This is a genomic window from Achromobacter maghribensis (genome assembly GCF_057334215.1).
The window spans coordinates 158960-210619 of record NZ_JBHFII010000044.1 but is presented as its reverse complement, the minus strand read 5'-3'; the positions used below and the strand labels follow the sequence as shown (position 1 = coordinate 210619).

Annotated in this window: 47 protein-coding genes; 24 read left to right on the top strand and 23 right to left on the bottom strand. The window is 65.2% G+C overall.

Features of this window, described 5'->3' with window-relative positions; genetic code table 11:
- Positions 1 to 824, top strand: an 824-nt coding sequence (locus ACE039_RS18940; protein ID WP_485823045.1) for an ArgE/DapE family deacylase, incomplete at its 5' end; no start/stop codon positions are given.
- Here the strand turns inward: ACE039_RS18940 and ACE039_RS18935 are convergent.
- The 3 genes from ACE039_RS18935 to ACE039_RS18925 are packed head-to-tail and all read right to left on the bottom strand — an operon-like array spanning position 821 to position 3945.
- Positions 821 to 2281 (bottom strand): TolC family protein, encoded by a 1461-nt coding sequence (locus tag ACE039_RS18935; protein WP_485823044.1) that lies wholly within the window; start codon positions 2279 to 2281, stop codon positions 821 to 823. The genes ACE039_RS18940 and ACE039_RS18935 overlap by 4 nt on opposite strands.
- Positions 2282 to 2291: 10 nt before the next feature.
- Positions 2292 to 3434 (bottom strand): HlyD family secretion protein, encoded by a 1143-nt coding sequence (locus ACE039_RS18930; protein ID WP_448709292.1) that lies wholly within the window; start codon positions 3432 to 3434, stop codon positions 2292 to 2294.
- A gap of 1 nt (position 3435) precedes the next feature.
- On the bottom strand, positions 3436 to 3945 hold the full coding sequence (locus ACE039_RS18925; protein ID WP_448709291.1) for a DUF3302 domain-containing protein: 510 nt from the start codon (positions 3943 to 3945) through the stop codon (positions 3436 to 3438).
- A gap of 82 nt (positions 3946 to 4027) precedes the next feature.
- Here ACE039_RS18925 and ACE039_RS18920 point away from each other — a divergent pair, with 82 nt between their 5' ends.
- From ACE039_RS18920 to ACE039_RS18910, 3 genes are all read left to right on the top strand, one after another.
- A complete protein-coding gene (locus tag ACE039_RS18920; RefSeq protein ID WP_448709290.1) occupies positions 4028 to 4957 on the top strand; it encodes a helix-turn-helix domain-containing protein in 930 nt (309 codons plus the stop codon).
- A gap of 126 nt (positions 4958 to 5083) precedes the next feature.
- Entirely contained in the window at positions 5084 to 5914 is an 831-nt protein-coding gene (ppk2, locus tag ACE039_RS18915) for a polyphosphate kinase 2 (protein WP_485823171.1), read from the top strand.
- Between the two features lie 104 nt (positions 5915 to 6018).
- Positions 6019 to 6639 carry a glutathione S-transferase family protein gene (locus ACE039_RS18910; protein ID WP_485823043.1) on the top strand — a complete coding sequence of 207 codons (621 nt, stop codon included), beginning with the start codon at positions 6019 to 6021 and terminating at the stop codon, positions 6637 to 6639.
- A gap of 28 nt (positions 6640 to 6667) precedes the next feature.
- Here ACE039_RS18910 and ACE039_RS18905 read toward each other — a convergent pair whose 3' ends face one another.
- Positions 6668 to 9001, bottom strand: coding sequence for a cytochrome P450 (locus ACE039_RS18905; protein ID WP_485823042.1), 2334 nt, complete (start codon positions 8999 to 9001; stop codon positions 6668 to 6670).
- A gap of 104 nt (positions 9002 to 9105) precedes the next feature.
- Here ACE039_RS18905 and ACE039_RS18900 point away from each other — a divergent pair, with 104 nt between their 5' ends.
- Positions 9106 to 9927 (top strand): IclR family transcriptional regulator, encoded by an 822-nt coding sequence (locus tag ACE039_RS18900; protein ID WP_485823041.1) that lies wholly within the window; start codon positions 9106 to 9108, stop codon positions 9925 to 9927.
- On the opposite strand, the gene ACE039_RS18895 is transcribed toward ACE039_RS18900, so the two are convergent.
- The 7 genes from ACE039_RS18895 to ACE039_RS18865 form a co-directional block, all read right to left on the bottom strand.
- Positions 9917 to 10900 (bottom strand): hypothetical protein, encoded by a 984-nt coding sequence (locus tag ACE039_RS18895; RefSeq protein WP_448709286.1) that lies wholly within the window; start codon positions 10898 to 10900, stop codon positions 9917 to 9919. The two genes, ACE039_RS18900 and ACE039_RS18895, sit on opposite strands and share 11 nt — an antisense overlap.
- A gap of 17 nt (positions 10901 to 10917) precedes the next feature.
- Entirely contained in the window at positions 10918 to 11709 is a 792-nt protein-coding gene (locus ACE039_RS18890) for a bestrophin-like domain (RefSeq protein WP_485811590.1), read from the bottom strand.
- 80 nt (positions 11710 to 11789) lie between these two features.
- Positions 11790 to 13364 carry a sensor domain-containing diguanylate cyclase gene (locus ACE039_RS18885; RefSeq protein WP_485823040.1) on the bottom strand — a complete coding sequence of 525 codons (1575 nt, stop codon included), beginning with the start codon at positions 13362 to 13364 and terminating at the stop codon, positions 11790 to 11792.
- A gap of 80 nt (positions 13365 to 13444) precedes the next feature.
- Positions 13445 to 15964: a DNA ligase D gene (ligD, locus tag ACE039_RS18880; protein ID WP_485823039.1), complete on the bottom strand. Its 2520-nt coding sequence runs from the start codon at positions 15962 to 15964 to the stop codon at positions 13445 to 13447.
- Between the two features lies 1 nt (position 15965).
- Positions 15966 to 16898: a non-homologous end joining protein Ku gene (gene ku / locus ACE039_RS18875; RefSeq protein ID WP_448712499.1), complete on the bottom strand. Its 933-nt coding sequence runs from the start codon at positions 16896 to 16898 to the stop codon at positions 15966 to 15968.
- 93 nt (positions 16899 to 16991) lie between these two features.
- Positions 16992 to 18128, bottom strand: coding sequence for a PepSY-associated TM helix domain-containing protein (locus ACE039_RS18870; RefSeq protein ID WP_485823038.1), 1137 nt, complete (start codon positions 18126 to 18128; stop codon positions 16992 to 16994).
- 107 nt (positions 18129 to 18235) lie between these two features.
- The gene (locus ACE039_RS18865) at positions 18236 to 19123 is read right to left on the bottom strand and encodes a LysR family transcriptional regulator (protein WP_485823037.1); all 888 of its coding nucleotides are present in this window, start codon (positions 19121 to 19123) and stop codon (positions 18236 to 18238) included.
- Positions 19124 to 19249: 126 nt separating this feature from the next.
- Here ACE039_RS18865 and ACE039_RS18860 point away from each other — a divergent pair, with 126 nt between their 5' ends.
- The 6 genes from ACE039_RS18860 (at position 19250) to ACE039_RS18835 (ending at position 24939) form a co-directional block, all read left to right on the top strand.
- Complete coding sequence (locus tag ACE039_RS18860; RefSeq protein ID WP_485823036.1) at positions 19250 to 20158, top strand: NAD(P)-dependent oxidoreductase; 909 nt, start codon at positions 19250 to 19252, stop codon at positions 20156 to 20158.
- Positions 20159 to 20219: 61 nt separating this feature from the next.
- Positions 20220 to 21185, top strand: a complete 966-nt coding sequence (locus ACE039_RS18855; protein WP_485823035.1) for a Bug family tripartite tricarboxylate transporter substrate binding protein — start codon at positions 20220 to 20222, stop codon at positions 21183 to 21185.
- Positions 21186 to 21274: 89 nt separating this feature from the next.
- Positions 21275 to 21853 (top strand): amino acid synthesis family protein, encoded by a 579-nt coding sequence (locus tag ACE039_RS18850; RefSeq protein WP_485823034.1) that lies wholly within the window; start codon positions 21275 to 21277, stop codon positions 21851 to 21853.
- 345 nt (positions 21854 to 22198) lie between these two features.
- Positions 22199 to 23494 (top strand): APC family permease, encoded by a 1296-nt coding sequence (locus tag ACE039_RS18845; protein ID WP_485823170.1) that lies wholly within the window; start codon positions 22199 to 22201, stop codon positions 23492 to 23494.
- 74 nt (positions 23495 to 23568) lie between these two features.
- Complete coding sequence (locus ACE039_RS18840) at positions 23569 to 24441, top strand: SAM-dependent methyltransferase (protein WP_485823033.1); 873 nt, start codon at positions 23569 to 23571, stop codon at positions 24439 to 24441.
- 33 nt (positions 24442 to 24474) lie between these two features.
- Positions 24475 to 24939, top strand: coding sequence for an Rrf2 family transcriptional regulator (locus ACE039_RS18835; RefSeq protein ID WP_448712520.1), 465 nt, complete (start codon positions 24475 to 24477; stop codon positions 24937 to 24939).
- A gap of 2 nt (positions 24940 to 24941) precedes the next feature.
- Here the strand turns inward: ACE039_RS18835 and ACE039_RS18830 are convergent, their stop codons facing one another.
- From ACE039_RS18830 to ACE039_RS18820, 3 genes are read right to left on the bottom strand one after another with little or no spacing between them, the layout of a single operon-like run.
- The gene (locus ACE039_RS18830; protein ID WP_448712522.1) at positions 24942 to 26093 is read right to left on the bottom strand and encodes an acyl-CoA dehydrogenase family protein; all 1152 of its coding nucleotides are present in this window, start codon (positions 26091 to 26093) and stop codon (positions 24942 to 24944) included.
- A gap of 53 nt (positions 26094 to 26146) precedes the next feature.
- Positions 26147 to 28243 (bottom strand): acetate--CoA ligase family protein, encoded by a 2097-nt coding sequence (locus tag ACE039_RS18825; protein ID WP_485823032.1) that lies wholly within the window; start codon positions 28241 to 28243, stop codon positions 26147 to 26149.
- Between the two features lie 44 nt (positions 28244 to 28287).
- Positions 28288 to 29643, bottom strand: a complete 1356-nt coding sequence (locus tag ACE039_RS18820) for an MmgE/PrpD family protein (protein ID WP_485823031.1) — start codon at positions 29641 to 29643, stop codon at positions 28288 to 28290.
- Between the two features lie 234 nt (positions 29644 to 29877).
- Between ACE039_RS18820 and ACE039_RS18815 the strand changes: the two genes are divergently transcribed.
- Genes ACE039_RS18815 through ACE039_RS18785 form a run of 7 tightly spaced genes read left to right on the top strand, consistent with a single transcriptional unit; the run spans position 29878 to position 36577 of the window.
- Positions 29878 to 30771: an NAD(P)-dependent oxidoreductase gene (locus ACE039_RS18815; protein ID WP_485823030.1), complete on the top strand. Its 894-nt coding sequence runs from the start codon at positions 29878 to 29880 to the stop codon at positions 30769 to 30771.
- A gap of 57 nt (positions 30772 to 30828) precedes the next feature.
- On the top strand, positions 30829 to 31806 hold the full coding sequence (locus ACE039_RS18810; protein WP_485823029.1) for a Bug family tripartite tricarboxylate transporter substrate binding protein: 978 nt from the start codon (positions 30829 to 30831) through the stop codon (positions 31804 to 31806).
- Positions 31807 to 33237 (top strand): NAD-dependent succinate-semialdehyde dehydrogenase, encoded by a 1431-nt coding sequence (locus tag ACE039_RS18805; protein ID WP_485823028.1) that lies wholly within the window; start codon positions 31807 to 31809, stop codon positions 33235 to 33237.
- A 23-nt stretch (positions 33238 to 33260) separates the two neighbouring features.
- Complete coding sequence (locus ACE039_RS18800; RefSeq protein ID WP_105558617.1) at positions 33261 to 34484, top strand: ABC transporter substrate-binding protein; 1224 nt, start codon at positions 33261 to 33263, stop codon at positions 34482 to 34484.
- Positions 34481 to 35296, top strand: a complete 816-nt coding sequence (locus tag ACE039_RS18795; RefSeq protein WP_448712534.1) for an N-acyl homoserine lactonase family protein — start codon at positions 34481 to 34483, stop codon at positions 35294 to 35296. Before ACE039_RS18800 ends, ACE039_RS18795 begins: the two co-directional genes overlap by 4 nt.
- Before the next feature lie 13 nt (positions 35297 to 35309).
- Positions 35310 to 35696 carry a hypothetical protein gene (locus tag ACE039_RS18790; RefSeq protein ID WP_448712536.1) on the top strand — a complete coding sequence of 129 codons (387 nt, stop codon included), beginning with the start codon at positions 35310 to 35312 and terminating at the stop codon, positions 35694 to 35696.
- Entirely contained in the window at positions 35693 to 36577 is an 885-nt protein-coding gene (locus tag ACE039_RS18785) for an alpha/beta fold hydrolase (RefSeq protein WP_199196879.1), read from the top strand. Before ACE039_RS18790 ends, ACE039_RS18785 begins: the two co-directional genes overlap by 4 nt.
- A 27-nt stretch (positions 36578 to 36604) precedes the next feature.
- Here the strand turns inward: ACE039_RS18785 and ACE039_RS18780 are convergent, their stop codons facing one another.
- The 7 genes from ACE039_RS18780 to ACE039_RS18750 form a co-directional block, all read right to left on the bottom strand.
- Positions 36605 to 37507 (bottom strand): LysR family transcriptional regulator, encoded by a 903-nt coding sequence (locus tag ACE039_RS18780; protein ID WP_485823027.1) that lies wholly within the window; start codon positions 37505 to 37507, stop codon positions 36605 to 36607.
- On the bottom strand, positions 37504 to 38820 hold the full coding sequence (locus tag ACE039_RS18775; protein WP_485823026.1) for a type II toxin-antitoxin system HipA family toxin: 1317 nt from the start codon (positions 38818 to 38820) through the stop codon (positions 37504 to 37506). Before ACE039_RS18775 ends, ACE039_RS18780 begins: the two co-directional genes overlap by 4 nt.
- A gap of 12 nt (positions 38821 to 38832) precedes the next feature.
- The gene (locus ACE039_RS18770) at positions 38833 to 39174 is read right to left on the bottom strand and encodes a helix-turn-helix transcriptional regulator (RefSeq protein WP_310028608.1); all 342 of its coding nucleotides are present in this window, start codon (positions 39172 to 39174) and stop codon (positions 38833 to 38835) included.
- A 161-nt stretch (positions 39175 to 39335) separates the two neighbouring features.
- A complete protein-coding gene (locus ACE039_RS18765) occupies positions 39336 to 40274 on the bottom strand; it encodes a S66 peptidase family protein (protein ID WP_485811566.1) in 939 nt (312 codons plus the stop codon).
- Positions 40275 to 40505: 231 nt separating this feature from the next.
- Entirely contained in the window at positions 40506 to 41231 is a 726-nt protein-coding gene (locus ACE039_RS18760) for an RNA pseudouridine synthase (RefSeq protein ID WP_485811564.1), read from the bottom strand.
- 144 nt (positions 41232 to 41375) lie between these two features.
- On the bottom strand, positions 41376 to 42500 hold the full coding sequence (gene ydiK, locus ACE039_RS18755; protein ID WP_448710608.1) for an AI-2E family transporter YdiK: 1125 nt from the start codon (positions 42498 to 42500) through the stop codon (positions 41376 to 41378).
- Positions 42501 to 42932: 432 nt separating this feature from the next.
- Complete coding sequence (locus tag ACE039_RS18750; RefSeq protein ID WP_485823025.1) at positions 42933 to 44006, bottom strand: DNA-binding protein; 1074 nt, start codon at positions 44004 to 44006, stop codon at positions 42933 to 42935.
- Between the two features lie 261 nt (positions 44007 to 44267).
- Here ACE039_RS18750 and ACE039_RS18745 point away from each other — a divergent pair, with 261 nt between their 5' ends.
- From ACE039_RS18745 to ACE039_RS18730, 4 genes are all read left to right on the top strand, one after another.
- Positions 44268 to 44690, top strand: coding sequence for a MerR family transcriptional regulator (locus tag ACE039_RS18745; protein ID WP_485823024.1), 423 nt, complete (start codon positions 44268 to 44270; stop codon positions 44688 to 44690).
- Positions 44691 to 44729: 39 nt separating this feature from the next.
- Positions 44730 to 45809, top strand: coding sequence for a site-specific integrase (locus tag ACE039_RS18740; RefSeq protein WP_485823023.1), 1080 nt, complete (start codon positions 44730 to 44732; stop codon positions 45807 to 45809).
- A 167-nt stretch (positions 45810 to 45976) separates the two neighbouring features.
- On the top strand, positions 45977 to 47527 hold the full coding sequence (locus tag ACE039_RS18735; RefSeq protein ID WP_448710613.1) for a sensor domain-containing diguanylate cyclase: 1551 nt from the start codon (positions 45977 to 45979) through the stop codon (positions 47525 to 47527).
- 210 nt (positions 47528 to 47737) lie between these two features.
- A complete protein-coding gene (locus tag ACE039_RS18730; RefSeq protein WP_485823022.1) occupies positions 47738 to 48784 on the top strand; it encodes a porin in 1047 nt (348 codons plus the stop codon).
- 22 nt (positions 48785 to 48806) lie between these two features.
- Here the strand turns inward: ACE039_RS18730 and ACE039_RS18725 are convergent, their stop codons facing one another.
- A complete protein-coding gene (locus ACE039_RS18725; RefSeq protein ID WP_485823021.1) occupies positions 48807 to 49469 on the bottom strand; it encodes a spermine/spermidine synthase domain-containing protein in 663 nt (220 codons plus the stop codon).
- 394 nt (positions 49470 to 49863) lie between these two features.
- Positions 49864 to 50016: a hypothetical protein gene (locus ACE039_RS18720; protein WP_199196880.1), complete on the bottom strand. Its 153-nt coding sequence runs from the start codon at positions 50014 to 50016 to the stop codon at positions 49864 to 49866.
- 396 nt (positions 50017 to 50412) lie between these two features.
- On the opposite strand from ACE039_RS18720, the gene ACE039_RS18715 reads away from it, so the two are divergent.
- Together ACE039_RS18715 and ACE039_RS18710 are read left to right on the top strand one after the other, a co-directional pair.
- Complete coding sequence (locus ACE039_RS18715; RefSeq protein WP_448710618.1) at positions 50413 to 51003, top strand: TetR/AcrR family transcriptional regulator; 591 nt, start codon at positions 50413 to 50415, stop codon at positions 51001 to 51003.
- A gap of 32 nt (positions 51004 to 51035) precedes the next feature.
- Positions 51036 to 51515 (top strand): nuclear transport factor 2 family protein, encoded by a 480-nt coding sequence (locus ACE039_RS18710; protein WP_485823020.1) that lies wholly within the window; start codon positions 51036 to 51038, stop codon positions 51513 to 51515.
- The last annotated feature ends 145 nt before the right edge of the window (positions 51516 to 51660 follow it).

The window sequence follows — 51660 nt, the reverse complement described above, 5'->3', positions numbered from 1 at the left end:
GCTACGAGCCCCCCGCCCCGATCTATTTCCAGTCGGTCGTCGAAGAGGAATGCACGGGCAATGGCGCGCTGGCCGCGCTATTGCGCGGCTACCAGGCTGACGCCGTGATCATTCCCGAGCCCGAAGAAAACATGCTGGTGCGCGCCAACGTCGGCGTGCTGTGGTTCAAGGTCCGCGTGCAGGGCCACCCGACGCATACGCGCGAGATGGCCAATGGCTTCAACGCCATCGACGCGGCCTATGCCGCGATCGAGGCGTTGCGCGGCATCGAGGCCAAGTGGAACAGCGAACACCACTGCCACCGTCATTTCGAGCACCTTGACCATCCCATCAACTTCAACATCGGCAAAATCGCCGGCGGCGACTGGCCGTCGACGGTTCCCCCCTGGTGCGAGTTCGACGTGCGTGCGGCCATCTACCCCGGAACGACCGCCGACGAGGCGCGCGAGCAGATCGACGCCTGCCTGCGCGACGCGGCGTCCGACCGCAGGTTCGGCGGCACGCCGCCCCAGGTGACCTACACGGGCTTCTATGCCGAAGGCTATGTGCTGGAGGAAGGCAGCGACGCGGAAAACACGCTGCGCGAATGTCACAAGCAGGCGTTTCAGAGCGATCTGGAGAGCTTCACCACCCCCGGCTACCTTGATGCGCGCGTGTTCGTGATCTACGGCAACATGCCAACGCTGGTCTATGGGCCAAAATCGCTGGACATCCATGGATTCGACGAGCGCGTCCACATCGAATCCCTACGCCTCATCACCAAAGCCATCGCCCTCTTTATCGCGCAATGGTGCGGTGTCAACGAGGCCGCGCCTGAAGGCTAAGGGGCCGGGGCATCGCCAGCGGGCGACTGGCTGGCCGCGGCCGGGGCCGCCTGCGGTTCCGGCGCAAAGTGGCCGCCCAGCGCAAGATGCAGGTTTACGCGCTGGACCAGCCGCTGGGCGCGAACGCGCATCAGGTCGCTCTGCACGCGCAACAGATCGCGCTTGCGCTGCAGGACATCGAAATCGTCGAACTGGCCGATCTGCCGTTGCACCAATGCCAGTTCCAGGGCGCGGCTGCTCTCGGAAAACTGGCGCTGGATCGCCCGTTCGCGCAGGGCCAGTTGCTGTTCGCCCGTCAGGCCGTTCTCGACTTCGCTCATCGCGATGAGAATCGCGCGTGCATACAGCGCCAGCGCCTCACGCTGCTGCTCGGTACGCAATTCGAGCGTGATCTGCCGGCGCCCGGCATCGAACAGTGGCCAGGTCAACGCCGCGCCGACTGGGAACACCCAGCTTTGCATGCTGGTCGCCAAGCCGGAATAGTCTTTTGTGAAACGCCCTGCGCCCGCGAATATCGCAATGGCCGGCAATCGGGCCGCTTTCGCCTCTTCCGCGCCGAAGTACGCCGACACGAGCCGCTCGCGTGCGGCGACGAGGTCGGGCCTGCGGTCCAGCAGGTCCAACGGCAAGCCCGGGGCCAACGGGGCGGGGGCGTCGGGAATGGGCTCGTCGGCTTGCGCCGCGCCGGCGGGGTAACGGCCCAATATCAGTTCCAGCGCCCGTAATGCTTGCGCCCTGGCCTGTTCGCGCTGGCCGACCACGTCGGCCGCGGCAGCGACTTGCTCTGTCCAATGCGCGACATCCATTTCGCTGACTTTGCCGATGCGTCGGCGGTATTGGATCAGGCTGAGCTGCTTGCCCGTCGTATTTTCCAATTCTTGCGCAAGGGCGAGCTGACCGCTGGCCTCAAGGGCCGCCAGCCAACTTCGGGCGGTCAACGCGCCGATGGATTGGCGCGCATAGGCGTAGTCCGCCTCCGCCGAGCGGTATCCGGCCTCGCCCGCTTTCTTTTCAGCCCGCGCCCTGCCCCACAGGTCGATCTCCCAGTTCATCAGGACGGCATAGCCATTGGCCGAAAAGGCGCTGCCGGGCGTGGGGTCCGTTGCCGTCCGGGCGCCCAGGCCGACGGTGGGCAATAAGTCAGCGCCCGCCAATCTGGCCTGGTGCGCCGCTTGCTGCATCCGGCTTGCGGCAACGCGCAAGTCCAGGTTGTTGCCCAGCGCCTCGTCGATCAGCGATTGGAGCGTGCCGTGTTCGGGAAATCCCGCCCACTGAGGCGCGAATGCGGCGGCTTCCACGCTGGCAACCCACTGGGCCGGCACTTGCGTGCCCGCCATGGCCTGCTGATACAGGGCGTCGTTCGGCGGCGGGTCCAGGTTGGCGCAGCCCGCCATCAACACCATGGCGCTGCCTACCGTTGCGAGGACGCGGGGGGCGATCGTGCAGCGTGCTGGCATCTGGGCCCCGTTAGTGAAGCTTGAGAACCAGGTAATCGAGCTTGGCGGACACGCGGAATATCACTTTGCGAACCATGTGCAGCGCGCCCAGGCTGTCGGTATAGATGGCTGCCTTGCCGCGCGCGCCCATGGCCAAGGCCATGTCTTGCGGTGTCTCAAGATCAATGCGTACCGCATACTGCATGGGCGCCGCGGCGTGATCCCCCTCGGAAGTCGTGCCCGGCAGTAGCCCGGATGCCTGATACTGCCCCTGCGAGGTCGCCCAGACGATCGAATCCACCTTGCCCTTGAAGACGTGCCCCGGCACCGTGCGCAGAGACACCTCCACCTCGTTGCCAGCCTTCACTTTCGTCAGCTGATTCTGGTCGAAGAACGCGATCACCTGTTGCGTGGTCTCGACGAACGACATGATGGGGCGTATCGGTATGGCAGCCGCATACGACCCTACCCGGGCTTGCAGGTTGATCGCATAGCCGTCGGCCGGCGCGTATAGCGTCGTCTGCGCCAGTTCCCATTTCGCCGTATCCAGCTCGGCCTTGACTTGCGCCACGGCAACTTGGTCGCCCTCGAACACGGCCCCCACGCTCAGGCGGACCTTGCGTTCCGTTTCCCGCGCCGCCTCCCAGTTCGCAAGCCGGACCTTCAGTTCGCTTTGGAAACTCTGTACGTCATATTGGCTGCCGGCGCCGCGCGCCGCCAAGGCGGTACTTTGGCGCAGCCGCATGCGGGCGAGTTCGACTTGCGCCAAGGCGGCCGCCGTCATCGCTTGCGCCGACGCGAGATCCCGGTCCAGGGACTGCTGGCTAGTCTGCGCATCCACCAGCTTGGCCTCCAGCTGCCTGACCTTGAGTTGATAGGGCTCGGCGTCCAGGCGCAGCAGCACGTCGCCCTTTTTGATTGGCCGGTTCCCCTCCACCGCGATTTCCGTCACCCGCCCGGTCACCCGCGGGACGATCTCGACGACGTAGTTGACGACCCGCAATTCCGTCGACGACGGCGTGACGACATTGATCGTCAGGACAAGCGCCGCCAAGCCGGCCGCGCCCACCGCAACCACCCCGACCTGCGACTGGATGTTCCAGGGAAGCAGCTTCAGCTTGATGAAGACAAGCCAAACCAGCAGCCCATAGACAACACAAATGAGCTCTAGCATGTCATTCCCCGGTGCGGCCGGCTGGGGGCGATGGCGCTGGCGCCTCTTCCTTGACGCTTATCTCCGGGTCGTCATGCACGTCTCTGCCGTAAGCCAGCCGGTATCCGATCGGTTTCGTATGCGCCCACAACCAGGCGAAAGGCCAGAGCATGCCCCCGAACGCCAACGACAGCAGGCAAAGCGATTTGATTGCCTCGGCTTGGGGATGATGCCGCTTTTCGGCGATGACTTCCGGCAAGACGTGCAGCTTCCAGAAGATCCAGATGGCCAGAATGGGAACCAAGACCAGCACGACCCAGACCAGCACATCGGCGATGGCGTCTTCCAGGTGACCCCCTGCCGCGTTGCCGGTAACCGGCAACAGCGCAGACACAATGGCCGGGATGACGACGAGTCCGCGTCGCGGATTGGCAAGAAACATATCGAACCCCCTCTTCCCAATGGGATGCTGATGGTCCAGCACGTCGTCGGGGTGGTCATCGCTTCGGAATGCCTGCGCGGAAGCGCGCATACGGCATTTTCACCAGTGACCGCGCCGTAAGTCCATGCTAATTTCGGCAATATCTAGTCAGCTCCCACCTGCGGAGGGCCGAATGGACCTTCAGCGATTCGAGTCGTTTGATGCGTATGCGGACGCGATAGTCGATGCGGACGCCCGGGTTTTCCTGTTGGGATCCAGAGACGGCGGTTGGGGGATCGGTCATCTGGATGTAGACGGTATCGATGTCCAGCGCGGTATCGCGGCCGTGCCGAATCTGTGCGAAGGCGTCGGCTGGCCCACGCATTTGACGTTGCTGCTGTCCCAGCCCTCGCCCAGCCCCACCTGGCTGAACGGCGTTCCTTTCAGTGAAGGCTCTTTGGGAGTCCTTGCGCCCGGCAAGGGGTTCGTCTTTCGAGCCGGCGGACCCAATGAATGGATCACCATCGCGGTACCGGTCCGTTCCGAGCTGTTCGCGGGCGACGGCGCCGTGGCTCAGACGTTGCGGCAATGGGCGCGCGTTGCCCACATCGTCAGCGCAGACCATTTGCAATTGGCCGCCTTGCGAGAAGCCGCGTTCATGTCGATGGCGCCTGCCTGTCCGCCAGCGATCGGTCGCCGTTTGCTGGAACAGCGTTTGTCCGACCTGATCGCGGGTCGCTCCCCAAGCCGCCGCGGCAAGGGGCGTCCCGGTTCGCCGATGCCGCTGTTATGCGAGGCCGCGTTGACGGTCATTCGCAAGCAAGGCCAAGCCCTGGATCTCGACGGTCTGTGCAAGGGTTTGAGGATCAGCTTGCGCAGCCTGCGGGATTTTTCGCAAGCCTGTTTCGGCATGGCGCCGGGGCACTACCTTTGCCTGCGCAAGCTGCATGACGTCTATCTGGACCTGTCAAATTGCACTGGCCGGCGAACCACGGTGGCGGACTGCTTCCTGCGACATGGCTATCCCTATTCCACTTACGCGGCGGCGCGCTACCATGCCCTCTTCCTTGAAACGCCATCCGAAACGCGGCATCGACGCGGTCTGCAGGAACCTCGATCCTGACGGATTTTCGCCGGAATCATCATGGACTTGCGATGGCGTCGCGCCGCACAATCCCAGTACCGCCACGTGGAACAGCGGCTAGCACTGATTGCCCCTCAGATTCGCCTACGCAGATCAAGGAGTGGAATGATGGCCAAGAATGGAGAAACGCAAGCAGCGCAAGACGGCGGCGAGCCCGTGAATGAACGGCTGTCAGAGAAAGCCTATGAACGGGAGTTGGCGCGCTTGCACGTCGAGCTCGTCAAGCTTCAGCAGTGGGTCGTCCATTCCGGCGCCAAGGTTTGCATCCTGTTCGAAGGGCGCGACGGCGCCGGCAAAGGAGGAACGATCAAAGCCATGACCGAGCGCGTCAGCCCACGCGTCTTCCGCGTGGTCGCGCTACCGTCGCCGACGGATCGGGAGAAGACCCAGATGTACGTGCAACGCTATCTTCCCCATTTGCCCGCCGCCGGCGAAATCGTCATTTTCGACCGTAGCTGGTACAACCGCGCCGGTGTAGAGCGCGTGTTGGGCTTTTGCACCAAGGAACAGGTGAAGTCCTTCTTGAAAGCGGTGCCGCTGGTCGAGCGGGCCATCATCGAATCGGGCGTGATCCTGCTCAAGTATTGGCTTGAGGTTAGCGAGGCCGAACAAACGCGCCGGCTTCAAGCTCGAATCCACGACGAACGCAAGATCTGGAAACTCTCGAAGCTGGACCTGGATTCCTACAGCCATTGGTATGACTATTCCCGCGCGCGCGACGATATGTTCGCGACGACGGACACGGAGTATGCGCCCTGGTTTGTCGCCGATTCGAACAACAAGAAGCGCGTGCGGCTGAACATCATCAGCCATATCCTCCAGAGCATTCCCTATAAGGCGCTTCCCGTGGAGAAGGTGAAGCTGCCCAAGCGCCAAAAGCCGCAAGGCTATCGCGAGCCCGACCATTCGCGCATGAGCATTCCGCGGAAGTTCTAGCGCCCCGAGGAAGAGAATTCGACTAGGAGTTTGCTATCGTGATTGGGTTCCGGGCCCGAGAAATGACCCGGCGACTTCCCGCCCCAAACCGATAGAGGATGATCATGGCCCGTTGGACTTTCTACTCCGCTCCTGGCACTTGCGCGCTGGCGACCCACATCGCGCTGCATGAGGCAGGCGCCGACTTCGATCTGATCAAGCTGGATTTTGCCGCGGGGCAGCAGCAAAGCCCCGAGTACTTGCGTGTGAATCCCAAAGGCCGGGTTCCCGCGCTGGCGACCGAGCACGGCGTGCTGACCGAAACCCCTGCCCTGCTCGCCTTCATCGCGCAGCGCTTTCCAGAAGCCGGATTGGCGCCGCTGAACGACCCCTTCGCGTTCGCGCGGATGCAGGAATTGACGAGCTATCTGGCGGCGACCGCCCATGTTGCGCACGCGCACAAGCGACGAGGCGCGCGATGGGCCGATGATCCCGCCGCGCACGAAGCCATGCGCCTGAAGGTTCCGCAGACAATGACGGCCTGCGCCGCGTACCTGGAGGGGCTGATCGCGGGCCCGTGGGTGGCGGGCAACGACTATAGCGTGGCCGATGGCTACCTGTTCACCATCGGCAGCTGGCTGGATGGCGATGGTGTCGACATGGCGCAGTTTCCGAAGCTGGCCGCCTACCTGGCGCGTGTGGCCGAGCGGCCGGCGGTGCAGCGCGCCTTGGCCGACGCCCGGTAGCAAGTCGGCCTGACTGCCTGCCGGCGCGTCACAGCGCCAGCACGATGCGCTGGCCGCAGGCGCGCGAACAACAGCTCATCATCTTTCGGTTGGCCTCGCGTTCGGCGCGGGTCAGCACCACGTCGCGGTGATCGATATCGCCGGCCAGCACGCTGACCTCGCAGGACCCGCACAGGCCCTCCTCGCAATCGCTTTGCACGTCGATATTGGCGGCGCGCAGCGCGGCCAGCAGCGTCTGGTCGGGACGCACGGTGACCACCAATCCGGAATCTTTCAGTTCCGCCTCGAAGGCATGTTCGCGGTCAGGGTCCAGCGTGCCCAGCGTGGAATGGAAATGCTCCATCCGCAGCGCGTCCTGCGGCCAATGCGCGCTGGCTTGTTGCAGAGCGTCCAGCAAGCGCGCAGGCCCACAGGCGTAGATCTGCGTGTTGGGGTCAGGTTGCGCCAGCAGCGCGCCGAAGTCGTTGCGCCTGCCTTCGTCGCTGGCATATAGGTGCAGCCGGTCGCCATGCAGGGCCGAAAGCTCGTCAAGCAACGCCATGCCGGCGCGGGTGCGGCCGCTGTAATGCAGTTCGTAGTCCATGCCGAGTTCGCGCGCGCGCCGCGCCATGGCGCTGATCGGGGTAATGCCGATGCCGCCGGCGATCAGGATCGCCTTGGCCGCGCCTTCGTCCAGCCGGAAGTGGTTGCGCGGGCCGCGGACGCGCAGGCGCTGTCCGGGCTTGACGTGGTCATGGACCCAGGCAGAGCCGCCGCGGCCGTCGGCTTCGCGCAGCACGGCGATGCGCAGGCGGCCGGTATCCGAAGGATCGCCACAAAGCGAGTATTGGCGCGACAGGCCGGTGTCGCCGCATTCAATGTCGATATGCGCGCCCGGTGCCCAGCGGGGAAGCGTCTTGCCATCGGGAGACGCCAGCGTCAGCATGAGGATGCCGTGTGCGGCGGGCTCCACCCGTTCAACCACCAGATTGCGCGCGCTGGCATGGGCGGAGGGCTCGCCGATGCGCACTGGCTGGCGCTGTTGCAGCAGGCCGGGCTGGCGGCGTTCGGGGTTCAGCGCCGGATCCCATTCCACCTGCAGATGCTCCGGTCCGCGGAACGAGGTATTGGGCACGTAAGTGAATTGCTGCGGCGACAGGCGCAGGTGCGGCAAGCGGCGCGTCAGCTCTTCCAGGAAAATCTGCATTTCCATGCGCGCCAGATTCTTGCCCATGCATTGGTGGGCGCCATACCCGAATGTGAGCTGGTCGCTGGCGTTGTCGCGCCGGATGTCGAACAGATCGGCGTCCGCGAACTGGCGTTCGTCATGGTTGGCGGATGCGCTGACAATCAAGAGCTTTGCCCCGGCAGGGATCGGCGTGCCGGCAATCGTGGTGTCGCGCGTGGCCAGCCGTCGCCAGGCGGCCACTGAGCCGTTATGCCGCAGGCATTCCTCGACCGCGTTCGGGATCAGGGACGGGTCTTCGCATAGCTCGCGCCAGGCGTCGGGATGCTGCAGCAGCAGCTTGAGGGCATTTGCCGACGCGTTGGCCGTGGTTTCGTGCGCGGCCACGATGCCCGCCATCATCATCGAATGCAGGTAGGAGTCGGTCACGACGTCCGGGTAGTCGCGCTGTTTGCGGATGCCGTATTGCATCCAGCCGGGCTGGTCCGGATCCTGGCGCATCTTGTCCAGGATCTTGCCGGCCAATTGCCAGAAATTGCCGACGGCGTGGGCCACGGCCACTTGTTCTTCCGGCTTGGGCCGGCCCCAGGTATTGACCGTATGCGCGATCGAATAGCGGCGCAGCAGGTCCATGTCCTCTTCGGGGACACCCAGGAAATGCAGCGCCACCGTCAGCGGGACTTCCCAAAGCAATTGGTCGACCAGGTCGGCGCTGCCGTCGTCAATGAAGCGGTCGACGTATTCCCGGGTCAGGCGCCGCACCATGGGTTCGTGATGCTTCAGGGCTTCGGGCGTGAAAGGCTCCATCAGCACACGCCGCCGAGGCATGTGGGCGGGCTCGTCTTCGTTGACCAGCGTGCGGTTCATCGCGTAGCCGTAAGACGCCAGCACGGCGTTCGCTTCCGGCCCGGTCGGCGTGATTTTCTCCAGCGCGATGGACGGGCTGAATGTCAGGTTGTCGCGGAAGATCGCCTTGATGTCTTCGTAGCGGGTCACCACCCAATAGCCGAGTTTCGGGCTGTAGAAAACCGGTTCCTGTTCGCGCGCCCACCGCACGTATTCCGGCGGGTCCTGCTGGTAGCCGTCGCCGAAGGGATCGAACTCGGCGGCGCGTTCGCTGACGTGCATCGGGCAGCCGTCGACGGCCGCAGCGGCGTGAACCGGACAGCCGGACAGGGGTTGGGCGGGTTGAGACATGTCTGCACTCCGGGTGTCATAAGTTTTATGCGTAAATCATATACGCATTGCGTAATCTGATAAACCGGGTTTAACCTCGGGCTCTCCCCTACCCGACTGCGCCCATGACCCTTACCGAACTCCCGCGTCCCCGCGAACGCCGCCAGCGCGTGCAGGCGGCCGAAACCAGCATGGCCGTGCTGAAAGCCCTGGGTCATCTTGGCGGCCGCGCGGGCCTGAGTCTGATCGCGGCCCGAATCGGCGAGAGTCCCGCCAAGGTGCACCGCTATCTGGTCAGCCTGATGGAAGGCGGGCTGGTCGGTCAGGACGCCGCCACCCAGCAGTACTTCCTGGGACTGGAAACGCTGCTACTGGGCCTGGCGGCCATGCGGCAGGCGGATCCCATTCGGCTGGCCGAAGCGTCGTTGGTCCGCCTGCGCGAAGAACTGGAAGTAACGTGCTTCGTCGCGGTGATGGGCAACAAGGGCCCCACCATCGTGCGCTTCGAAGAGCCGGGGTTGCCCGTCACGGTCAACGTGCGCGTGGGCTCGGTGTTGCCGATGTTGTGGTCGGCTACCGGCCAAGTCCTGCTGGCGACCCTGGACGAGCACGCGGTGCGCGCGCTTGCCCAAACCGACCTGGATGCGGCCACGCCCGAACAGCGGGCGATGCTGGATGCCGCCGACCCGATCGGCACCCTGCGGCGCGCGGTGCTGGCGGCAGGCTGCGCCGTCGTGCGCGACACGAACCTGCGAGGCATCAGCGCCGTATCCGCGCCGATCTACAGCTACGCTGGCCGGCCGTGCGCCGTGCTGACCGCGCTGGGCGCCACCGGCGGCTTCGACGCATCGCCCGACGGTCGCGTGGGGCTGGCCGTGCGCCGCGAGGCGCAAGCCATCAGCCGGCTGCTGGGCGACACGTCCCCGCAGGAAAACGTCAGAAGCTGACCGCCAGGCCGACGGAAAAGCCCGACACATTCTGGCCGAAGACATACCGGCCGACCAATCGGGTACGGGTGATGAACACGTTGTAGGCGCTGGAATCCAGTTCCAGGCCCGCGCCCAGCGAGGTCAGGCGGTCAAAGCCCAGCACGCCGCGCTGGTCGCCCAGGAATTCGGAATGGGTCAGTTCCAGCACGTAGCGCAGCGGCCGTTGCAGCATCGTCAACCCCGTGGGAGCCCGGTAGCGGGCCCACAGGTTCGCGGACTGCGCGATGGCGTTGCCCTGGACGGCGGCGGAACTGGCAAAGCTCTTCAGTCGGATATCGGAATAGCGCAGCTCCACATCCACTTCGTAGCCGGGCCGGTAGTGCTCGTAATCCAGCATCAGCGATCCGCCGAGGCCATAGGCGTTCAGCGAACCCTTGTCCAGGAAAGTCACGTCCTGCCCGGTCTGTCGGCCGACGTACCAGCTGGCGGCACGCAGGTCGCTGGTGACGTTGCCCAGGGCCACGTTGAAAATGGGGCGCAACTTCAGTTCATCGGTGAGCTTGAAGTCCCAACCGATCCCGCCGGTCGCGGAGACGCTGTTCCACTTGGTCGGGATTTTGCGGTTTTCCAACCCCTGCGAAGCGACGAACGTCGGGTCGTAGCGGCTGCCGGCCAGGACGCCTTCCAGATAGATGGGCACCGATTTGGAAATCGTGTCGCCCCCGCCCAACTGCGTCATGTAGAACTCGGTCGACCCGGTCGTGCCGCCACCACCACCAATCGACAATGCGCTGGTCGTGATGTCCGGGACGATTGAAAACGACATCAGCGCCAGGACCCCGTTGGCACGCTTCTGCAAATCGTCCTGCGTCAACCGGATAGTCGGTTGCGCGGTGGCCACCCCACCCGCCACGCACGCCTGCGTCGCGATCAGCCACGCCGATATCCGCCTGGCCGCCCTGTTCGAGACCCTTGCTTTTCGGTTCGCCATGCCGTTTCTCCGCTTCGCTACTTCACGGCGCCCGCCGCGGCGCTCCCCATAGCCTGGCGCTGCGACAGCAACAACGCGTCACTTTGGTCGATACGGATCGCACCGATGCGGGGGAACTCGAAGTCGACAATGATGTAGAGCGCCGCCGTCATGACCAGCGCGTAGATAATCTGGTGAAACAGGGTGTCGTGCTTGGCGCCAGCCAGGTTCAAGCCAATCAGGCAGGCGCAGACCAGCGCCAGAAATCCCAGGAAGGCGTAGGTGACAATGGGCGGGTGGACCTTCTGCGCGACGGTCTGCGCGGTGGACACGTCGAACATGTCGTTGACTGAAGCGATATATGACGTGGCGAATGGCGGCACGGTGTTCCTGCCGGCCGCGATCGAGGTCTTCCAGATTTCGTTCTGGATGGCGCCGACTTTTACCGCGATGGCGTCGCGATGGTCGAGGTCGGCGACGTGCTTGTAATAGTTGACGCGTTCATCGACGTAGCGGCGGAATTGTTCGCGCAATGCCGGCTGGTCGGACGCGTTCAGCAGATCGATGCGCAGCCAAGCCGTGCCGATGGCGTTGACCTCGGTGACGAGCAGGTTCCTGCGGTCGGCCATCCGTTGCGCCGCTCCCGAGAACGTGAATGCGATCAACAGGCCCAGCAACGCGAAGACAGAGGCTTCGATGGCGGCGGAACCGGCCGTGCCTTTGTCTTCCGCACCGCCACGCAACCCAATTCGCCGTCCGAACCGGATGGCCCCCAACAACAGAAAGAAAAAGACGACCGCCGAACCTGCCAACACAAATGAATAGTTCACATTGCCACCCTACGCCTGGTCTTTGTTGATCGGACACGTTGGAAAAGCGGAACAGACATTCGAACAAAAGCGGGAGCCAACTAGGACGGCAGGCCCTCCTCCCAGAGCGTGACGCGGTTGCGTCCGCCTGATTTAGAGGCATACAAGGCCTGGTCCGCGCATTTGACAACAGCTTCGGGGGATTCTCCATGCTGCGGCCATAATGCGATACCGACCGATATCGTGACATGCCCGACGCCGTCCGGCATCGGTTTTCGGGCCACGTCGGCGCGAATGCGCTCGGCGGTGTGCAGGGCGACGTCAGGGGACGGGGCCGGCACGACCACGATGAATTCCTCGCCGCCTATGCGGAACGGCCTGTCCTGCTGCCGAACGCTGTCGCGCAGGGTTTTTGCCAACAAGATCAAGACCTTGTCGCCGACCGGGTGCCCATACACGTCGTTGACTTGCTTGAAATGGTCCAGGTCCAGCGCGATGACGGCGAACGGCGTGCCAGCGGCCGCCAGTTCCTCGAATCGCAGTTCAAGGGCGCGCCGGTTCATCAGGCCGGTCATCGGATCGGTCATGGTCTGGGTGTTCAAGCGCCCGACTTCGTGCCGGTGCTGCGCCAGCGTGGCGATCAGTGCCTCGCGCAGCTTGTCGGCTTCGAAATACCAGGTTTTCAGCAGACTGGCCCGCGGGCCTTGCCGGTCGACCGCTTCGGGGCTGCCCATGGCGCTTGTCAGGCGGGCCAAGGGCCGGGCGATGGCGTAAGCCAGCCCGCACACCAGTATCAGCGTGACGATCACGGCGGGAACGGCGAAGCGCAAGGACTCTGCCAATAGCGTCTTCAAGGGCGACAAGGCCTGTTCCAGTGGCCGTTGGATGACAACCGCCCATTTTCCTTTCGTGATGGGCGCGTAGCCCGCCAGCACCGAATGGCCCGACGCGTCGCGGACTTGCGCGGAACCTGGCCCGGATGTGGGTGACACATCCGCCTTGACCAGGCTAAGCACGCTTTCGTCCGGACCTCCCGCGCCGTGGCTGTACAGCACCCCGCCCTGCACGTTGACGAGGTAGACGGACGCGCCGTCGTCATAAGGGTGTTCACCAATCAGCCGGTCCAGCCGGCTGCCGCGTTCCAGGACCACGACCGCCGCAACGAAACCACCCGGCGCGCCGTCCTTGCCAGGCACGGGTTCCACCAGCATCAGCGCCGCCCGTTGGCCGTCGTGCTGGCAACACGGCACGACCCAGTCCGCCGGGCGTCGTTCTTTCATGCCAAGTTCTGTCAGCGTGTTGAAACCAGACAGCTGCGCGGGCGCCTGGTCGGAACGGGCAATGATGACGCCGGCGGCATCCGCAAGCAGCACTGCGGAAACGCCTTGCGCCTGGGCCGCGACGCGGGACAACTCGGCCGTGAGTGTCTGTGGGGTGTCGCCGGCGTCGGGCAGGCGGCCGGCGCTGGTCTTCAATTGCCGGTGCAGCGCATCGATATATAGATTGATGAACTCGGCCAGTTTTTCCGCATAGGCCACGTTGGAGGCCAGGGAATTCTTGACGACCTGCGCCTTCTGCACCTGATAACCGGCGTAGAGGGCATTGAAAAAGCCGATCGCCACGCTTAACACCGCCAGGGCGATGAGCACCGTGAACAAGCTGACTTTTCTTTTCATCGTTGAGGATCCCGCCCGCTATCGGTCTGCAAAGCAGCATACAGAATCATGCAAAACGGGTCCACACTCTCGGCAACCGCTTACTTGCCGGGTTTGAAGTTCATTGCGGCCATGGCCGGTCCGATGGCCTGGGGCGCATACCCCTCCCAGGGCGTGTTGCCTGCGTCCAGCCGGGAATGGATATTGGCGATGGTCCAGTGCGCGCCGCTGCTGAGTTTCGTCAGTTCTTCCCATGCCACGGGCACCGAGACCCCCAGCCCCGGGCGCGCCCGGGCCGACCAGGCGGCGACCGTCGTGGCGCCGAAGCCGTTGCGCAGATAGTCCACGAATACCTTGCCTACCCGGTTTTTCGGGCCGCTCTTGGCCACGAAGATCTGCGGCAGCGTTGCCGCCAGATGCGCGACGATCGTCTGTGAGAACGCCTTGACGGTGTCCCAATCATGTTGCCGTCGTAGCGGAACCACCACATGCAGTCCCTTGCCGCCGCTGGTTTTCAGCCAGGTCGTCAGGCCGATTTCGCTCAGCATCGTCTGTACCAGCTGGGCCGCCTGCTGCAGGGTCGGCCATGCCACGCCTTCGCCCGGATCCAGGTCGAACAACATGCGGTCCGGTTTACCGATGGCCGTCTTGACGGCGTTCCAGGTGTGGAATTCCACCACGTTCATCTGCACGGCGGACATGATGGCCTGGGGTGTCGGCACTTCCAGCAACGGCGGGTGGCCGGGGTCCAGCCGCGCGGGCAAGGACTTGACGCCGGGCATGGCGGCTTCCAGGTGCTTCTGGAAGAACAGCTCGCCCTGGATCCCGCCGGGCGCGCGCAGGAACGACACGGGGCGTCCCGTCAGGTGCTCCAGCAATAGCGGCGCGATCAGGCCGTAATAGCGGGCCAGGTCCAGCTTGGTCAAGCCTGTGGAAGGATCGATGATGCGTTCGGGGTGGGTCAGCCTGCCGATCTTGCCGGCGGTCTTGGGCGCTTCCGGGATGGCCTTGGTCTGTTTCGCAGCCGCCTTGGGGCGGTCGGCCGCGGGCGAGGCGCGGGGCGCCTGCACTGCCTTTTCGCGTGTGATGTCGCGCGCTGGCTTGTCCGCGCGCAAGCCCCGGAAGACCGAATGGCGGATGTGGCCGCCGGTGGTCCAGCCGGAGAACGACACTTCGGCGATCAATTGCGGCTTTACCCACCGCACGCCCTTGCCCTGCCCGCCTGTCACGGGTTTATCGTCGGTCTCGATGCGGGCGAGCTTTTCCTGAAGCGAAATCAGGCCTTCGTTGTCGAACCCGGTGCCCACCTTGCCGGCGTAACGCAATGCCCCGTCGTCCTCGTGGACGGCCAGCAACAGCGCTCCCAGCCCTGCGCGGGCGCCTTGCGGCGCGGTATAGCCCACGATGACGAATTCCTGCCGGCGGCCGCACTTGATCTTCAGCCAGCTATCGGACCGGCGCGACACGTACGGCGCGGACTGGCGTTTGGCGATGATGCCTTCCAGCCCCATCTTGCAGGCGGACGCGACCAGGTCGGTCGGCGCCTGTTCGAACGTCTCGCTAAAGCGCAGACGATCGTCGTCGGCCGTCTCCATCAACTGCGCCAGCAACGCCCGGCGCACGCGCAAGGGTTCGCGGCGCAGATCCCGTCCTCCGATGAACGGCAGGTCGAACGCATAGAAAACGATGCCGCTGGTCGCATCGCCGTCGAAGGCGTTTTGCAGCGCCTGGAAATCGGGTACGCCGTGCTTGTCCAGCACGACGACTTCGCCGTCCACCCAGGCGCATTTCGCCGGCAACCGGCCAAAGGCCTTGACCAGATGTGGCAGTTTCGCGCTCCAGTCGTGCCCGTTGCGGGTATGAAGGCTGACCTTGTCGCCGTCCAGCCGCGCCAGCAACCGGTAGCCGTCGAACTTCAATTCGTAAAGCCAGTCCGTCGAGTCGGACGGGATGCCGTCCGCCAGCGTGGCCAACTGAGGCGTCAGCGACGCGGGCAATTCGGCCGCTTGCCCCGGCAGTGGCGCTTCCTTCGGTGTGGGCTTGGCTGGCGCGCGTTTTGCGGCTTGCTTGTCGCGCAGAGGCACGACGCTGTCGGGCATTTCATCCACGACGCTGAAATCACGTTCGGACCTTGCAAACTCATCCTTGTCTTTGATCAGCAGCCAGGGGGGCTGCTTGTCGGACGCCTTGCCCTTCATCCGCACCAGCGCCCATCGGCCTTGCATCTTCCTGCCCTGCAAGTCGAATTTCAGGTGCCCTTCCCGGTAGCCCTTGCGCGCATCCCCCACCGGCATCCAGCGGCCTTCGTCCCAGATGATGACCTTGCCGGCGCCGTACTGGCCCGCCGGGATCTGGCCTTCAAACTGGTTGTACGCAATGGGGTGGTCCTCTACCTGCACCGCCATGCGCTTGACGCTGGGATCGTAGCTGGGGCCCTTGGGCACCGCCCAGCTTTTCATCGCCCCGTCCAGCTCCAGCCGAAAGTCATAGTGCAGCCGGCTTGCCCAGTGTTTCTGGATGACGAAGGCCCGCGCCTGTTCATTGGCTTCGCCGCCTTCGGCGGGTTCCGGCGTGACGGTGAAGTCGCGCTTCTTCCGATAGGTCTTAAGGGTGTCGGCCATGTCACGCCGCCTTGCGGGCGCGCGCCGCCTTCGTGGCCTTTGCCGTTTTCACCGCCTTTGCCGGTGTCTTTTTTGCCGCTGCTTTCTTTGCAGGGGCCTTGCCGGACGCGGCCTTTTTCGCCGCCGCGGGCGCCTTCCTGTTTCCCTTCAAGCTGCGTTGCAGCAACTCCGTCAGGTCAATCACGTTGTCCGCATAAGCGGGAGTTTCCTCTTGCGGCTCAAAGACGGTTTCGGTCTTGCCCGCCTTCACCTTCCTGGCCACCAGGTCCATCACGGCGGCCTTGAACTCGTCCTTGTACTGCGCCGGGTCCCACTTGCCGGACATGTCTTCGACCAGCATCTTGGCCATCTTCAGTTCGCTGGCGCTGGGCGCCATGGCTCGGGCGCCGGACTTGGGCAGGTCCAGTTCGTCTTGCGGCTTGACGTCGTCGCCCCACCGCATCAAGTCCAGCACCAGCGCGTCGCCGGACGGAATCAGCGCCGCCAGATGCTGCTTGGTCTGGATGACGACCTTGGCAATGCCGATCTTGCCCGTCTTTGCCAAGGTGTCCCGCAGCAATGCGTAGACCTTCTGGCCCTTGTTGATGGGCGCCACGTAGTAAGGCCGTTCCAGATACACGAACGAGACATCCGCCGCGTCCACGAACTGTTGTATTTCAATGGTTTGCGTGGTGCGGGGATAGGCCTCGGCAATCTCTTCCGGTGAAATGATGACGTACTGGCCGTCTTCATATTCCACACCCTTGACGATATTGTCCTTATCGATTTCCTTGCCGGTGCGCTTGTTGATGCGCTTGTACCCGACTGGATCCATGGAACGCTTGTCCAGCCAGTCGAAGTCCACCCCGGACTCCGTGGTCGCCGTGTGCAGGCCGACGGGGATATGGACGAGACCGAAGGAGATGGCCCCCTTCCAGATGGTTCGTGTTGCCATGATCAGCTCCTCTAGACCGGGAAGTGATCAGCAAATAGTATTCCCGCGCGGGGCAAGGCGTCACCTGCCGGGCCTTGCGAGTCGTGTCGGGCGTCAGCGGGCGCGCGCCTTCGCGGCCGCTTGCTTGATGGAGCGTCTGCGCCACCATAGCCACACGCCGCTGATTCCCAGGCCGGCCAGCGACAGCCCGCCGAGCGCCACGGCGGTTTCCAGCGCGACGCCGCCCAGCCCGCCGGTATGCAATGGATAGATCACGGCCGTCGCCCGCGCGCCCGGATCCAGCGCGTTCCAGCGCTGCACCGCCAGGACATCGGCTGATCTGGGATCTATCCAGACGGAGGTCATGCCGTTGGGGTGCGGATCGTCGGCCAGCATCATGCGGAAACGTGTGGGCGCGGCGGCATGCGGCGGCACCACGATGTACCCGATGGGCGCGGGTTCCTGGAATTGCGCCACGGCCTTCGCGGCCAATTCGTCCAGCGTCAGCGCAGGCGCGAGGGTGGCGGCTTGCGCGGCGGCCTTGACGTTGATCGCGGGCAATGCCGGCGCCTTGACCGGGGTGGCGCCGCTTAACCAGGTTACGGCTTCGCCCAGCGGGCGCCACGCCATATACGCGCCGGTGGCGACCGATACGGCGATCAGCAGGCCCAGCGTGGCGCCCCCGACGCGGTGCAGGTCGAACAGCGAACGCAGCAGCCCGCGGTCCAGCGCCATGTTCCAGCCCTTTGACCAGTGCCGTGGCCACCACAGGATCAAACCCGTGATCAGCAAAAACAGGTAGGCCAGCGCCACCCACGCCAGGATGGCCTTGCCGGTGCCGTCCAGGTACAGCGCGCTATGCAGTTTGAACAGCGCATTCGCCGCGCCCTCGGTTTCACCACGCCGGCCTTGTTCGACGCCGGTGACGGGGTCCAGGTACAGGGTGCCGCGCCAGGCGGCGCGCACCCGGACCTCAAGGGTTTCACCGGGAGCGCGGGCGGGCCGGAACACCAGGTTCGCGCCATCGCCGAATTCCTTTCTGGCCGACCGCAGCACCGACTCCAGCGCGACGCCCGCCTGGCCGGGGGCCAGGCCGGAACGGGCCTGGAACAGCTGCGGATTCGCCCACCGGTCCAGCGCCGGCGTGACGACAAGCGCCGCGCCGGACAGCCCCGAGAAAATCAGGACCCAGCCGGCGCTGAGCGCCAGCCAGCGGTGCACCCGCAGCCACACGCCGCGCAGGCCTTTCACGAGGTTGATCCGGTAGATGCGAAGCCCACGCGTAGTACATCAGCACTTCGAAATTATTGACGCCGCCATTGTATTTCAACGATCCGCCACGACGCTGGGCGTCGCCCTCACGTTGCCGCACACTCCTTCAATATGCGCACGAAACGCTGCGCGTGGCGGCTGGGGGCATCGAAGCGGGAGCGCACCAGGCTCAATGCCAGCGGAATCGATTCGCGCAGTGGCCGCACTTCCAGGCCGGGCCACCCCTCCTGCCCTACCGAGAACTGGTCCACGATTGCCACGCCCGCGCCGGCCCGTACCAGCGCGCACGCCAGTTCGGCGCGCACGATATCGACTGACGCCGTCCAGGACACGCCCGCCCGTTGGAACGCCGCCGCCACCAATTGGCCGAACGGGATGTTGCGGCTGTACAGCACCAGCCGGTACGCAGCCAATTCGGCCAGCCCCACATCCGCCTGACCCGCCAACGGATGGCCCACAGGCAGGATGCAAACCATTTTTCCGGTGGCGAACGGTTCAACGATCAGATTGGGGTGGTCGATGGGCAGCACCGATACCGCCAACTCCGCCTTGCGCCCCAACAGCTCGTGTGCCATGTCCGCCAGCAGCGTCGTGTGATATTTCAGGCGTACATTCGGATAGCGTTCCAGATAGCGCGCCATGACGGGCGGCAGGAAATTCAGCCCCAGGCTGGGGCTGGAGCAAAGCGTCAGCGCCCCTTCCGGCCGCGCCGCCAGATCCCGGGCGAAGTCGTCGATGCGCAACGCCTCTTCGAACAGCGGGCCCACCTCTTCGAACAGCCGATGCGCCTCGGGCGTGGGGGTCAGTTTGCCCTTGTCCCGGTCAAACAAGGTCAGGCCCAGGCTTTGTTCCGTGTGGGCGATCAACCGGCTGACGGCGGGTTGCGACACGAACAGCAGCTTGGCCGCCCCGTTCATCGACCCGGTCAGCATCACCGCCCGAAAGACCTCCATCTGCCTGAGTTTGAAGCGCATCTTGCCGTTCCGATAATCATTGGTTATATCCCCTGGCCAACTTAGCATAAGAGAAAATTGCCCCATATCGGTAGCATCCAGAGTCGTCGCCGGACGCCATTCCGGCTGTTTCGATAAAGGGATTGCATGACGCTGAAATTGGGATTCATCGGCCTGGGCATGATGGGCCTGCCGATGTTGGAGAACCTGGCCCGCGAGGAAACGTTTCACCTCCGTGCTTACGACCGGGATCCGCAGCGGCTGGACCGCCTGCAGGCGCATCCCGCCTGGGGTCAAACGCTGCGACCCGCCGCGCGCCTGGCCGACCTGGCGGATTGCGACGTGATCATCACGATGCTGCCCAACAGCGCCGTCACCAACTCGGTCATCGAAGGCGAACCAGGCACGCCCGGCCTGGCCGCGCTGCTGCCGCGCGGCGCCACGCTGATAGACATGGGGTCGTCCAACCCGGCGGACACGCTGCGGCTGGCCCCGCTGCTGCACGAGGCAGGCATCACGCTGATTGACGCCCCGGTGTCCGGCGCGGTCGCCAAGGCCGCCAGCGGCACGCTCGCCATCATGGCGGGCGGCGCGGCCGAAGACCTGGCGCGCGTCCAGCCGATCTTGTCCCGCATGGGCGCCACCTTGATCCACACCGGCATGGTCGGTTCGGCCCATGCGATGAAGGCGCTGAACAACTATGTGTACGCAGCCGGCCTGCTGGCGGCCAGCGAAGCAATGCTGATTGCGCAGTCCATGAACCTGGACCCCACGGTCTTCACGCAGGTGCTTAACGCGTCCAGCGGCCGCAACGTCGCCACCGAAACAAAGCTGGCCCAGTTCATCGTGCCGGGTACGTTCAATGGCGGCTTTGCGCTGGCGTTGATGGCGAAAGACCTGCGCACCGCCAACAGCCTGCAGCAACTGACCTGCGTGCCAGCGCCGCAGCTGTCCCTGTGTACCGGCCTATGGCAAGAAGCGGTGGAAACGCTGCCCGCGACTGCCGACAACACGGAGATCTACCGCTATCTGCAAACACGCCACAGCGCCGGCTAAGCCCGTATCAAGACACCTATAACAAAGACAAAGGCATACCCGCCATAAGGGAGACAACATCATGCAAAGAACTGCCATTTCCATCGCCTTGACCCTGGGCCTGACCAGCGCGGCGCCGGCGTGGGCGGCATCCCCCTATCCCGAACATCCAATCCGGATGGTCGTGCCCTTCCCGCCCGGCAGCATCACCGACGTGGTGGCGCGCAGCCTGGGCAAGCACATGGCGGCCGACCTGGGGCAACCCGTCGTTGTCGAGAACAAGCCCGGCGCCAACGGCATCATCGGCACCCATGACGTGGCCCGGGCCAAGCCCGACGGCTATACGCTGGTGGTGGTCGGCGTGTCCACGGCGGCCAGCGGGGTCAGCCTGTTCAAGGACCTGCCTTACGACCCGGCGAAAGACCTGTCGCCCATCGGCGCCGTCGCCGAAACGCCGTATCTGCTGGTGGGCTCGCCGAAAACCGCGGGCGCCAACGTCGGCGAACTGTTTGCCTACGGCCGCAAGCACCCCGGAAAACTCACCTACGCCTACGGCTCGGGTAGCGCCCAGGTCTTCGGCGCCAAGCTGGCCGCGATGGGCGGCATCACCGTCACCGCCGTGCCGTACCGTGGCGGGCCGCAAGCCCTGACAGACGTCATCGGCGGCACCGTCGACCTGACCTTCACGGACCTGGCCAACGGCTTGCAGCAAGCCCGCGCCGGCAAGGTCAAGACGTATGGCGTCAGCACGCCCGACCGCTTCCCGCTGGCGCCAGACATTCCCACGCTGAACGAAACCGGCGCGCCGGGGTTCAACTTGACCGTCTGGTTCGGCCTGATGGGGCCCGCAGGCTTGCCCCAGCCCGTCGCCGACCGGCTGGCCCGCGCGTTGGACGTCGCCTTGGCCAACGAGGAACTGCAAGAAACCTATGCGCGCCAAGGGCTCAGCGTGAAAACGCAAAATCCCGCCGAGTTCGGCGCCTTCGTCGTGGCCGAAATCGGCAAATGGGCCGCGATCGTCAAGGAAACCGGTATTCCACCGCAGTGATTCCGGATCTTGATCCCCGCTCCTGGCTCCGTCGTCGAGCCTGTCGTTGATGCCCTTCCAATACGCCTCCTTCCCCTGAAGAGACTTCCATGTCGTTGATTGAAATCCGCAAACGCTGCCTGATCGTTGAAACCACGTTCCACGAAAATGGGCCCGCCCCCGCGCAGCCGTTGAAGCTGGCCGCGTCGTGCGCCGTCGTCAAGAATCCCTACGCGGGCCGCTACGAACCCGATCTGATGCCGTTCATGGCCGAGCTGCGCACATTGGGCACCTTACTGGCGACCGAACTGGTCGACACGTTGGGCAAGGACAAAATCGAGGTCTACAGCAAAGCAGCCATCGTGGGCCTGGACGGCGAAATGGAGCACGGCGCCGTTTGGCATGAAGCCGGCGGCTGGGCAATGCGCACGGTGCTGGGCGAACCCAAGGCGATGGTGCCGGCAGTGAAGGCGGTGGCTGTCGCGGGGTACCGGATCATGGTTCCGGTGCATTACATCCACGCCTCTTATGTGCGCAGCCACTTCAATAGCATCGAGATCGGCATCCAGGACGCCCCGCGCCCCGGGGAAATCCTGTTCGCATTGGTGATGGGCACGGGCGGACGAGTCCACTCGCGGTTGGGCGGCTTGACCCAGGACGCCGTGGCGGTTCATGACGGCCAACGCTAGCGGGAAACTGTCATTTCAATGCTTAGAAATTACTTTAACTAATCTACTTTAAGATCGTATTTAATTACTTTTAAATCAATAGGATAACTCCATGACTTAAAGTCGATTGATGATAAATATCTGGCGTCGAACCCGCACCGATCGGCATTTTTCGGGAAAACCCGGAGAAACTTTTTCGCTTTCGTATTGGTCGCAAATTGTTCAGGTTGACGTCAGGCGCCCTCTTCGGCACGCGCCGCGCCTGTGACCCGCCGCCCCTGCGAGAGCCCCATGACATCGATCCCTCCGCGCGCCGCCGCGTTACCGACCCGTATGCGGCAAGACGAGAAACCGGGGTTATCGGTGATGGACGCCACGGTCGTGCTGGTGGGCGTGGTCATCGGCATCGGCATCTTCGGTTTCCCGCCCCTGGTCGCGCAGCACGCCGCGTCCGAAGCCATATACATCGCGCTGTGGTGCGCGGGCGGCCTGGTGATGCTGGTCGGTGCGCTGTGTTATGCGGAGCTGGGCTCGGCCTACCCCGGCGCCGGCGGCGAATACCTGTACCTGACGCGGGCCTGGGGCCCGCGCGTGGGGCTGATGTTTGCGTGGGCGCGTTGCACCGTGATCCAGACCGGCGCCATCGCGGTCGTTGCCTACATTTACGGCGACTATGCGCAACGGCTGATGCCCCTGGGCGCCTACGGCACGGCGGCGCATGCCGCGATCTCGGTCGTGGCGCTGACCGCCCTGAACATGGTGGGCACGCGCTATTCCAAACGCCTGCAATGGGCCTTCACCCTGCTCACCCTGGCGGCGTTGGGAGCGGTCCTGGCGGCCAGCCTGACCGCAACGGGTGACACGGCGGCCCCCGCTATCGCGCCCTCGCCCCTAGCCGGCAACCCTGCGGGCCTGATGGGAATGGGCATGGTGTTCGTGCTGTTGACTTACGGGGGATGGAACGAAGCCGCCTATCTCAGCGGTGAATTGCGCGACCCGGAGCGCAATATGAGCCGGGTACTGCTGATCGGCACGGCGATCGTGACGGGCGCCTATGTACTGACCAATTTGGCGCTACTGGAGCTATTCGGCCTGCAAGGCCTGCGCGACACGCCGGCGCTGGGCGCCGACGTCATGCAGACGGCGGCAGGCCCTTACGCCGCCGCCCTGCTCAGCCTGACCATCTGCGCGACCGCGCTCAGCACCATCAATGGCACCATCATCACCGGCGCTCGCGTCTACTACGCCCTGGGCCGCGACGTGCCGCGGCTGCACGCGCTGGCCGGCTGGAGCGCCCGCAGCGAAACGCCGGTCGCCGCCCTATTGGTCCAAGGCGTGATCACCCTGCTTCTGGTCGGCCTGGGCGCCGTCAGCCAGAACAGCGTACAGACGCTGGTCGCCTACACCGCGCCGGTATTCTGGCTATTCATGTTGCTGGTGGCGGCGTCGGTATGGCGCTTGCGGCAACGCGATCCGGATCGGCCCCGGCCGTTTCGCGTGCCCCTCTATCCCCTGCCGCCGCTGCTGCTGGGTCTGACCTGCGCGGGGCTGGTGTATTCCAGCGCCGTCTACGCAGGGGCTGGCGCCCTGATCGGGCTGGCGGTACTGGCGGCGGGTATTCCCATGCTGCGCTGGCTGAAGCCGGCCCGGATGCCCGACTAGCGCGCGTTGTTCCCGGCGGGCGGCGCTGCGCCCGCGGTTCGTTCCCTGTTGTCGACCTACATGGAGAGCCCATCATGCACCCTTCGACTCAACCCCTTGCCGCCGGCCGCATGCGCCGGCCGTTGGCCCGGACCGCTGCGGTGTCCACGGCCCTGGCGCTGTGCCTGTCGTTCGCCGCCACGGCCACCGCCCAGTTGGCGACTGCGCCGGGCGCCAAGCCTGAAACTCAGAAAGAGTACGTCCCGGACGTTGGCCAGCAGGGTAAGGACGTGATCTGGGTGCCGACGCCGCAAACGTTGGTGGACAAGATGCTGGACATGGCCAAGGTCACGCCGAAAGACCGGCTGATGGACCTGGGATCCGGCGACGGCCGCACTGTCATTACCGCTGCGCAGCGCGGCCTGACCGCGCAAGGTATCGAATACAACCCCGATCTGGTCGAATTGTCGCGCCGCAATGCGCAACGGGCCGGTGTGGCAGACCGTGCCACCTTCGTGGCGGCCGATCTGTTCCAGACCGACCTGTCCAAAGCCGATGTCATCACCATGTTCTTGCTGACGACCATCAACGAAAAGCTGCGCCCCACGCTGCTGCAACTGCCGCCGGGCACCCGGGTGGTTTCCAACACCTTCCGCATGGGCGATTGGGAGCCCGACGAGACCGAGACGGTCACCCAGGACTGCTCCACCTACTGCACCGCGTTGCTGTGGATCGTGCCGGCGAAGGTTGAGGGCAAATGGGACGTGGACGGCCAGACGCTGCATCTGACGCAGCGATACCAGATGCTGTCGGGCAAGTTGGGCGGCACCGATATTTCAGAGGGACGCGTCAACGGCAAGACGGTCTCGTTCAGCGCCAACGGCGTGCGCTACACCGGCGAAATCAACGGCAAGACCATCAGCGGCACGGCAGCAGGCAAAGGGAACTGGACCGCCAAGCGGGTTTGACCCGCCCGGTTCTCATGCAATAGCATGCGTTACATGAGAAGAGACAGCAAACTATCCGGCGTGCTTCATGTCCTGCTGCATATGGCCGAGGCGCCGGGCCCCATGACGTCCGATGACTTGGGCCGGGTCATGCAGACCAATCCTGTCGTCATTCGCCGCATCATGGCAGGCCTGCGCGACCAAGGGCTGGTGCGTTCCGAAAAAGGCCATGGCGGCGGCTGGACGATCTCGTGCGATTTCAATCGCGTGACGCTGCGCGACATTTACGAAGCCCTGGGCTCGCCCGAGATCTTCGCCATGGGCAACCGCAGCGAGGCACCCGGTTGCCTGGTCGAAGCCGCCGTGAACAAGGCGCTGACCGGCGCGTTCGAAGACGCCGAAGCCCTGCTGATGGACCGGTTTGGGGCGGTGACCCTGGCCGCGCTCAGCAAAGACTTCCATGCCGGCATGCTGCGCCAGGGCCGGGGGTTCAACCCCGCCATGGCGCATGCCGAATAGCCTTAGCGCGGGGGACGCTGCGGAAAGCTGCGTTCGAAGATGCCCTCGGCGATGCGGTTCTTCAGGATTTCGATAGAGCCGCCGGCGATCATCCAGCCGCGGCACCGGCGCACGCAGTACTCCACCAGCGATTCCCGGCTGTAACCCAGCCCCCCCAATACCTGTAGCGCATCGTTGGCCACGTCAAAGCCCACCTGGTTGCAATAGGCCTTGGCGATCGCCGTATCCGTGGCCGAGGGGAACCCGGTGTCCGCGCCGCTGGCCGCCCGGTACAGCAACAATTGGGCGGCATCCAGCTTGATCCGCATATCCGCGAATTTCCACTGCAAGCCCTGGAATTCGCACAGCAGGCGGCCGAACTGCTTGCGCTGCATCGCCCAGTTGCGCGCTTCTTCATACGCATAGCGGCCCAGCGCCAGCGACCGCGCCGTGTTGCCGATGCGTTCGACGTTGAAACCGGCGATCTGCTTCTTGAAACCGCCCTCGCCCAGGACGACCATGTCGTCCGCCACCCACACGTTGTCGAAGAAGATCTCGACCCATTCCTCGCCGGACATGAATGCAGAGCGCTTGCCCAGCTTCACGCCGGGGGCCTGGGTATCGATCAGCACCGACCCGATGCCGCCCGTGCCCGGGCCGAAGCGCACATAGGTCAGGATCACGCTGGCGTGCGGGCCGTGCGTCGTGAAGATCTTGGTGCCGTTGATGCGCCAGCCCCCCTCGGCGCGGGTCGCGCTGGTCTTGAGTTCGGTCACCGCGGAGCCCGCATCGGGTTCGGTCATGCCGACCGAGATCAGCCCTTCGCCGGCCAACAACGCCGTCAGGTACTTCTGTTTTTGCAATGCACTGCCGTATTCGGCCAGCACGCGGATGGCGCCGAAGTTGCCTGCCTGCACCACGTCGGCGCTGCGCGGGCATACGGACGCCACGGTTTCGATGGCGATGACGGCGTCCATCAACGAGCCGCCTACGCCGCCGTCCTGCTCGGCGATGGTGATGCCCAGCAAGCCTTGTCCGGCCATCTTGCGGGCGACGTCCCAGGGGTAGTCGTCGGAATGGGCGCGTTCAACGGCGCCGTCGCGCAATTCGCGGTCCGCGAAACGGCGCACGGCGGTCTGGAAGTCCTGTTGTTCCGGAGTCAGTGTGAAGTCCATCTAGGGTGTTCCCGATGCAAAGGTGAAGGAATGAGGTGAAGGCATGCGCGGGCTCAGGCCAGGCGCGCCAGGCCATCGACGGCGACCACGCCGTCGGCGCGGACGAACAGCGGGTTGATTTCGGCTTCTTCGACCCGCGCGCCCGACAGGCACGCCAGCCGCGAAAAGGCCGCGACGGCGCGGGCCAACGCGTCGCAATCGCCTTCGGGCAAGCCGCGGAAGCCGCGTATCAGGCGGGTTTGCCGCACTTCAAGAATCATCCGCCGGGCCTCGTCCACGTCCACCGGCGCCAGCCGCAGCGCAAAGTCCGGCGCCAATTCGGCGGCGATGCCGCCCGCGCCCAACAGCACCGTGGGGCCCACCAGGGGGTCATGGCGGTAACCCAGGATCAGTTCGATCAGCCGGCTTTCCATCGGTTGGACCAGGATGCCGTCGATCCGCGCGTCCGGCGCCTGGCGGCTCACCGCTTCCAGCATCTGGCGTACGGCGTCCGCCAATGCCTCGGCATCCGGAATGCCTACCCGAACAGCGCCCAGTTCCGTCTTGTGCGCAAGGTCCGGCGAACACACTTTCGCGACCAGCGGGTAAGGCACGGCGTGCTGCAGCGCATCCGGGGCCAGCAGCTGGCCGGTCGCCACGGGCACGCCCAGGTGGCGGAACAAGGTTCCCGCCTGGTGTTCGCTAAGCATGCCGCGCCGTGCCAGACCCTCCGGCCACGGCACGGGATCGCCCTGGGCGGGCGGCTGGCCCGCGTCGGCGAAGAACACCGACAGCGCGTCGGCGCAGGCTTCCGGCGTGCGGAAGGCGGCAATGCCGCCTGCGCGCAGCAACGCCAGCGATTCCGGGGCCTCGGGCGCCAGGAACACCACCAGCGGTTTATCCGCGGGCTTGTCGGCTTCCAGCAACGGCTTGACCGCCAGCCCCGGATGGAATTGCGCGGAGGATCCCACCACGCTCAGGACCGCGTCGCACCAATCGGCGCGCAACAGGTGTTCAAGCAGCATCTTGTATTGCGCGCTGGAAGCCGCCAGGGTCAGGTCGATGACGGGCGTTTCGCGGATGTTCAGGCCCGCTTGCGCGACCATCCGGACGAACTCAGGCGGTGGCGGCACGGCCGCCAAGCCGTGCAGCCCCAGGTTGTCGACCACGGTGGCGGCGCCGCCGCCGGTCGTCGTGATCACCGCCACCCGGGCGGCGGCCGCAGCCACGCCGGCCGACGCCCGCGGCAGCCGGGCATGACGCGAGGCCAGTGGCGCAATCTCGAACAGCGTCTCCAGATGCTGGACACGCATGACCCCGTGCGCCGTCAAAAATGCGTCGACCGCCGCGTCGTTGCCCGCCATCGCGCCGGTATGGGATTGCGCCAGCGCGTCGCCTTGCTGGGACCGGCCCAGCTTGTAGGCGATCACCGGCTTGCCTTGGCCCCGGGCACGCGTCAGCGCCCGGCTCAGGGCAGGCGCGTCGCGCAAGGTTTCCAGGAAAAGCAGAATGACCTTGCTGCGCGGATCGTCCACCAGCGCGTCGACCACCTCGCCGACCGAGATATCGCTTTCATTGCCGACCGACACCGATTTGGCGAAGCCGAACCCACGGGCGGCGGCGCGAGACAGCAGCGACCCCATCATCGATCCGCTCTGCGACACCATGCTGATGTCGCCGGGCAACAGCGTATCGGCCTCGAACGCGGCGTTCACCGACAGGATTCCGCCGGTGTGCAGGTCGGCCAACCCGATGCTGTTCGGCCCCAGCAGGCGCAAGCCCAGCGCCCGGGCTTGCGCCACCAGCGCGGCCTGGCGCGCCTGGCCGTCTGGCCCGGTTTCACCGAACCCGTCCGAATAGACCGTCACGACGCGGGCGCCCGCCTGGGCGCAAGCCGGCAGCAGCGCAGCGACCTCGCTGCCGGGGATCATCACGAAGACGTGGTCCACCGGCCCGGGCAGGCCGGCCAGCGACGGATAGGCCCGTTCGCCCAGGATCTCGGCGCGCGCGGCATTGATCGGGTAGACGGCACCGGTGTAGCCGTGCTTGCGCATGAACCGCAAGGGGCGAGCGGTGTTCTTGCGCACGTCGCCCGAGGCCCCGACCAACGCAATGGCGCGGGGGGAAAGCAGCGCGTCGGCGAAGGACGGCGATAAGGAGGAAGAAGACATGGATGCGGCTAAGGTCATGGGTTCCGGAAAGCGAATGAGGGGGTTCAAAGCCGCGGCATGTCGGCGGCCAGGCGCAGCGCGCGCACCGGCATCGCGTCCAGCCGCCAGACGGCGTCGCGCAGCGCACGGACTCGCTCGCGGCCCAGCACGGGCCCGGCCAGTTCGTCGAACTTGTCATTAAGATCCGCGTCGGACAAGGGCGACTCGGGGTCGCCCTTGCGGTGCGGGGAATGGTGTTCCAGCACCTGTCCACCCGTTGTCGTGACCGACAGCCGAGCGGCGCGCAGGGTGGGAAAGCCTGCGGTAAATGCGGGATCGGCCTGTAGCGTCAACCGTTGCATCAACCCGCGCACCTGCGGGTCTCGCAGGCGTTCGGCGCCGAAGGCGTCCAAGCGAACCGAGCCATGGACCAGCGCGTGCGCCACCACGTAGGGCAAGCTGAACTTCGCTTCGAAGGCGGTGGCGGGCGTGAAGTTGCCCGTGACGTCCAGGGCCGTCTGATAGGCGTCCACGCGCCAGGACGCGACGTCCTCCGCGCGCAATCCTTGCTGGCGCAGCGCCAGCGCGGCGTCGATCGCGGCGAAGGTGTGGCCGCAGCAGCCGTGGTTCTTCTGCGTGATCGACAGGATGTTGTAGCGCTGGCCCAGGCCATCGACCGCGGCCGCCCAGTCCGGATCCTGCGCCAACGCTGCGCCGAATCCCACTTTGCCTTCCAGGATGTCGGGCACGCCCGTGATGCCGTGCGCCGCGCCCTGCCCGGCCCGCACGCCCACTGCGGCGGCATGGCCGGCATGCAGCGCCTTGCTCATGGCATCGGAGCGGAACGCTTGCTGCAGGCCGCTGGCCAATGTGCCCGCGGTGGCCAGCGCGTGCCGCATCGCTTGCGCGTCGCCGGGGGCGCACAATGCGGCGGCGGCCGCCGCGCTGCCAAAACAGCCGACGGTGCCCGTCGTATGAAAGTAGCGGTAATGGGACGGCTGCACGGCGACGCCGATGCGTGTCGATATCTCATAACCCACGACGATGGCGTTCAGCAGTGCCTGGCCACTGGTGTCGCCCTCTTCCGCCAGCGCCAGCGCGGCGGCGATGGTCGGGCAGCCCGGGTGGTAGATCGCGTCGCGAAAGATGTCGTCGAATTCCACGGCGTGCGACACGCTGCCGTTGATCCACGCCGCCGTGGCCGCGAAAGCGGTGGTGGCGCAGCCCGGCAAGCTGGACGCGCCCGAGCCCAGTTCCGCCCCGTGCGCGCCCAGCAACTGCAAACAAGGCGCGGTGCGCGTGCCGGGATACAGCGCGGACAGCCAGTCCAGGAACGCCCGCTTGGCGTGGTGGATCACCTCGTTCGGCAATCTGGCCAGCGTGTCCTGCGCGCCGTAGGCGGCAATCGTGTCCAGCAACATGCGTGTGTCTCCCAGGATTGTGCGGCGCGGCAACGGCGTCGCTGATATCTGCCGTCCACTCTAGGCGGCCGGCCCCGGCTCAGGATTGATAAAAAGGAAAACGAGCGTTCTTGATCCGGGGGGGACGGAATTGGAGATAGTTGCTTTGCCAATTTTTCACACCGCCGCGCGGGGGCCTTCCGTAAGCTGCATGGCAATAGCTAGAAAAACAGACGCCATTCCAAGGAGGCAGTAATGAGTGAGACAAAGACCCCGCTGGGCTTTATCGGCCTGGGTGTCATGGGCGAGCCCATGTGCGCCAATCTGGTCCGTAAATCCGGACACCCCGTGTATGTGGCCGATATCAGCCCGGAACCGGTGGCCCGCATCGGGGCATTGGGCGCGCACGCCTGCACGTCGATCGTCGAAGTGGCGCAAACCGCCGAGATCGTGTTCCTGTCGCTACCCAGCATCGTTCAGGTGGAACAGGTATGCACCGGACCGGGTGGCCTGGTGGAAGCCGGCGGCCGCGTGCGCATCGTGGTCGACATGAGCACGAGTGATGTGGGACGCACCCGCCGCCTGGCCGAGGTCCTGCGCGGCCACGGCATCCTGTTGATCGACGCGCCGGTGGCCCGCATGCGCGAAGCGGCCCGGCTGGGCACGCTGATGATCACCGTGGGCGCCACCCGCGAGGACTACGAGACGGTTCTTCCCTACCTGTCGTGCATGGGCACCGACGTGCTGCTCTGCGGCGGCATCGGCAACGGCCAGGTCGTGAAGATCATGAACAACATGGTGGTATTCATGACCGTCCATGCCCTGGCCGAGGCCATCACGATCGGGCGCAGCGCAGGCGTCGACGGCACGCTGCTGCTGGACGCGCTGAGCAAGGGGTCGGCCGACAGCTTCGTGCTGCGCAACCCGGGCCAGAAGGCGCTTGCCGCCCAGACCTTTCCCGAAAAGACCTTTCCGACCGAATACGCCATCAAGGACATCCTGCTGGCACTGGAACTGGCGAACCAGGGGGATGTCGACGCCCGCGCCGCCAGACTGACGCACGATCTGCTAGAGCGCACGCGCGCCGCGGGCTACGTCAAGGAGTACTACCCGGTGATGGTGAAGCTGATCGAACGCGGCTACGCCTGATCCAACGTATTGCCTGCGGCGCCTGCCGTGCCGCGGCCTTCCCTATTCGAGACAACCATGACATCCATGCTTCGCAGGTGGGCGCTGCCCCTGCTCGCCACCGCGCTCGGCTTCAATGCCGCGGCCGCGGACTACCCCGTCAAGCCGATCACGCTGGTGATCGGATTCACCGCCGGCGGCCCGACGGACGCCGTCGGACGCTATCTGGCGCGCGGCCTGGAGGCCGAGCTTGGCCAGACCATCGTGGTCGAAAACCGTCCGGGCGCCAACGGCGTCGTGGCGCTGCAGGCGGTCAAGCGCGCCGCGGCCGACGGCTACACGCTGATGCTCGGCAGTAGCGGCACGCTATCCATCGAGCCCGTCTATAAGCAGAAAGTCGACTATCAGGTGCTGAAGGACTTCCAGCCGGTCGCCCTGGTCGCCAGTTACCCGTACCTGCTGGTCGTGCCCGCCAACTCCCCCTTCAAGACGGTGCGCGAGCTGATCGCCGGCGCGCGCCAGAAGCCCGGCGCGCTGACCTTCGCGTCCGCCGGCAGCGGCGCCGTGAATCATCTGGCCGGCGAATGGTTCAAGAGCGCGTCCAACGTGGATATCACCCACATTCCCTACAAGGGTGACTCGGCGGCGATCGCCGACCTGGTGGCCGGACGGGTGGACATGGCGTTCTTGAGCGCAATCGCCGCGATGCCGCAGGTGCAGGCGGGCAAGATGCGCGCGCTTGGCATCGCGGCGGCGCAACCGTCATCCGTCGCACCGGGCGTGCCGACTGTGGCCGAATCGGCCGGTATTCCGGGGTTCTCAGCCGAACCGTGGAACGGGGTGCTGGCGCCCGCTGGCGTGCCGCCCGCCGTCACGCAGCGTTTGAACGCCGCAATCAACAAGGTGATGGGCACCGATGCCTCGCGCGACGCGCTGCTGAAACTGGGCCAATACCCGATGCGCGGAAGCCCCGACGACTTCGCGCGGCACATCGGCACGCAAACCGAACGCTGGGCGCAAGTCATGCAGACCAGCCACATCGCACAGGCGGATTGAATGGAATATCCCGAACTGAACCTGCTGATCGACGGCCGTGCCGTACCTGCCGGCAACCGCCCGGGCCTGGAAGTGATCGACCCGGCCACGCTGGCCGTGCTGGGGCGCGTGCCGGTGGCCGCGACCGAAGACATCGATGAGGCGCTGGACGTCGCGCGCCGCAGTTTTCCCGGTTGGCGCGATACGCCAGCGCTGGAGCGGGCGGCAATCCTGCGCCGCGCCGCCGCGCTCATGCGCGAACGCACGCCCCGCCTGGCGTGGCTGATCACCCGCGAGCTGGGCAAGCCGCTGTCCGAATCCGAAAAAGAAGTGGCGACCGCCGCCGAAATGTTCGAATGGGCCGCCGAAGAAGCCCGGCGCACGTATGGCCGCCTGATCCCCGGGCGCGTCGGCGGCATCCGGCAAATGGCCATCCCCGAACCCGTTGGTCCGGTCGCCGCGTTTTCCGGCTGGAACGCCCCGGCGATCACGCCATCGCGCAAGATCGCAGGCGCGTTGGCCGCCGGCTGCTCGATCGTGATCAAGCCGTCCGAAGAGACCCCCGCGATCGCCTTGGAAATCGCCCGTGCGCTGGCGGACGCCGGCCTGCCCGCCGGCGTGCTGAACATGCTGTTTGGCGACCCCGGCGAAATCTCGCGGCGGCTGATCGCCTCGCCCGTGACCCGCATGGTGACCTTTACCGGATCCACGTCCATTGGCCGCGATCTGGCGGTAATGGCCGCCAGCGGCCTGAAGCGCGCCACGCTGGAGCTGGGCGGCCATGCCCCGGTGCTGGTGTTCGACGATGCCGACCCGGAAGCCGCCGCCGATGCGTTGCTGGCCGCCAAGCTGCGCAATAGCGGCCAGATCTGCACCTCGCCCACCCGCATGTACGTCCAGCAAGGCGTCTATGAGCGCTTTGTGCAGCGCCTGGCCGATCGCGCCCGAAATTGGCGCGTGGGCAATGGGCTGGATGCCGGCGTGCAAATGGGGCCGATGGCGAACCCCCGCCGGCTTGCGGCCATGGAATCCATGGTCGCCGATGCCGTGAAGCACGGCGCGCAGCTTGCGGCCGGTGGCACGCGCCTGGACTTGCCGGGCTGGTTCTGGGCGCCGACCGTGCTGCGCGATGCCGGTCCCGATTGCCTGGCCGCCAACACCGAACCCTTCGGCCCGCTGGCGCTGGTGCAGCCGTTCCGCGATACGGATGAGGCGCTGGCGATGGCAAACCGCCTGCCGTTCGGGTTGGCGTCCTATGTCTTCACGCGTGACGCCGCCACGGCCCGGATCGCATCGGAGCGCATCGAAAGCGGCGTCGTCTGCATCAATCATTGCCAGGCATCCCTGCCCGAAACGCCTTTTGGCGGCTTCAAGGACAGCGGCCTCGGCAAGGAAGGCGGCGTCGAAGGCCTGCAGGAATTCATGCAGGTCAAGTACGTCAGCCAGATGTAGCTGCACCCCCAAAGGAGAAAACCATGAACAAGAAGATCACCGCCGCGCTTGCTTTGACCGCAAGCGCCGGCTTGGCCCACGTTCCCGCTCAGGCGCAGGCCCCCGACGGCATCTCGGACGGTGTCGTGCGCATCGGCGTGCTGACCGACATGTCCGGCGCCTATTCCGGCAACGTCGGCCCCGGCTCGGTACTGGCCACCAAGCTTGCCATCGAAGACGTTGGCGGCAAGGTGCTGGGCAAGCCCGTCGAGATGCTGTCCGCCGACCATCTGAACAAAACCGACGTCGCTGCGGGCCGGGCCCGGGAATGGATGGACCGCGAAAAAGTCGACGTGGTGACCGAACTGGGCAACAGCGCGGTGGCGCTGGCGGTCATGAACATTGCCCGCGAGAAAGGCCGGATGACGATGGTGACCGGCGCGGGCGCCACGCGCATCACGGGCGAGGACTGCTCGCCCAACAATGTCCAGTGGGTCTATGACACCTATGCGCTGGCCAAGGTGGGCACGCTGCCGCTCGTCGAGGCCGGCGCGAAAAAATGGTATTTCGTCACGGCCGACTATGCCTTTGGCCATTCACTGGAAAGTGATGGCATGCGTTTCGTGAAAGAAGGCGGCGGCACGGTGGCCGGTTCTGTCCGTTACCCCTTCCCGGGCACGGATTTCGCTTCCTTCCTGCTGTCGGCGCAAGCCAGCAAGGCCGACGCGGTAGGGTTCGCCAGCGCGGGCGCCGACCTGCAGAATGAAATCAAGCAGGCACGCGAGTTCGGCCTGTCCGACCGCCAGAAGCTCGTCGCCATGCTGATGAGCATCACGGACGTGCATGGCGTGGGCCTGGAAGCCGCCCAGGGCATGACGTTCGCCGAGACCTTCTACTGGGACATGGACGACGAAACGCGTGCCTTCGCGCAGCGCTTCTTCAAGGCGGCCAACAAAATGCCGACCGCGCTGCAGGCCGGCCAGTACTCCGCGGTGCTGAACTACCTGCGCGCCGTTGAAAAGGCCGGCACGGACAATGTGGACGCCGTGATGCGCACGCTGCGCGGCATGCCGATCCACGACGCTTTTGCCCGCAACGCCCGCCTGCGCGAAGACGGAAAACTGATCCACGACACCTACGTCGTCCAGGTGAAGGCGCCGAAGGAGTCCAAGGCCGCGTGGGACTATTACAAGATCGTCAAGACGGTGCCGGGCGACCAGGCCTTCATGCCTTTGTCCGAAAGCCAATGCAAGCTGGCCAGGAAATGAACTCGCAGCCGGCTGCTGGCGCCGCCCTGCCGGTCTACGAGGCCTACGCCATCCGCTACGCCAGCGTGACCCGGCGCGCGATCGACAATTTCCTGTCGCGCGCCGATGTGCACGACGGCCCCATGCCGATGGATTTCTATTGCTGGCTATTGCGGGGACCGGCCGGCAATGTGCTGGTCGATACCGGCTTCAGCGCGTGTTCGGCGCGCGCGCGGGACCGAGCGTTCACCCTGCACCCCGAAGCGGCGCTGGCCCGGTTGGGCCTGGCGCCGGCCGACATCGACCACGTGATCCTGACGCACTTGCACTATGACCATGCCGGCAACGTCGAGGCGTATCCCCACGCGCAGGTTCATTTGCAGGACACCGAAATGCAGTACGCCACCGGCCGGTACATGTGCTTTGCGGCCATGCGGCATTTCTTTTCGGTCGACGACGTGCAGGCGGTGGTGCGCCAGGTGTACGCGGGGCGGGTCCGTTTTCACGATGGCGATGCCGTGCTGGCCCCCGGACTCGAGCTGCATCACGTCGGCGGCCATACCCAGGGCCTGCAAGTGGTCCGCGTGCATACGGCACGCGGCTGGATCGTGCTGGCCTCGGACGCCCTGCACTACACCCGCAACTTCACCGACAGCAACCCGTTTCCCGCTATCTTCCATCTGGGCGACATGCTCGACGGCTATGCGCGCATCCGCGGGCTGGCGGATTCCGACGCGCATATCGTGCCGGGCCATGATCCCATCGTTGCCCGGCAGTATCCGCTCGCCGACGGCGAGGCAGGCATCTACCGGCTGGACACCCCGCCCTTGTGACAAGGAAAACCCGATGCAAGACGACGACTTCATCCTTAACCGCCTGGCCGACGCCGTCAACCGGCAGGAACGCCTGGTGTGGCGGGGCCGCCACCTGAACACCGTGTTCCTGTTGGAGCGCGGCACGGACGCCTACCTGATCACCGTGGCGGCGGGCCGTATCCAGGCCGTGCGCCAGGGCCCCTTCGTGATGCCTCGCTGGCAGTTCGCGCTGCGGGCGTCGGCCGAAGACTGGGCGCAGTTCTGGCGCCCGCTGCCCTCGCCGGGCTACCACGACCTGATGGCGCTGGTGAAATTCCGGCGCCTGCGCGCCGAAGGCGATCTTTATCCCCTGATGTCCAATCTGCTGTATTTCAAGGACGTGCTGGCCTGCCCGCGCGCCGAAGGAGCGCCCTCGTGAATCCGCAACAAGCGAATCCGCATCCCGCTGTGTTCGAACCCATCATCGGGCGCTATCTGCATTTGACGCTGGGCGGCCGCGCGCACCGCGTCTATGTCGAGGAAGCCGGCAGCGGCATCCCGCTGCTGTGCCTGCATACCGCGGGCGCCGATACGCGCCAGTATCGCGCGGTGATGAATGACCCGCGGATCCTGCAAACCTTTCGCGTCATCGCCTTCGACCTGCCTTGGCACGGAAAGTCGTCGCCGCCCGAAGGCTGGCAGCAGGAAACCTACCGGCTGACGTCCGAGGACTATGCGCAGGCCATCATCGCCGTGGCCGACGCGATGGCGCTGGACAGGCCGCTGGTGATGGGGTGCTCGATTGGCGGGCGCATCGTGCTGCATCTGGCGCTGGAACATGCGCACCGCTTCGGCGGCGCCATCGGGTTGCAGTCGGGCGCCCACGTGGATCCGTATTACGACCTGGAATGGCTGAACCGCCCCGACGTGCACGGCGGCGAAGTCTGCGCCGGGATCGTATCGGGCCTGGTCGGCCCGGGCAGCCCGGACAACCACCGTTGGGAAACGCTGTGGCATTACATGCAGAGCGGCCCGGGCGTGTTCAAGGGCGACCTGCATTTCTACACCGCCGACGGAGACATCCGCGACCGTGTGGCCGGGATCGACACACGCCGCTGCCCGCTGTGGCTCTTGACCGGCGAATACGACTATTCCTGCACGCCGCAAGACACCGAGTTCCTGGCGGGGCGCATCGCAGGATCTCACTGGCAGATCATGGAAGGCATGGGCCACTTTCCCATGAGCGAAGACCCCGATCGGTTCCTGGCTTATTTGCGGCCGGTGCTGGCGCAGGCGGCCGAAGCGCGCCTGCGCGAATAGCGCCGCCCCGCCCTGTCGCCGGCGCGGCTACGGTGCCGGCGACTCCGGCGCCGTCAGCGCTTTCAGCAGTTCATCGACGGGACGCGCCAGTTGCGCCGTGTCCCGCACGCAGACGTAGAACTGGCGCTCGGCCCAGTCATCGCGCAAGCGCAACAGCACAAGCCCCATCGACGCCAGGTAGTGACGCGCGATACCTTCGGGCACCACGCCAATGCCCAGGCCCTCGCGGATCATCCGGCACCGGGTCTCGAAATTGGAGACTTGCAGCTTGACGTTGGGCGGCCGCGACAGCGTCTGGCCGGCATACGCCAGGAACTGGTCCAGCGAATGGCGGGGAAAGTAGCCCAGCAGGTCGTAGTCCAGCGCGTCTTCCAGGAACAGTTCCGTCCGGTTTGCCAGGGCATGCCCCACGGGCACCACCAGCCCGCCGCGATCGCGCCGGAACGGAAACGAGGCCACGCCGGGCACGGGATGATCGGCGTGATAGATGCCGATATCGACCGAGGCCTCGGCCACCATGCGCGGGATGTCGTAGCTGTGGCCTTCCAGCAGATCCACGCTGACATCGCTGCGGCCCGCCAGGAATCGGCCCATCACACCGGGCAGAAATTGCAGGATGGTCGACGGGTTGGAAGCCAGCCGGATCTTCGCCTGCCCGTTCAGGGAATAGCCATTGATCGCCTGTTCGGTCAGCTGGACGCTGCGCAGGATGGCCTTGGCTCGCTGGTACAGCAACGCGCCGGCGGGCGTCGGTTCGACACCGCGGCCGTGGCGGTGCAGCAGCGTGCGGCCCAGGTGGCGCTCCAGCTCGGCGACCCGTTTGCTGGCGGCCGATGTCACCAGGTTTTCCCGTTCGGCCGCTTTGGACAGGCTCTTTTCTTCGACGGCCGCGACGAAGATCTCCAAGGCAGGAATATCCAGCTTTTTCATACCGGAAATATACCGTGCCGCCACGCCGTCAACGTCGCTTCCACACGCGCAATTTCCTCGCGGGGCATGCCCGCGCGCTCATAGAATCCGGCACGTTCGGCCACCACGTCCCGGACGCGATCGAGTATCGATTGCGCCGCAGCTTCGGACCGCAGGCCAAATCGCCGGTACTCCGTCAGGCAATTCTGGAATGTGCTGTCGCGCCCAGCCGCGCCGATGTGCAGATAGTGCCTGGCCGACCCTTCCTGCGTAACCACGTCGAACAACGGCGACAGCCGGTACGTGCCCGCGCCCTCGTCCTTCACGAACCCCACGTTCTTCAGATGGTCATCGGTGTTATGCACCGCCACGTTCAAGATCATGCGGGCGTAAAGCTCCTTCAGGTCCTGCACCGGGTTCGACGAGACACGGCGCACCACATCCGCCAGCCGCGCATACGAATACGTGGCCTTGCCACGCTCGCTGTCCAGCTCGCGCTTGCCGATCTGCGCCGACGGGCTGATCAACGACGCGCCGCTGAGGAAATGGCGGCGCGCCACGACGGGTTCTGCCCCGCCCTCGGCCGGCAATCGTTCCCGGTCGAAACGGCGGGTCAGCAGCACGGCGCCCAGGTGGGTTTCCGTCAGGTGAATCTCGGGCACGGTCAAGCCGATGGCCCGGGCCATTTCCAGGTTTGCGAATTCGACCCGTTGCCGGTCATACGAATCGCCTTGGCGCGGAAACTTGGCGATCCACATCTCGCCCTGTTCGTCACGCACGATGGTCTTTGGCCGCGCGCCGCCGATATCCCACGAACTGCCCAGAATGTCCCGATACAGCCCCTTGGGCTTCACGCCCTGGTCGATGTCGGTCAACAAGTCGGCCAGCGATTCCAGCTGGCTGATTTCCGGCAGCCGGTAGGTCTTGCGCATGTTGGGCGTCAATTGGCGGGCGCTGAAAAACAGCGCGCCCCCCCCCATGCCCCGGCCGCGCAGCAGCACTTCGTCTTCCGTCACGCGGGCGCCCGCCTTGTCCACGCGCATGACGTTGCGGCCCCAGGCGTCCGGCGCGGCATCGAAGATCGCGCCCAGCGTTTCGTAGCGGCTTTCCGTGCGAAACGTGGTCCGGGCATCGATCAGCGGCAGGTTCAGCGGGTCCAGCGCGAAGGCGCGTGGGTCGCTCACATAGGACTGCACGTAGGTGAACTCGGCAAAAAAATGGTTCTCGTCCGAGTCGTCCAGGGTCAGCACGCCGGCCAGGACCGCCTCGCCGCGGATGTCCACATAGACGAACAGCTGGCTTTCGACGGATTTATGTTTCCTGGCGCGCGCCATGGCGGATCCGCCTTACAGCTTGGTGGGATCGATGCGGTTCGGCGGCACCGCTCCGCCGCCCCGGCTCGGCCGCCGCAAGGCGTCCAATCGTTTGCCCACGCCATCCTGTTCCGGGTCCGCCAGTGCGAACAACTGGTCGCCAAAGCCGTATTGCAGCAAGGCCTCGACCGCTAGCGCCAGCGACACGCCGCCGTCGCCGCGTTCCAGCCGCGCAATGGTGGCGCGCGAAACGCCCAGGCGAGCGGCCAGTGCGCTTTCCGATTCGGCACGGCGCAAACGGGCTGTGCGCACGTTGGCCCCCAGCCGCGCCAGCGCGTCAGCCGCATCGAAACTGGGTTCTATCTTCTTTTTCATGCCCTGATAATAGGGCTTTAAGGGCGATTTTGCACGATTAATGGTGCACGCCGGGAGAAAACAATGCGCTATTAATAGCGCACAAACGAAATTAATGATCCATTAATAGATCAAAATTCCCTTACTACTGCGGCAAACGGCGTGAAATAAGCGCGCGCCGCCTAGATCACTACCGCTTGATCCAATCTCAGCGCGCCCCGGCCGGTATCCAGGGTGACGCGCGCACCCAGCGGCAACGTCAGGTTCGGATCACCATGGCCGCTGGGCCATCCGCCCAGCACCGGAATCCCCCGCGACCGGAACTGATCCAGGATCAGCGGATACAGCAGCCCTTGCGCCTGCGCGTCGTCCATCTGCACGCCCAAGCGGGTGAAGGTGCCCACCAGCACGCCCTTTACCCCGTCGAACTTGCCGGCGGCCGCTAATTGGCCCAGCAATCGGTCAACGCGCGGCACGGCTTCGTTGACGTCTTCAATGAACAAGATGGCGTCGCGCGTATCGATCTCGTTGCGCGTGCCGGTCAACGCGGCGATCAGCGCCAGGTTGCCGCCGATGAGCCGCCCGCTGGCCACGCCCGGCACCAATTCGGTGGGCAGCGCGTCTTGCGGCGGCGCGATCCAGGACCCGTTGGCCATCTGGCCGGTGATCATCGCCAGCAGATTCGATTCGGTGGGCTGGCGCTTGCCGGCCAGCAAGTCCTGCCCCAGCATCGGGCCATGGAACGTGACGAAACCGGCATGGCGCTGCATGGCCAGGTGCAGCGCGGTGATGTCGCTATAGCCGATGAACGGCTTGGCGTGCTTGCGCAGCAGCGCGTAATCCAATTGGTCCAGCAGGCGCCATGATCCGAAGCCGCCTTGCAGGCACCACACCGCGCCAATGTCTGGCGCGGCGAAAGCCGCGTGCAGGTCGGCCAGGCGGTCGGCATCGCTGCCCGCCAGATAGTCATACGGCGCATCCAGGCGCGTCCGGCTGGCCGGCATGACCTGGGCGGCAAAGCCGCGGGCCTCCAGCCATTCGGCGGCATCGTCGCTGGCGCCAGGAGCAGCGGACGCCGGCGCCACGATGGCGACGCGCGCGCCGGGCCGCAACGCGGGCACCGGGGCTGCGCCTTTGCCGTGCGCGGGCGCGGGCGGCGTCGTGGTGGCGATTGCCGGCTGGCGGGCGCCCGGCGTCCGGGTCGCGCAGCCGCTCAGCGCCAGCGCCGTCAGGCACAGCGCGCCCGTCTGTTTAAGAAAGCCACGGCGGCCCGGGTTCTGCTTCTGCGCAAGCTCGGCGGGCAGGTTCATGGTCGTGGTCGGTGGTGTCAATGTGGCGTCAGGAATGTGGCGTCAAAACCGTTCGTAGTCCAGCCGATAGCGCCATTGACCCACGGCCAGCCCCGCCATCGGCAGCCGGCCGATGCGGAGGCGGCGCAGCGCTTGCAGCCGCAGGCCCGCGGTATCGCACACGTATTCGATAAAACCCAGCGGCGGCGTCTTCAGCGCAAAGCGCAGGTGCGTTTCGTTCTGCCAGCTGACCTTCATCGGCATGGCGGGACGGCCTTCGAAGGCCAGACCCCGCTGCAACCGGGCCAGGTCGCCTTCGCTTAATTGGCCGGTGACCTGCGCCACGTATTCCTGTTCCACAAGCTTGCCCTCTTCCACCAGCTTGCGTGACACCGGATATTCCTGCGTGTACACCACCAGGCCGCTGGCCGCGCGTTCCAGCGGCGTGACAAGCTTCAGGCCGTTGAACATGCGCTTGAGGTAACGCTGGCCGGACCGGTCGCCCGGCATCTGGTTCTTGGGCACGATCAGGTCGCGGGCCGACCCCGGTTCGTTGTCGGCGTACATGCCCTCGGGCTTGTGCACCAGCACGGTCACGGGTCGCATGTCTTCAAGCTTGGCGCCGGGCAGCAGGCTGACCGTCTGCCCGGGGGCGACGCGGAAGCCGGGCTCTTCGACCGTCTTGCCGTCGACGGCGACCCAGCCGCCTTCGATATAGCGTTCGGCATCGCCGCGGGAGCAGGACTGCTCCGTGGCCAAGCGCTTGGCCAGTCTTACGCTTTCACTCATCGCGCCACCGCCTGGCATGCGGGCGTGGCCGGTTGGGAAAGCGATTCAGGCGTGCTGTCAGCCAGCACAAATGGGTGCATCGTCATTAAGTATTGCCGGGGTGTTGCAAAACGCGGGCAAAGTGCCCGCGGCGTCAGGCAGATGTTACGCCTTTTCCGGGGGCGGCTCGGGCAGCTTGCCGGCGACCGTCTCCGGAATTTCCGCTGATGCGGCGGGGGGCGGCACATCGGCGATCCACGCATTCACGAGCGTCGACGTCACCGCCAGAATCACCGGCCCGATGAACAACCCGACGATGCCGAAGGCGAACATGCCGCCCAGCACGCCCGACAGAATCAGTAGCAACGACAAGTTCACGCCGCGCTTGATCAACATGGGGCGCAGCAGGTTGTCCAACATGGCCACCAGCACCGCCCAGATCAGCAGCAGGATAGCGGCCACCTTCATATCGTTCTGGAACAGCCAGATGACGCCGCCCAGCATCGGCAGGAACGGGCCCAATTGCGCCAGGCACAGCATCACCATCAAGGCGGTCAGGATGCCTGCCGCCGGCACGCCCGCGATCCACAGCCCCACGCCGCCCAGCACCGACTGCACTACGGCGGTCACCACGATGCCCAGCGCAACCGCCCGGATGGCCGCGCCGGCCAGGCGGACCGCCGCCACGCCGCGCTGGCCGGCCAGCCGGTTCGCGAAACGCTTGACGAAATCAGCCGCCGCCTCGCCCTGGCTATACAGGATGCCGGCAATGACGATGGTGATCAGCATGTGCATGACGAACACGCCGACGATTGCCGCGTGGCTCAACAGCCAGTGCGCCGCGATGGTCAGATAGGGTTCCAGCCGGGCCAGCAGGCCGCCCGCGCCTGCGTCGGACAAGGTTTGCCATTCCTGCGCGACCCGGGGGCCGGCCAAGGGAATGGCGCGCACCCAGCTTGGCGGCGCCAGCAGCGCGTAATCGGGCAGGCTTTTCACCGCCGCCATGATCGCCCCGCCATGTTCGGCCAGGGTGGATATCACCTGATAAAGGGGTAGCACGATCACGAACAGCAGGATCAGCAGCATCACCCCCGTTGCCGCCCAGCGGCGGCCGCCAAGCCGCTGCTGGATGGCCAACAGCACGGGCCAGGTCGCCACCACGATCGTGGTCGCCCAGATCAGTCCGGGCAGGAACGGCCTAAGGATGTAAAGGCTGCCCACCATCAAGGCGGACAAAATCACGATGACAAGCAGGACTCGGGCAAGATCGACTGTAGGACGTGTATTCACCCGCTGCTCCCGGCAGGGCTGGTCGCCCTGCGTGATGGCGCATCGCGACCCGTGTGCGGCTGCCCGGGATGCGCGTCGATGCGATTCTCGGCAATTTATCCGAAATTCACCCGCACTTGTATCTTGTCGTGAAATGCCTTGGGCACGGCGCTTGCTCGTCGAACCGATGCCGCCGAATTTGGAAGGCGATGGCGCCGGACGCTCCGGTCGCCGCCCATCGGACGGCGTCTATATCTTCAGGAGGTACCCCATGAAACTCTTGCCCACCGCCGGCATATTGCTGGCCCTGGCGCTAGCCGGCTGCACCGCGCCCACTTCTTACAGTTCCAGCCCACCGCGTAGCGACAGCACGACCCGGGATCACGCCAACTACCATTCGGAAAACTTCGGGGAGCCTGACAACACCCCCTTCCAAGGCGTCTACCCTGGGCGTTAGGGCTGCCGTTGTCCCGGTGCGGCAGTTGCCGCCTGGTCGGTCGCCGCGACCGCGCTGGCGGCCGCAGCGGCGGCTTTTTCGTTGGCCAGCGCCATCAAATGGCGCGTCAGTTCGGCCAGTTGCGCGTCTTTTTGCTCCAGCTGGCCCAGCAGCGATGCCGCTTGCGCGTCCACCGTGCCCAGCCGGGATTCCAGCGCCGCCTCGCGCTGCCGGGCCGCCGCCAAGGCATCGCCCGCCGCCCGCTCACTGGCAAGCAGCCGTTGCTGGATCGCCGCGACGTCGCTGCGTAAGGTCTGCGCGCCCTGCTCCGCCACGCGCTTGGCCTCTTGCGCGTCGGCCAATGCCGTCTGCCATTGCGCCGCTTGCCGCTGGTTGGCGGCCTGGGCCTCGTCCAGCCGCGCCTGTAGCTTCTTTACCGCCCCACGCTCTGCATCCAGCTCGTTCAGCCAACGCCGCTCGTGCGCGGCATGGCGCGTCTCTGTCGTCTCAAGCGCCTGGGCATGCAGGCTGCGCTGCTTTTCGGCCTCGGTCAGCAACGTTTGGACGGCGCTTCGCGCATCTTCCAGTTGCAACTGGTTCTGCTTGAGTTGATCGTCGCGCTGACGCAATTGGTGTTCCGCCGCCCGCAAGCGGTCTTCCGTGGCCGCCAATTGGGCGGTGGCCACTCTAAGGCTTTCTTGCAGATCCCTTTCCCGGTTGGCCAGCTGGATTTCGCGTTGCTGCAACTGCTCGGCATCGGCGGCCAGGCGTTCCCCTTCTTGCGCCAGTTCGCCCCACCGCTGCCGATATGCCTCGGCTTGGTCGGCGCGCGCCTCGGCCAACGCGGTTTCCCAGAAATGCGCGGCAGCCTGCGCGATCGGGTCGGGCACGGCCGGCGACGCCGCGAATGCACCCGGGTCTTTGATGCGGGCGCCCAGCGCCCGGAACCACGTCTCCAGATGCGGGCTGACGGTGTTGGGCGACCCGCGGCCGATCTTCTGGCGCACCCGTTCGATCGTGGGCCGGGCGCCTTCCAACAGCAGCGCGTCGGCGGCGGTCCAGACGTCGGTTTCGGTAATTCCTGTGGCCATGGCCCGCATGCTCCGTAATTGGCTGGCGCCTTGATGTCTAATTAGTCACGATAATGGAACCTTATCGTGAGTTAAATTTCATATATGTAATATATCATACAGCATACGTATGTTTTATGTAAGAAATAAGAAAACCGCCGATGGCGCATGCAACGGCCGGCACCGGCGCGCAAAAAGCACCCTCGCCAATCGGCCACCGCTTGACCTTGACCGCATGGCAGGCCGGAAGCTCCAAGCTGGTTTCAACGGACAGGAGGTCACATGAACCACCCTATTTCCCCCGCGCAGGCACATTCCTTCCCCGCTCGGCCAGCGCCCGCCACAAACGAGCCTCGATGGGCAATCGAAGAGGTCACAGCGCGCGCCGATGTCTCGGAACGGCTGGTGCGTTATTGCGACGTGCAAGGCTTGCTGGGTAGCGCTAAGCGCACTGGCGCCACCGGGCGGCGCTACACCCCCGACGACATCTCCGTACTGCGCTTCATCCGGCGAACCCATGTTCTGGGATTCGGCATAAACGAGATTGCCCAATTACTGGCGTTGTGGCGCGGCGGTCAGGCGCCGCAGCGCGTGCTGCAACGCCTGGTGAACGCGTATCCCGATGCGCAACACCCCTCCTGCCCTATCCTGGAAGCACTGATACAGGCAGCGCAAACCCGGTCGAGTCCTGCGCCTTTGCCATAAAATCACGGTGCCCATGACACGTATCCACGCCCTTCCCTCATGCAGCTGACCCTGCCCGCCTCGCTGCCCTTGCTGGATCCGCACGCGCTGGATGCCCAGGCCGACGCCGCGGTCCGCAGCCTGATGCGGGAAGGCAGTTCCGCCAACACCGCCGCCAGTTACCGCGCGGCCATCCGATACTGGACGGCGTGGTTCGAACTGCGCTATGGGCAGCCGTTCACGTTGCCCGTGCCGGAAGCGGCCGTAATTCAATTCGTCGTGGACCACGTCCAACGGACGACCGACCAGGGCCTGAAATGGGAATTGCCGCTGGCGCTGGACCAGGAGCTCGTGCGCCTGAAGGCCAAAGGCAAGCTGGGCGCGCCCAGCCTGAACACGGTGCTGCAACGCTTGTCCGTGCTGTCGAAGGCGCATGAGCTGCTGGGCCACGCCAACCCCTGCCGCGCGGCGCCTGTGCGCGAGCTGCTGGCCAAGACCCGCCGCGCCTATGCCCGGCGGGGTGTCGCGCCCGCCAAGAAAGAAGCACTGACCCGCGAACCCTTGCAGGCGATGCTGGCCACCTGCGACGACACCCTGCGGGGCGTGCGCGACCGGGCCTTGCTGCTGTTCGCATGGGCAAGCGGCGGCCGCCGCCGCTCGGAAGTCGTGCGGGCAACGATTGAAAACACGACGCGCACGAGCGAAGGCTTTCTTTATACGTTGGCGCATTCCAAGACCAATCAAGCGGGCGTGACGCGCGCGGACGACCAGAAGCCCATCGCCGGATCCGCCGCGCAAGCGCTGGACGCGTGGCTTGCCGCCAGCGGCATCCGCCAGGGCCCGATCTTCCGCCGCGTGCGTCGCGGCGACATCATCGGCGAACCTCTGGCCGCCGCCGCGGTGCGCGACATCGTGCGGCAACGCTGCAGACTGGCTGGCCTGGAAGGCGACTTTTCGGCGCACAGCCTGCGCTCGGGTTTCGTCACCGAGGCCGGCCGGCGCAATGTACCGCTGGGCGACACGATGGCCATGACCGGACACGCCAGCGTGGCCACCGTGATGGGCTATTTCCGTGCGGGCGCGGCGGCACGATCTCCCGCGGCGCGGCTGTTGGACGAGCCCGACGCAAACGGCCTATAGATCCGTGTCCGCGCTGCCGTAAAAGTTGGAATCGGCCGCCGCAAGGATCTTTGTCATGCTTACAATCAGCGGAACTCGCACGCGGCCATGCCTGCCGGCATTCCGTTCCCTCTTCCCATCAGCGGCCTGGCGCCGCGCCTGCCCCGATCCCTCGTCCGCTCCGACCCATGCGAATCAACCTACGCGGGCTTGTGCTTGCGCTTACCGTATTTAGTGCCGCCGCTGCGACGGCCAACGCTCTGTATGCCAGCTATCGCGTGCAACGCGACCTGCTCATCACCAACACACTGGAGTCGAACCGCGTGTATGCGGCCAAGCTGGCCGAAAGCGCCGGCAACTTCCTGAAGGCGGCGCAGCAGCAGCTGGCCTACAGCGCGCGACATATGGCGGCGCAAGTCGATGCGCCTGGCGTCCTGGCCGCCGAAGTCGCGCGCGTGCAGGAACAGACCGACAGCTTCAACTCCGTGGGCATTGTCGGCGCCGACGGCGTCATTCTGGCCACGACGCACAACTTCCGGAACTTCCTGGGCGCGCGGGTCGACAGCCCGGGCAGCCGCGCGGCGCTTCAGGCCCGCCAGCCGGTGATCAGCAAGCCCTATGTGTCGATCGCCGGCAACATGCTCATCAACCTGTCGCACCCGATCTATTCCAACGATGGCCGCTACTTGGGCTATATCGCCGGTTCCATCTATCTGCGCAATGAAAGCGCTTTGCAGGAATTGCTGGGCAAGCACCACTATCAAGACGGCTCGTATCTCTTCGTGGTGGACGGCGACGGGCAGTTGATCTATCACGTGGAACCCAGCCGGGTGGGCGAAAACGTCATGCGCAATCCGGCGGTCGCGGCGGTGACCAAAGGCCGGTCCGGCGCGCAGCGCGTGGTCAACACCAAGGGCGTGGATATGCTTGCGGGCTACGCGGCTGAACCGATCAGCGGCTGGGGCATCATCGCGCAGCGGCCGGCCGACGTCACCCTGAAACCGATAAACGCGCTGATCTGGACGCTGATCGGCTATGCGACGCCGTTGGCGCTGGTGTTTCTTGCGGCCATCTGGTGGTGTGCCCGGCTGATCTCGCGTCCTTTGTCCCAACTGGCCACCAACGTCGAGCATCAAGACGTGGCGGTGGCGATGCAGCGCGTGCAGTCGGTCAAGGCCTGGTACTTCGAGGCCGAGCGCTTGAAGCGCGCGGTGATCTGGAGCTTCACCGCGCTGCAAGACAAGATTGGCAAGCTCAACCTGGCCAGCATCACCGACCCGTTGACCGGCCTGCGCAACCGGCGCGGCACGCAGGATGCCGTCCAGGATCTGCAAGCCTCGGGCACGCCGTTCACGGTCGTTGCGTTGGATATCGACCACTTCAAGCGGGTGAACGACACGTACGGCCATGCCACGGGTGACGAGGTCATCCGCGGCATGGCGCAGTTGATGCGCGACTGCTCACGCCCCTCGGACATCCTTTGCCGCAACGGCGGCGAAGAGTTTCTGATCCTGCTGCCCAACGTTGGCGTCAAGGAAGCCAGCCAGATCGCCGAGCGGCTGCGCGCGCGCCTGGCCGATCGCGCCGTGCATGGCGTAAGCGGCATTACGGTGTCGGCCGGCGTGGCGCAATGGCCGTCATGCGGCCCGGACATTGGACAGGTGTTCGAAGCGGCGGATGAAGCGCTGTATGCCGCCAAACAACAAGGCAGAAACCGCGTCGTCGTGCACGGCGCATGATGGCCACGCCTGTGGCGGCCACCCATCATTCGCCAATTCTTGCGGTACGCGCTCCGCAATATCAGTTAGACGGTCAAACCGTCTGATTCCCGCTTGGGCCCTGCGGCCGGGCACCTAGACTCCCCTTACCTCGCGCAGCCCGCCTCTCACGGCGGCCACCGAGGATTCTTGTGCGCCTCGACGCGCACTGGTCTTTCAAAGGGGAATCTCATGATCGCAGCAAGAACGACATGCCGCGCGCTGGTCGCGGTTTTGGCCGCGCTATCCGCAGGCGGCGCCGTGGCGCAGGCAGCCACCACCGGCGTCACCCTCTATGGCCTGATCGACCTGGGGCTGGGCTACGAGCGCCAGCGCCAGGCCGCTAGCACTGGCACCGGCAGCGCATCCTCGCGCCTGTCCATGAAAGACGGCACGCGTTCCGGTTCGCGCTGGGGGTTGCGCGCCGTGGAAGACCTGGGCAATGGGTACAGCGTCGTGTTCCGGCTGGAGAGCGGGTTCCAGGCCTCGGACGGCACGCAAGGACAAGGCCGATTGTTCGGCAGATGGGCTTACCTGGGCTTGGCGGGCCCATTCGGCGAAATGCGCGCGGGCCGCCAACAGGTACTGAGCGACAGCTGGGGAGGCATTGCATCGCCTTTCGGCACCAGCTGGAGCGGCGCCGCGGCCTCTGTCACGCTGGGCTACAACGACGGCGACTTCGGGTCCAGCGGACGGGTCAATAATGCGTTGATCTACCGAACCCCTGTCTTGCAAGGCTGGCAGGCGGGCTTGGGCTACAGCTTTTCCACGCACGACGAAGACCGGTTCGCCACCGCCGACCAAGACCGCGTATGGACCGCCGGCTTGCGCTATCGGAATGGGCCGCTATCCACCGCTTTTACCTACGAAAGATTGAACCCGGACGCCCGGGATCCCAACGCCAAGCGAGCCGCCAACCTTCAGCTAGGCGCCATATATGACTTCGACTGGATGCAATTGCACGCGGGCTATGGCCGTTTGCGCGATCCCAACACGGGTCCGTCGGCGGGATTCAGCCGCATCAACACGTTCGTGGGCGGGGTCAGCCTTCCCGTCAACCGTCGCGGCCGCGTGCTGGCGGCCTACCAGCGTGCCACGGCATCGCGCATCAAGGGATGGGGCCTGGGCTATCAGCACGACCTGTCCAAACGCACCAACCTTTACGCCCTGGTGGACCGCGTGGACAGGCGGCAGTCGCACATGCTGCAAACCGTGATGGGAATAAGGCATCACTTCTAGGCCGTGCGTCCAGTCAAGGGCGCTACACCAGCATCGGCCAAAACGTGGGCGCCAGCCGTAGCCACATTTCGGTACTCATCGCGTCTGGCCGGCGCTTTGGCAGGCCGGTGCTGTGCTTCAGCCTGTCTCCCTGGCAGGCGAAGACGATGCGGTGCGCGTGTGAAAGGTCGTTGACCACCAGCACCGACCCGGCAAAGCGCTGTTTGATCCGGCTTAGATAGCCGTCGTACCCGGGGTTCGACGCATGGAAGTTGCACACCATCATGCCGTCGGGCGCCAGCGCATTGAAGCAGCCGTCGTAGAAGGCATCCGCCGTCAATTGCCGCGGCAGGCCATTGATGTCGTAGCCGTCCACCAGCAGGGCGTCGTACTCGTTCCGGTACTGCTGGATCAATGCCGCGCCATCGCCTTGCAGGACGGCGAAACGATGATCGTCCCGTGGCACCTGAAACGAATCCCGCAACGCAATGACGTGGGGGTTGATCTCGAACACGTCGATGCGGGCGGACGGCAGTTGTTGGTAGCAGAATTTGGCCAGCGACCCGCCTCCCAGTCCGACCATCGCAATACGCCGTGGCTCGGGGTTGAAGAGCAGGAACGCCATCATGAGGCGCGTGTATTCCAGGTTCAGCGCAGACGGGTCTTTCGTCCACATGCGGCTCTGGATTTCGGCATGGGAAAACATGAGCGACCGCGACGTCGCCGTGGCATAGATGAATGGCCTAACCTGTTGATGGTTTGATGTGTTTTCAGGCATTCCGAATACTCGCCAGGGTCAAATTGAGGGTGCCCGGCCGCCGCCCAAGAATGCATCCGCCCGCCGCTCGCGCAGTCAAAGCGCCGCCAGCATGCGGCATGCCGCATACGACATACGGCATGCCGGCGGAAAGCGCGGGGTCGGGAAAGCGTAAGGGGAAAGGCCGGCGCGTTCGAACGGCGCCACGACGGGGCGCAAGCGAACGGCGTTAAGCGAACGACATAATCAAACGGCGCGCACCAGGCGCGCCGTTCGAAATCGGTCAATCAGGATTGAATCAGCCTGGCAGTACAGGCCGGACGCCAAGCGTCAGGGGAAGGGATCAGGCGGATAGACGCGGCTTATCGGCGTCTTCTGAAGCCTCGGTGTCGGCGGGTGCCGCGTCGACTTCGGATTCCTTGTTGGCGTCGGGGGCTTTCCACTCCAAGGGCGGAATCTCGAAGCGCCACTTTTTACCAATCAGTTGATGCGACATGAGCGTTCTCCTGTGCGAGGCGCATGGCCTCCCCCGCGTAAGCAAAGTACCTGCCGGGATTCAAGCGTGCCACGAATGCCGTATGGGGATGCGGGGGAAGGCATTCGGAAAAAGCAACGCTGAGGGTTCGCTGTAGCTGTACTTGTCTATGTACCTGCGTAGTGCACTACTTAGTGCACTATCTAATGCCTACCTAGACCGGCACAGCTATTGTTTTTTGCTGTTGTTATTTATGCGAATTAAGTGATATTAGCATAATTTTGACAGAAATAGCAAGCAGATCGGCCCGGCGACCTTGTGAACCCGGAGCGCGGATAAACACATTGACGGCAGAGAACGATCGTTCTACCATCCGCCCTGTCAGATAGAGAATGATCGTTCTCAAAGGCTCCATCCATGACTTCCAGCACAAGCGCCCTTCCCCCCGCCGGCCTCGACGACACGCAGGTCCGCTTGCTCCGGGCCACCGAGAATCTCATCTATCAAGGCGGCATCAACGCCACCGGCATGGACCTGATCGTGAAGACCTCGGGGGTTGCGCGCAAAGGGCTCTACAAGTACTACCCCACCAAGGAAGCCTTGGTGGCGGCCGCCCTGCAAGCGCGCGACGAGCGCTGGATGGAGTGGTTCATCGCCGCCACGACGCAAGCGGCAACGCCCCATGCGCGCTTGATGTCCATCTTCGACGCCTTGCGGGAGTGGTTTGCGTCGGAAGGATTTCGCGGTTGCGCATTCATTAACGCCGCCGGAGAAATCGGCGACCCTGCCAATCCGATACGCGAAGTTTCCCGGCTGCACAAGGCTCGTTTGCTGGCCCATGTGCTGACGCTGACGCAAGCCGCAGGCGTGCCTGATCCCGATGACATGGCGCGTCAGCTATTGGTGCTGATCGACGGCGCCATCGCCGTTGCCCTCGTGACCGGCGACCTGTCGATCACCGATAGCGCCGAACGCGCCGCCGCGGCGCTGCTGGCCGCCCGCCCCTGAACTGCTTTCTTCCCACGCACGAGGCCTTTCCCATGACGTCCACCCCTGAAGTCCGTCCGCCCCTGCCGCCCTTCACCCACCAAAGCGCTATCCAGAAGGTTCGGCTGGCCGAAGATGGCTGGAACAGCCGCGATCCCGACAAGGTCGCGCTGGCCTACAGCCTGGACACGCATTGGCGCAACCGCGCCGAATTCGTGAAGAACCGGGACGAAGCCCGCGCCTTCCTGGCACGCAAATGGGCCAAGGAGCTGGATTACCGGCTGATCAAGGAACTTTGGGCCTACACGGACCATCGCATCGCCGTGCGCTACGCCTATGAATGGCACGACGACTCGGGCAATTGGTTCCGCTCCTACGGCAACGAAAACTGGGAATTTGGCGAAGACGGCCTGATGGTGAACCGCTATGCCTGCATCAACGACCTGCCCATCAAGGAAGCCGACCGCAAGTTCCACTGGCCGTTGGGCCGACGCCCCGACGATCACCCGGGTTTGTCGGAGTTAGGCTTGTAGGCCATCGCCGCGCCAGGCGCGTCGCATCTTATTGCCAGGCCGTCAACAACTACTCGTAGGCCTTCAACAGCTTGCCGAGCAGGCGGCTTAATTGCTCCTGCTCGGTCGCGCTCAATGGCGACAGTACGTCGGCTTGGTTGGCACG

Bases quoted from the DNA above. Each gene is read 5' to 3' on its own strand.
- ACE039_RS18930 (WP_448709292.1), bottom strand. From the start codon at position 3,434: ATGCTAGAGCTCATTTGTGTTGTCTATGGGCTGCTGGTTTGGCTTGTC.
- ACE039_RS18750 (WP_485823025.1), bottom strand. From the start codon at position 44,006: ATGGCCACAGGAATTACCGAAACCGACGTCTGGACCGCCGCCGACGCG.
- ACE039_RS18895 (WP_448709286.1), bottom strand. From the start codon at position 10,900: ATGGCGAACCGAAAAGCAAGGGTCTCGAACAGGGCGGCCAGGCGGATA.
- ACE039_RS18825 (WP_485823032.1), bottom strand. From the start codon at position 28,243: ATGTCTTCTTCCTCCTTATCGCCGTCCTTCGCCGACGCGCTGCTTTCC.
- ACE039_RS18730 (WP_485823022.1), top strand. From the start codon at position 47,738: ATGATCGCAGCAAGAACGACATGCCGCGCGCTGGTCGCGGTTTTGGCC.
- ACE039_RS18790 (WP_448712536.1), top strand. From the start codon at position 35,310: ATGCAAGACGACGACTTCATCCTTAACCGCCTGGCCGACGCCGTCAAC.
- ACE039_RS18780 (WP_485823027.1), bottom strand. From the start codon at position 37,507: ATGAAAAAGCTGGATATTCCTGCCTTGGAGATCTTCGTCGCGGCCGTC.
- ACE039_RS18905 (WP_485823042.1), bottom strand. From the start codon at position 9,001: ATGTCTCAACCCGCCCAACCCCTGTCCGGCTGTCCGGTTCACGCCGCT.
- ACE039_RS18900 (WP_485823041.1), top strand. From the start codon at position 9,106: ATGACCCTTACCGAACTCCCGCGTCCCCGCGAACGCCGCCAGCGCGTG.
- ligD (WP_485823039.1), bottom strand. From the start codon at position 15,964: ATGGCCGACACCCTTAAGACCTATCGGAAGAAGCGCGACTTCACCGTC.
- ACE039_RS18835 (WP_448712520.1), top strand. From the start codon at position 24,475: ATGAGAAGAGACAGCAAACTATCCGGCGTGCTTCATGTCCTGCTGCAT.
- ACE039_RS18770 (WP_310028608.1), bottom strand. From the start codon at position 39,174: ATGAAAAAGAAGATAGAACCCAGTTTCGATGCGGCTGACGCGCTGGCG.
- ACE039_RS18885 (WP_485823040.1), bottom strand. From the start codon at position 13,364: ATGAAAAGAAAAGTCAGCTTGTTCACGGTGCTCATCGCCCTGGCGGTG.
- ACE039_RS18855 (WP_485823035.1), top strand. From the start codon at position 20,220: ATGCAAAGAACTGCCATTTCCATCGCCTTGACCCTGGGCCTGACCAGC.
- ACE039_RS18775 (WP_485823026.1), bottom strand. From the start codon at position 38,820: ATGGCGCGCGCCAGGAAACATAAATCCGTCGAAAGCCAGCTGTTCGTC.
- ACE039_RS18920 (WP_448709290.1), top strand. From the start codon at position 4,028: ATGGACCTTCAGCGATTCGAGTCGTTTGATGCGTATGCGGACGCGATA.
- ACE039_RS18715 (WP_448710618.1), top strand. From the start codon at position 50,413: ATGACTTCCAGCACAAGCGCCCTTCCCCCCGCCGGCCTCGACGACACG.
- ACE039_RS18845 (WP_485823170.1), top strand. From the start codon at position 22,199: ATGGACGCCACGGTCGTGCTGGTGGGCGTGGTCATCGGCATCGGCATC.
- ACE039_RS18850 (WP_485823034.1), top strand. From the start codon at position 21,275: ATGTCGTTGATTGAAATCCGCAAACGCTGCCTGATCGTTGAAACCACG.
- ACE039_RS18760 (WP_485811564.1), bottom strand. From the start codon at position 41,231: ATGAGTGAAAGCGTAAGACTGGCCAAGCGCTTGGCCACGGAGCAGTCC.
- ACE039_RS18810 (WP_485823029.1), top strand. From the start codon at position 30,829: ATGACATCCATGCTTCGCAGGTGGGCGCTGCCCCTGCTCGCCACCGCG.
- ACE039_RS18820 (WP_485823031.1), bottom strand. From the start codon at position 29,643: ATGTTGCTGGACACGATTGCCGCCTACGGCGCGCAGGACACGCTGGCC.
- ACE039_RS18800 (WP_105558617.1), top strand. From the start codon at position 33,261: ATGAACAAGAAGATCACCGCCGCGCTTGCTTTGACCGCAAGCGCCGGC.
- ACE039_RS18860 (WP_485823036.1), top strand. From the start codon at position 19,250: ATGACGCTGAAATTGGGATTCATCGGCCTGGGCATGATGGGCCTGCCG.
- ACE039_RS18830 (WP_448712522.1), bottom strand. From the start codon at position 26,093: ATGGACTTCACACTGACTCCGGAACAACAGGACTTCCAGACCGCCGTG.
- ku (WP_448712499.1), bottom strand. From the start codon at position 16,898: ATGGCAACACGAACCATCTGGAAGGGGGCCATCTCCTTCGGTCTCGTC.
- ACE039_RS18805 (WP_485823028.1), top strand. From the start codon at position 31,807: ATGGAATATCCCGAACTGAACCTGCTGATCGACGGCCGTGCCGTACCT.
- ACE039_RS18735 (WP_448710613.1), top strand. From the start codon at position 45,977: ATGCGAATCAACCTACGCGGGCTTGTGCTTGCGCTTACCGTATTTAGT.
- ACE039_RS18720 (WP_199196880.1), bottom strand. From the start codon at position 50,016: ATGTCGCATCAACTGATTGGTAAAAAGTGGCGCTTCGAGATTCCGCCC.
- ACE039_RS18725 (WP_485823021.1), bottom strand. From the start codon at position 49,469: ATGTTTTCCCATGCCGAAATCCAGAGCCGCATGTGGACGAAAGACCCG.
- ACE039_RS18710 (WP_485823020.1), top strand. From the start codon at position 51,036: ATGACGTCCACCCCTGAAGTCCGTCCGCCCCTGCCGCCCTTCACCCAC.
- ACE039_RS18925 (WP_448709291.1), bottom strand. From the start codon at position 3,945: ATGCGCGCTTCCGCGCAGGCATTCCGAAGCGATGACCACCCCGACGAC.
- ACE039_RS18815 (WP_485823030.1), top strand. From the start codon at position 29,878: ATGAGTGAGACAAAGACCCCGCTGGGCTTTATCGGCCTGGGTGTCATG.
- ACE039_RS18740 (WP_485823023.1), top strand. From the start codon at position 44,730: ATGCAGCTGACCCTGCCCGCCTCGCTGCCCTTGCTGGATCCGCACGCG.
- ACE039_RS18935 (WP_485823044.1), bottom strand. From the start codon at position 2,281: ATGCCAGCACGCTGCACGATCGCCCCCCGCGTCCTCGCAACGGTAGGC.
- ppk2 (WP_485823171.1), top strand. From the start codon at position 5,084: ATGATGGCCAAGAATGGAGAAACGCAAGCAGCGCAAGACGGCGGCGAG.
- ACE039_RS18745 (WP_485823024.1), top strand. From the start codon at position 44,268: ATGAACCACCCTATTTCCCCCGCGCAGGCACATTCCTTCCCCGCTCGG.
- ACE039_RS18910 (WP_485823043.1), top strand. From the start codon at position 6,019: ATGGCCCGTTGGACTTTCTACTCCGCTCCTGGCACTTGCGCGCTGGCG.
- ACE039_RS18865 (WP_485823037.1), bottom strand. From the start codon at position 19,123: ATGCGCTTCAAACTCAGGCAGATGGAGGTCTTTCGGGCGGTGATGCTG.
- ACE039_RS18795 (WP_448712534.1), top strand. From the start codon at position 34,481: ATGAACTCGCAGCCGGCTGCTGGCGCCGCCCTGCCGGTCTACGAGGCC.
- ACE039_RS18840 (WP_485823033.1), top strand. From the start codon at position 23,569: ATGCACCCTTCGACTCAACCCCTTGCCGCCGGCCGCATGCGCCGGCCG.